This window comes from Enterobacter sp. LM3, assembly GCF_046622475.1.
Classification (GTDB): Bacteria; Pseudomonadota; Gammaproteobacteria; order Enterobacterales; family Enterobacteriaceae; genus Enterobacter; species Enterobacter cloacae_P.
This window is the reverse complement of record NZ_JBJURN010000006.1, coordinates 81,768-137,990: the sequence shown is the minus strand read 5'-3', so window position 1 is coordinate 137,990 and position 56,223 is coordinate 81,768. Positions and strand designations below refer to the sequence as shown.

General features: G+C 52.5%; 58 protein-coding genes and 2 tRNA genes (1 of these 60 cut by a window edge). 36 read left to right on the top strand and 24 right to left on the bottom strand.

The features are described from left to right. The 5 genes in view from rsxC to nth are tightly spaced (at most 10 nt apart) and all read left to right on the top strand, a layout consistent with a single transcriptional unit that may run on beyond the window. Positions 1–359: the 3' end of an electron transport complex subunit RsxC gene (rsxC, locus tag ACJ9N4_RS09560; protein WP_182271233.1), read on the top strand. The gene continues 1,663 nt to the left of window position 1, outside the view; 359 of the gene's 2,022 nt are visible here — the last part of the coding sequence; the start codon falls outside the window, past its left edge; its stop codon occupies positions 357–359. Next, the gene (gene rsxD / locus ACJ9N4_RS09555; protein WP_182271232.1) at positions 360–1,412 is read left to right on the top strand and encodes an electron transport complex subunit RsxD; all 1,053 of its coding nucleotides are present in this window, start codon (positions 360–362) and stop codon (positions 1,410–1,412) included. 10 nt (positions 1,413–1,422) lie between these two features. Beyond that, positions 1,423–2,043, top strand: coding sequence for an electron transport complex subunit RsxG (gene rsxG, locus ACJ9N4_RS09550; protein WP_182271231.1), 621 nt, complete (start codon positions 1,423–1,425; stop codon positions 2,041–2,043). Positions 2,044–2,045: 2 nt separating this feature from the next. Next, positions 2,046–2,732, top strand: a complete 687-nt coding sequence (locus tag ACJ9N4_RS09545) for an electron transport complex subunit E (RefSeq protein ID WP_182271230.1) — start codon at positions 2,046–2,048, stop codon at positions 2,730–2,732. Beyond that, positions 2,729–3,364, top strand: coding sequence for an endonuclease III (gene nth / locus ACJ9N4_RS09540; protein ID WP_182271229.1), 636 nt, complete (start codon positions 2,729–2,731; stop codon positions 3,362–3,364). The genes ACJ9N4_RS09545 and nth overlap by 4 nt, the downstream gene beginning before the upstream one ends. A gap of 74 nt (positions 3,365–3,438) precedes the next feature. On the opposite strand, the gene ACJ9N4_RS09535 is transcribed toward nth, so the two are convergent. Both ACJ9N4_RS09535 and ACJ9N4_RS09530 read right to left on the bottom strand, forming a co-directional pair. Beyond that, the gene (locus ACJ9N4_RS09535; protein ID WP_411500426.1) at positions 3,439–6,534 is read right to left on the bottom strand and encodes a multidrug efflux RND transporter permease subunit; all 3,096 of its coding nucleotides are present in this window, start codon (positions 6,532–6,534) and stop codon (positions 3,439–3,441) included. 296 nt (positions 6,535–6,830) lie between these two features. Further along, positions 6,831–7,217: a transporter gene (locus ACJ9N4_RS09530; protein WP_182918532.1), complete on the bottom strand. Its 387-nt coding sequence runs from the start codon at positions 7,215–7,217 to the stop codon at positions 6,831–6,833. Positions 7,218–7,598: 381 nt separating this feature from the next. Between ACJ9N4_RS09530 and ACJ9N4_RS09525 the strand changes: the two genes are divergently transcribed. Beyond that, on the top strand, positions 7,599–8,303 hold the full coding sequence (locus ACJ9N4_RS09525) for a response regulator (protein WP_182271227.1): 705 nt from the start codon (positions 7,599–7,601) through the stop codon (positions 8,301–8,303). Next, positions 8,300–9,367 carry an ATP-binding protein gene (locus ACJ9N4_RS09520; protein ID WP_196391215.1) on the top strand — a complete coding sequence of 356 codons (1,068 nt, stop codon included), beginning with the start codon at positions 8,300–8,302 and terminating at the stop codon, positions 9,365–9,367. Before ACJ9N4_RS09525 ends, ACJ9N4_RS09520 begins: the two co-directional genes overlap by 4 nt. A 24-nt stretch (positions 9,368–9,391) precedes the next feature. On the opposite strand, the gene ACJ9N4_RS09515 is transcribed toward ACJ9N4_RS09520, so the two are convergent. After that, positions 9,392–10,306, bottom strand: coding sequence for an ATP-grasp fold amidoligase family protein (locus tag ACJ9N4_RS09515; RefSeq protein WP_411500425.1), 915 nt, complete (start codon positions 10,304–10,306; stop codon positions 9,392–9,394). A 422-nt stretch (positions 10,307–10,728) separates the two neighbouring features. On the opposite strand from ACJ9N4_RS09515, the gene ACJ9N4_RS09510 reads away from it, so the two are divergent. The 3 genes from ACJ9N4_RS09510 to gstA all read left to right on the top strand — a co-directional run bounded on the left by ACJ9N4_RS09510 (position 10,729) and on the right by gstA (position 14,153). Continuing rightward, positions 10,729–11,301, top strand: coding sequence for a cytochrome b (locus ACJ9N4_RS09510; protein ID WP_182271224.1), 573 nt, complete (start codon positions 10,729–10,731; stop codon positions 11,299–11,301). 629 nt (positions 11,302–11,930) lie between these two features. After that, positions 11,931–13,439 carry a dipeptide/tripeptide permease DtpA gene (gene dtpA, locus ACJ9N4_RS09505; protein ID WP_182271223.1) on the top strand — a complete coding sequence of 503 codons (1,509 nt, stop codon included), beginning with the start codon at positions 11,931–11,933 and terminating at the stop codon, positions 13,437–13,439. Between the two features lie 108 nt (positions 13,440–13,547). Then, the gene (gstA, locus tag ACJ9N4_RS09500) at positions 13,548–14,153 is read left to right on the top strand and encodes a glutathione transferase GstA (RefSeq protein ID WP_182271222.1); all 606 of its coding nucleotides are present in this window, start codon (positions 13,548–13,550) and stop codon (positions 14,151–14,153) included. 56 nt (positions 14,154–14,209) lie between these two features. Here the strand turns inward: gstA and pdxY are convergent, their stop codons facing one another. The 5 genes from pdxY to anmK all read right to left on the bottom strand — a co-directional run bounded on the left by pdxY (position 14,210) and on the right by anmK (position 18,791). Continuing rightward, a complete protein-coding gene (gene pdxY, locus ACJ9N4_RS09495) occupies positions 14,210–15,070 on the bottom strand; it encodes a pyridoxal kinase PdxY (RefSeq protein ID WP_182271221.1) in 861 nt (286 codons plus the stop codon). Positions 15,071–15,135: 65 nt separating this feature from the next. After that, positions 15,136–16,410: a tyrosine--tRNA ligase gene (tyrS, locus tag ACJ9N4_RS09490; protein WP_182271220.1), complete on the bottom strand. Its 1,275-nt coding sequence runs from the start codon at positions 16,408–16,410 to the stop codon at positions 15,136–15,138. Between the two features lie 125 nt (positions 16,411–16,535). Beyond that, positions 16,536–17,192 (bottom strand): pyridoxamine 5'-phosphate oxidase, encoded by a 657-nt coding sequence (gene pdxH / locus ACJ9N4_RS09485; RefSeq protein ID WP_411500438.1) that lies wholly within the window; start codon positions 17,190–17,192, stop codon positions 16,536–16,538. Between the two features lie 57 nt (positions 17,193–17,249). After that, entirely contained in the window at positions 17,250–17,573 is a 324-nt protein-coding gene (gene mliC, locus ACJ9N4_RS09480) for a C-type lysozyme inhibitor (protein WP_182271219.1), read from the bottom strand. 93 nt (positions 17,574–17,666) lie between these two features. Next, on the bottom strand, positions 17,667–18,791 hold the full coding sequence (anmK, locus tag ACJ9N4_RS09475; protein ID WP_182271218.1) for an anhydro-N-acetylmuramic acid kinase: 1,125 nt from the start codon (positions 18,789–18,791) through the stop codon (positions 17,667–17,669). A 251-nt stretch (positions 18,792–19,042) separates the two neighbouring features. Here anmK and slyB point away from each other — a divergent pair, with 251 nt between their 5' ends. Together slyB and ACJ9N4_RS09465 are read left to right on the top strand one after the other, a co-directional pair. Further along, on the top strand, positions 19,043–19,510 hold the full coding sequence (gene slyB / locus ACJ9N4_RS09470) for an outer membrane lipoprotein SlyB (protein ID WP_182271217.1): 468 nt from the start codon (positions 19,043–19,045) through the stop codon (positions 19,508–19,510). A gap of 204 nt (positions 19,511–19,714) precedes the next feature. Further along, positions 19,715–21,076, top strand: a complete 1,362-nt coding sequence (locus ACJ9N4_RS09465; RefSeq protein ID WP_411500424.1) for an MASE4 domain-containing protein — start codon at positions 19,715–19,717, stop codon at positions 21,074–21,076. 36 nt (positions 21,077–21,112) lie between these two features. Here the strand turns inward: ACJ9N4_RS09465 and slyA are convergent, their stop codons facing one another. Next, complete coding sequence (gene slyA / locus ACJ9N4_RS09460) at positions 21,113–21,553, bottom strand: transcriptional regulator SlyA (protein ID WP_182271215.1); 441 nt, start codon at positions 21,551–21,553, stop codon at positions 21,113–21,115. A gap of 185 nt (positions 21,554–21,738) precedes the next feature. Here slyA and ACJ9N4_RS09455 point away from each other — a divergent pair, with 185 nt between their 5' ends. The 3 genes from ACJ9N4_RS09455 to ACJ9N4_RS09445 are packed head-to-tail and all read left to right on the top strand — an operon-like array spanning position 21,739 to position 24,871. After that, entirely contained in the window at positions 21,739–21,975 is a 237-nt protein-coding gene (locus ACJ9N4_RS09455) for a DUF1656 domain-containing protein (RefSeq protein ID WP_182271214.1), read from the top strand. Between the two features lie 2 nt (positions 21,976–21,977). Next, a complete protein-coding gene (locus ACJ9N4_RS09450) occupies positions 21,978–22,841 on the top strand; it encodes an HlyD family secretion protein (protein ID WP_196391372.1) in 864 nt (287 codons plus the stop codon). Further along, positions 22,838–24,871, top strand: coding sequence for an FUSC family protein (locus ACJ9N4_RS09445; RefSeq protein WP_411500423.1), 2,034 nt, complete (start codon positions 22,838–22,840; stop codon positions 24,869–24,871). Before ACJ9N4_RS09450 ends, ACJ9N4_RS09445 begins: the two co-directional genes overlap by 4 nt. Here ACJ9N4_RS09445 and sodC read toward each other — a convergent pair. From sodC to ACJ9N4_RS09430, 3 genes are all read right to left on the bottom strand, one after another. Then, positions 24,850–25,368 (bottom strand): superoxide dismutase [Cu-Zn] SodC, encoded by a 519-nt coding sequence (gene sodC, locus ACJ9N4_RS09440; RefSeq protein WP_182271211.1) that lies wholly within the window; start codon positions 25,366–25,368, stop codon positions 24,850–24,852. The genes ACJ9N4_RS09445 and sodC overlap by 22 nt on opposite strands. A gap of 78 nt (positions 25,369–25,446) precedes the next feature. Then, the gene (locus ACJ9N4_RS09435; protein WP_196391209.1) at positions 25,447–26,343 is read right to left on the bottom strand and encodes an aldo/keto reductase family oxidoreductase; all 897 of its coding nucleotides are present in this window, start codon (positions 26,341–26,343) and stop codon (positions 25,447–25,449) included. Positions 26,344–26,391: 48 nt separating this feature from the next. Next, positions 26,392–26,631, bottom strand: a complete 240-nt coding sequence (locus ACJ9N4_RS09430) for a DUF1289 domain-containing protein (RefSeq protein WP_182274501.1) — start codon at positions 26,629–26,631, stop codon at positions 26,392–26,394. A 149-nt stretch (positions 26,632–26,780) separates the two neighbouring features. On the opposite strand from ACJ9N4_RS09430, the gene eptA reads away from it, so the two are divergent. The 5 genes from eptA (at position 26,781) to rnt (ending at position 31,584) form a co-directional block, all read left to right on the top strand. Continuing rightward, positions 26,781–28,406: a phosphoethanolamine transferase EptA gene (eptA, locus tag ACJ9N4_RS09425; protein WP_411500422.1), complete on the top strand. Its 1,626-nt coding sequence runs from the start codon at positions 26,781–26,783 to the stop codon at positions 28,404–28,406. 41 nt (positions 28,407–28,447) lie between these two features. Next, complete coding sequence (locus ACJ9N4_RS09420; RefSeq protein WP_182918542.1) at positions 28,448–29,089, top strand: TetR/AcrR family transcriptional regulator; 642 nt, start codon at positions 28,448–28,450, stop codon at positions 29,087–29,089. A 136-nt stretch (positions 29,090–29,225) separates the two neighbouring features. After that, positions 29,226–30,323 carry an alkene reductase gene (locus tag ACJ9N4_RS09415; protein WP_182271207.1) on the top strand — a complete coding sequence of 366 codons (1,098 nt, stop codon included), beginning with the start codon at positions 29,226–29,228 and terminating at the stop codon, positions 30,321–30,323. Positions 30,324–30,423: 100 nt separating this feature from the next. Next, on the top strand, positions 30,424–30,831 hold the full coding sequence (gloA, locus tag ACJ9N4_RS09410) for a lactoylglutathione lyase (RefSeq protein ID WP_182271206.1): 408 nt from the start codon (positions 30,424–30,426) through the stop codon (positions 30,829–30,831). A 96-nt stretch (positions 30,832–30,927) separates the two neighbouring features. Continuing rightward, positions 30,928–31,584, top strand: coding sequence for a ribonuclease T (gene rnt / locus ACJ9N4_RS09405; protein ID WP_182271205.1), 657 nt, complete (start codon positions 30,928–30,930; stop codon positions 31,582–31,584). Between the two features lie 58 nt (positions 31,585–31,642). Here the strand turns inward: rnt and grxD are convergent, their stop codons facing one another. After that, the gene (gene grxD, locus ACJ9N4_RS09400) at positions 31,643–31,990 is read right to left on the bottom strand and encodes a monothiol glutaredoxin 4 (protein ID WP_003832760.1); all 348 of its coding nucleotides are present in this window, start codon (positions 31,988–31,990) and stop codon (positions 31,643–31,645) included. A 338-nt stretch (positions 31,991–32,328) separates the two neighbouring features. Between grxD and ACJ9N4_RS09395 the strand changes: the two genes are divergently transcribed. After that, a complete protein-coding gene (locus tag ACJ9N4_RS09395) occupies positions 32,329–33,105 on the top strand; it encodes a C40 family peptidase (RefSeq protein ID WP_411500421.1) in 777 nt (258 codons plus the stop codon). A gap of 122 nt (positions 33,106–33,227) precedes the next feature. Next, positions 33,228–33,809 carry a superoxide dismutase [Fe] gene (sodB, locus tag ACJ9N4_RS09390; protein ID WP_182918544.1) on the top strand — a complete coding sequence of 194 codons (582 nt, stop codon included), beginning with the start codon at positions 33,228–33,230 and terminating at the stop codon, positions 33,807–33,809. Positions 33,810–33,846: 37 nt separating this feature from the next. Here sodB and ACJ9N4_RS09385 read toward each other — a convergent pair whose 3' ends face one another. Further along, positions 33,847–35,013, bottom strand: coding sequence for an MFS transporter (locus ACJ9N4_RS09385; RefSeq protein ID WP_182271202.1), 1,167 nt, complete (start codon positions 35,011–35,013; stop codon positions 33,847–33,849). A gap of 164 nt (positions 35,014–35,177) precedes the next feature. Beyond that, a complete protein-coding gene (locus ACJ9N4_RS09380; protein ID WP_042319665.1) occupies positions 35,178–35,267 on the bottom strand; it encodes a YnhF family membrane protein in 90 nt (29 codons plus the stop codon). A gap of 298 nt (positions 35,268–35,565) precedes the next feature. On the opposite strand from ACJ9N4_RS09380, the gene purR reads away from it, so the two are divergent. Then, on the top strand, positions 35,566–36,591 hold the full coding sequence (purR, locus tag ACJ9N4_RS09375; protein WP_182271201.1) for an HTH-type transcriptional repressor PurR: 1,026 nt from the start codon (positions 35,566–35,568) through the stop codon (positions 36,589–36,591). Between the two features lie 17 nt (positions 36,592–36,608). Here the strand turns inward: purR and punR are convergent, their stop codons facing one another. After that, a complete protein-coding gene (gene punR / locus ACJ9N4_RS09370) occupies positions 36,609–37,520 on the bottom strand; it encodes a DNA-binding transcriptional activator PunR (protein ID WP_182271200.1) in 912 nt (303 codons plus the stop codon). A gap of 115 nt (positions 37,521–37,635) precedes the next feature. Between punR and punC the strand changes: the two genes are divergently transcribed. Both punC and cfa read left to right on the top strand, forming a co-directional pair. Continuing rightward, positions 37,636–38,835 (top strand): purine nucleoside transporter PunC, encoded by a 1,200-nt coding sequence (gene punC / locus ACJ9N4_RS09365; RefSeq protein WP_182271199.1) that lies wholly within the window; start codon positions 37,636–37,638, stop codon positions 38,833–38,835. A 299-nt stretch (positions 38,836–39,134) separates the two neighbouring features. Beyond that, positions 39,135–40,283: a cyclopropane fatty acyl phospholipid synthase gene (gene cfa, locus ACJ9N4_RS09360; RefSeq protein ID WP_182271198.1), complete on the top strand. Its 1,149-nt coding sequence runs from the start codon at positions 39,135–39,137 to the stop codon at positions 40,281–40,283. 28 nt (positions 40,284–40,311) lie between these two features. On the opposite strand, the gene ACJ9N4_RS09355 is transcribed toward cfa, so the two are convergent. Further along, positions 40,312–40,953 carry a riboflavin synthase subunit alpha gene (locus ACJ9N4_RS09355; RefSeq protein ID WP_182918545.1) on the bottom strand — a complete coding sequence of 214 codons (642 nt, stop codon included), beginning with the start codon at positions 40,951–40,953 and terminating at the stop codon, positions 40,312–40,314. Between the two features lie 225 nt (positions 40,954–41,178). Between ACJ9N4_RS09355 and mdtK the strand changes: the two genes are divergently transcribed. The 3 genes from mdtK to ACJ9N4_RS09340 all read left to right on the top strand — a co-directional run bounded on the left by mdtK (position 41,179) and on the right by ACJ9N4_RS09340 (position 42,863). After that, positions 41,179–42,552, top strand: a complete 1,374-nt coding sequence (gene mdtK / locus ACJ9N4_RS09350; protein WP_182918546.1) for an MdtK family multidrug efflux MATE transporter — start codon at positions 41,179–41,181, stop codon at positions 42,550–42,552. 153 nt (positions 42,553–42,705) lie between these two features. Continuing rightward, a tRNA-Val gene (locus ACJ9N4_RS09345) sits at positions 42,706–42,782 on the top strand. Positions 42,783–42,786: 4 nt separating this feature from the next. After that, a tRNA-Val gene (locus ACJ9N4_RS09340) sits at positions 42,787–42,863 on the top strand. Positions 42,864–43,066: 203 nt separating this feature from the next. Here ACJ9N4_RS09340 and ACJ9N4_RS09335 read toward each other — a convergent pair. Then, a complete protein-coding gene (locus ACJ9N4_RS09335; protein WP_182271195.1) occupies positions 43,067–43,702 on the bottom strand; it encodes a carbonic anhydrase in 636 nt (211 codons plus the stop codon). A gap of 73 nt (positions 43,703–43,775) precedes the next feature. After that, the gene (locus tag ACJ9N4_RS09330) at positions 43,776–44,558 is read right to left on the bottom strand and encodes an MBL fold metallo-hydrolase (protein ID WP_411500420.1); all 783 of its coding nucleotides are present in this window, start codon (positions 44,556–44,558) and stop codon (positions 43,776–43,778) included. A gap of 125 nt (positions 44,559–44,683) precedes the next feature. Between ACJ9N4_RS09330 and ACJ9N4_RS09325 the strand changes: the two genes are divergently transcribed. Further along, the gene (locus ACJ9N4_RS09325) at positions 44,684–44,824 is read left to right on the top strand and encodes a hypothetical protein (protein WP_003857665.1); all 141 of its coding nucleotides are present in this window, start codon (positions 44,684–44,686) and stop codon (positions 44,822–44,824) included. Between the two features lie 158 nt (positions 44,825–44,982). Here ACJ9N4_RS09325 and ACJ9N4_RS09320 read toward each other — a convergent pair whose 3' ends face one another. Next, positions 44,983–45,150: a hypothetical protein gene (locus tag ACJ9N4_RS09320; protein WP_182271193.1), complete on the bottom strand. Its 168-nt coding sequence runs from the start codon at positions 45,148–45,150 to the stop codon at positions 44,983–44,985. Positions 45,151–45,392: 242 nt separating this feature from the next. On the opposite strand from ACJ9N4_RS09320, the gene ACJ9N4_RS09315 reads away from it, so the two are divergent. The 4 genes from ACJ9N4_RS09315 to ACJ9N4_RS09300 are packed head-to-tail and all read left to right on the top strand — an operon-like array spanning position 45,393 to position 48,486. After that, entirely contained in the window at positions 45,393–46,223 is an 831-nt protein-coding gene (locus tag ACJ9N4_RS09315; protein WP_411500419.1) for an ABC transporter substrate-binding protein, read from the top strand. Position 46,224: 1 nt separating this feature from the next. Next, entirely contained in the window at positions 46,225–47,040 is an 816-nt protein-coding gene (locus ACJ9N4_RS09310) for an amino acid ABC transporter ATP-binding protein (RefSeq protein WP_411500418.1), read from the top strand. After that, positions 47,040–47,816, top strand: a complete 777-nt coding sequence (locus tag ACJ9N4_RS09305) for an amino acid ABC transporter permease (RefSeq protein ID WP_395122044.1) — start codon at positions 47,040–47,042, stop codon at positions 47,814–47,816. The genes ACJ9N4_RS09310 and ACJ9N4_RS09305 overlap by 1 nt, the downstream gene beginning before the upstream one ends. After that, a complete protein-coding gene (locus ACJ9N4_RS09300) occupies positions 47,800–48,486 on the top strand; it encodes an amino acid ABC transporter permease (protein WP_182918551.1) in 687 nt (228 codons plus the stop codon). The genes ACJ9N4_RS09305 and ACJ9N4_RS09300 overlap by 17 nt, the downstream gene beginning before the upstream one ends. Here ACJ9N4_RS09300 and fumD read toward each other — a convergent pair. The 4 genes from fumD to ACJ9N4_RS09280 form a co-directional block, all read right to left on the bottom strand. Continuing rightward, entirely contained in the window at positions 48,467–48,676 is a 210-nt protein-coding gene (gene fumD / locus ACJ9N4_RS09295; protein WP_008500615.1) for a fumarate hydratase FumD, read from the bottom strand. The two genes, ACJ9N4_RS09300 and fumD, sit on opposite strands and share 20 nt — an antisense overlap. Positions 48,677–48,784: 108 nt before the next feature. Further along, the gene (locus ACJ9N4_RS09290) at positions 48,785–49,597 is read right to left on the bottom strand and encodes a MetQ/NlpA family ABC transporter substrate-binding protein (protein ID WP_182271188.1); all 813 of its coding nucleotides are present in this window, start codon (positions 49,595–49,597) and stop codon (positions 48,785–48,787) included. A 28-nt stretch (positions 49,598–49,625) separates the two neighbouring features. Continuing rightward, positions 49,626–50,294, bottom strand: a complete 669-nt coding sequence (locus tag ACJ9N4_RS09285) for a methionine ABC transporter permease (protein ID WP_182271187.1) — start codon at positions 50,292–50,294, stop codon at positions 49,626–49,628. Continuing rightward, the gene (locus ACJ9N4_RS09280) at positions 50,287–51,309 is read right to left on the bottom strand and encodes a methionine ABC transporter ATP-binding protein (RefSeq protein ID WP_182918552.1); all 1,023 of its coding nucleotides are present in this window, start codon (positions 51,307–51,309) and stop codon (positions 50,287–50,289) included. Before ACJ9N4_RS09280 ends, ACJ9N4_RS09285 begins: the two co-directional genes overlap by 8 nt. A 400-nt stretch (positions 51,310–51,709) precedes the next feature. On the opposite strand from ACJ9N4_RS09280, the gene ACJ9N4_RS09275 reads away from it, so the two are divergent. From ACJ9N4_RS09275 to pykF, 3 genes are all read left to right on the top strand, one after another. Further along, positions 51,710–53,080, top strand: a complete 1,371-nt coding sequence (locus ACJ9N4_RS09275) for a pyridoxal-phosphate dependent enzyme (protein WP_411500417.1) — start codon at positions 51,710–51,712, stop codon at positions 53,078–53,080. An 11-nt stretch (positions 53,081–53,091) separates the two neighbouring features. Beyond that, complete coding sequence (locus ACJ9N4_RS09270; RefSeq protein WP_182918554.1) at positions 53,092–54,237, top strand: trans-sulfuration enzyme family protein; 1,146 nt, start codon at positions 53,092–53,094, stop codon at positions 54,235–54,237. Positions 54,238–54,614: 377 nt separating this feature from the next. Next, a complete protein-coding gene (pykF, locus tag ACJ9N4_RS09265; RefSeq protein WP_182271183.1) occupies positions 54,615–56,036 on the top strand; it encodes a pyruvate kinase PykF in 1,422 nt (473 codons plus the stop codon). Positions 56,037–56,223: the final 187 nt, after the last annotated feature.

Below are 56,223 nucleotides of genomic sequence, written 5' to 3'. Positions count from 1 at the left end.
GTAAAGCTGCCGTTGAAGCGGCTATTGCTCGCGCCAAAGCGCGTAAAGCCGGACAGCAGGACGTGGTTGTTGAGCCTGAACAGGTTGACCCACGTAAGGCTGCAGTGGAAGCGGCTATCGCCCGCGCCAAAGCGCGTAAAGCCGCGCAGCTGGAGCAAACCACGGAGTCAGACGCGCCGGTTGATCCGCGCAAAGCTGCCGTTGAAGCAGCGATTGCCCGGGCCAAAGCACGCAAAGCGGCACAGCAGGAAGAACAGCCCCTGACCGCAAATGACGATCCACGCAAAGCCGCCGTCGCTGCCGCGATTGCGCGCGTTCAGGCGAAGAAAGCCGCACAGCAAGCAGTTAACGAGGATTAAATGGTTTTCAGAATCGCAAGTTCCCCCTACACCCATAACCAGCGTCAGACGTCCCGGATTATGATGCTGGTCTGTCTGGCCGCACTGCCGGGCATCGCCGTACAGTGCTGGTTTTTCGGCTGGGGAACCCTTTTCCAGTTAGTCCTGGGTTGCGCCAGTGCGTTAACGGCTGAAGCGCTGGTGCTGAAGCTGCGTAAGATGGATGTCTCCCGTATTCTGAGCGACAACTCCGCGCTGTTAACCGGCCTGCTACTGGCTATCAGTATTCCACCGTTTGCTCCGTGGTGGATGGTGGTTCTCGGTACCGTGTTCGCAGTGATCATTGCCAAACAACTCTATGGCGGGCTGGGCCATAACCCGTTTAACCCGGCGATGATCGGTTACGTGGTTCTGCTGATCTCCTTCCCGGTACAGATGACCAGCTGGTTGCCGCCGCACGAAATAGCAGCCACAGTGCCAGGTTTTATGGATGCCCTGCAGATGATCTTTACCAGCCATACGGCATCCGGTGCCGATATGAACACGCTGCGTATGGGTGTGGACGGTATCAGCCAGGCCACCCCACTTGATACCTTTAAAACCTCCCTGCATGCCGGGCACAGCGTTGAGCAGATCATGAAATCGGCGATTTACAGCGGTGTGCTGGCAGGTGCTGGCTGGCAGTGGGTCAACCTGGCGTATCTGCTGGGTGGCGTGTTCCTGCTGCAACAAAAAGCGATTCGCTGGCATATTCCGGTCAGTTTCCTTGTGACGCTGGCAGTCTGTTCCACGCTGGGCTGGGTGTTTTCTCCTGAGTCACTTGCCAGCCCGCAGATGCATCTGCTCTCCGGCGCGACCATGCTGGGTGCGTTCTTTATCCTGACCGACCCGGTCACAGCGTCTACCACCAATCGCGGTCGCCTGATTTTCGGCGCGCTCGCCGGGCTGCTGGTGTGGCTTATTCGTAGCTTTGGCGGCTACCCGGACGGTGTTGCCTTCGCCGTCCTGCTTGCCAACATCACCGTTCCGCTCATTGACTACTACACGCGTCCGCGTGTGTATGGTCATCGTTAAGGGTTTCGCTATGCTGAAAACAATGCAAAAACATGGCGTCACGCTGGCCATTTTCGCCGCCGTCCTGACAGGGCTGACGGCGCTGGTAAACGCACTGACCAAAACGACCATTGATGAACAGGCAGCGAAGCAGCAAAAAGCGTTGTTCGATCAGGTGATCCCGTCTGACGTCTACGATAATGACCTGCAGAAAAGCTGTTTCGTGGTGCAGGCACCGCAGTTAGGCAAAGGCACACATCGCGTCTTTATTGCCCGCAAAGGGGATAAGGCCGTGGGCGCGGTCATGGAAGCGACGGCCCCCGACGGGTATTCCGGTGCCATTCAACTGCTCGTTGGCAGCGATTTTTCCGGTACCGTGCTGGGTACCCGCGTGACGGCACATCATGAAACGCCAGGGCTGGGAGATAAAATCGAACTGCGTCTGAGCGACTGGATTTTGCATTTTGCCGGTAAAGTGATCCACGGTGAGACAGACACGGCTTTCGCCGTGAAGAAAGATGGCGGCGAATTCGACCAGTTCACGGGCGCAACCATTACCCCGCGCGCCGTCGTCAATGCCGTAAAACGAGCCGGGTTGTATGCAGAAACACTGCCCGCGCAAATTAATAATCTTCCGGCCTGTGAGGAGTAGTCATGAGCCAGGTTAAAGAGGTTATCGTCCAGGGGCTGTGGAAAAACAACTCCGCACTGGTGCAATTGCTGGGGATGTGCCCGCTGCTGGCAGTGACATCCACCGCCACCAACGCGCTTGGCCTGGGGCTGGCGACAACGCTGGTGCTGACCCTGACCAACCTGTCCATCTCCGCGCTGCGCCGCTGGACACCGTCGGAAATCCGCATTCCGATTTACGTGATGATCATCGCTTCGGTGGTGAGTATCGTTCAGATGCTGATTAACGCCTATGCTTTTGGTCTGTACCAGTCTCTGGGGATTTTTATTCCGCTTATCGTGACCAACTGTATTGTGGTCGGACGCGCTGAAGCCTTTGCGGTGAAGAACAGCCCGGCAATGTCAGCCCTGGATGGTTTTTCCATCGGCATGGGTGCGACCTGCGCAATGTTTGTTCTGGGATCTCTGCGTGAAATTCTGGGCAACGGAACGCTGTTTGACGGTGCCGATGCGCTGCTGGGCGGCTGGGCAAAAGCGTTGCGTATCGAGGTGTTCCATACGGATACACCATTCCTGCTGGCGATGTTACCGCCGGGCGCTTTTATTGGCCTCGGCATGATGCTGGCGGTAAAATATCTGATTGATGAGAAACGTAAACGCCGTGCTGCCGAGCGCAGCGTACAGGAAGGGATACCCGAGAAGGCCTCATGAATAAAGAAAAACGCATCGCGATCCTGACCCGTCTGCGGGACGAGAACCCACATCCGACGACGGAGCTGAATTTTAACTCGCCGTTTGAGCTATTGATCGCCGTGTTGCTTTCGGCGCAGGCCACTGACGTGAGCGTCAATAAAGCGACTGCCCTGCTCTATCCGGTAGCCAACACGCCAAAGGCGATGCTGGAGCTTGGTGTAGATGGCGTGAAGTCGTATATCAAAACCATCGGCCTGTTTAACAGCAAAGCGGAAAACGTCATCAAGACCTGCCGGATTTTGCTTGAACAGCACGGCGGTGAAGTACCGGAAGATCGTGCTGCGCTGGAGGCGTTACCTGGCGTTGGGCGTAAAACAGCTAACGTGGTGTTGAACACTGCGTTTGGCTGGCCAACTATCGCCGTTGACACCCATATTTTCCGCGTATCCAACCGCACTCGCTTCGCACCGGGTAAGAACGTAGAACAGGTTGAAGAGAAACTGTTAAAAGTGGTTCCCGCCGAATTTAAGGTCGATTGCCATCACTGGTTGATTCTGCATGGCCGTTATACCTGCATTGCGCGCAAGCCTCGCTGCGGCTCCTGTATCATTGAAGATCTCTGCGAATACGATAGCAAAGAATCATTGTAAGGGTTGCAGGCGGCAGTGACGTCAGAATGCCCCGGCAGATGATGCTGTCGGGGCATGACGTTCTGTCTGGCTTCCTACTTTTTCCGCGTGTCAATGAAACGCATAATCACCACATAGAAAACGGGCACAAAGAAAACGGCGAGTAAAGTACCACTTATCATACCGCCGAAAACGCCCGTACCAATTGCGTGCTGCGTACTGTCGCTTGCTCCGCTGGCGAACATCAGTGGCACGACCCCCAGCGTAAAAGCAAGTGACGTCATGAGTATCGGCCTTAAGCGTTGCTTCGACGCAGCTAAAGTTGCCTGTATCAACGTGTGACCCTGAGCCCGTAACTGCCTCGCAAACTCTATAATCAGAATCGCATTTTTGGCAGACAGCCCTATCAGGGTTATCAGCCCCACTTTGAAAAAGACATCGTTCGTCATATTCGCAATGGTCACAGCCAGAACCGCGCCGAGGAGCCCCAGCGGAACAACCAGCATAACCGCAAACGGAATAGACCAGCTTTCATACAGTGCCGCCAAAACCATAAACACCACTAAAATCGACAGGACAATGAGCCCCGGGAGTTGAGATGCAGACTCTTTTTCCTGTAATGAGCTGCCCGCCCATTCTCCTGCAAAGCCTGCGGGTAAACGCCCTGCCAGCGTTTCCATCTCTGCCATCGCAGTACCACTGGATCCCCCCGGAGCCGCGCTGCCGGTGATGCGTATAGCAGGATACCCCTGATAACGATTTAACTGCTGTGGTGCGACGGCCCAGGATTGGGTCACAAATGTCGACAAGGGTACCATTTGCCCCAAGCGGTTTTTTACCGGGATGTTCAGTAACTGCTCAGGCTGCATGCGGTAAGGTGCATCGGCCTGTACAATAACCTGCTGAACCCGGCCATTATTTGTGTAGTCATTGACGTAATTTGAGCCTGTTGTGACGGAAAGCGTTTGATTAATCTCTTCAAACGACACGCTCATGGCTTCCGCCTTTTCCCTGTCCACATTAAGGGCCAGACGGGTTCCCTCCGGAAGCCCATCAATATAAACATCCGTCAATTGTGAACTCTGGTTGGCATGCCGCACGAGCTCATCCGCTGCATTTTTTAATGCCTGATACCCCTTCCCCCCTCTGTCCTGCAGGTAATAGGTAAATCCGGATGAGGTCCCCATATCGGAAATTGCCGGTGGAAGCAGGCTCATTGTGACCGCATCAGGAACAGCTTCCATTCTGGACTGGATATGGTCGGCTTCATCCTGCGCGGTGGCTCCCTTACGGTATTTCCAGTCTTTCAGCGTGGTGAAGGACATTGCCGAATTCGGCCCTGAACCTGAAAACCCAAATCCGAGGATCATGATGTTGCTTTCAATTGCCTGCCGTGACGCAATTTCATCTTCAAATGTTTTCACCACCTTCAGGGTACGCTGCATCGTGGCGTCTGCAGGCAGCTGGATAGAAGACATAAAGTAGCCTTGATCTTCGTCTGGCAGAAACGAAGAAGGTAACGAGGATAACCCGACAAACAAGGCACTACATAATGCAGCATACAGCAGCATCATGCGCCCGGTCCGCTTCAGAACACCGCCCAGACCGGACTCATAAAAGGACGTGAGCGTGTGGAAACGTGCGTTAAACCACAACGAAAACGCATTGCCTCTGTTCTTCTGGCCAGGCGGATGGGGCTTAAGCAACGTGGCACACAGCGCAGGTGTAAGCGTTAGCGCCAGAAATGCCGATAACAAAATAGACACGGCCATAGAAATACAAAATTGCCGGTAAATGATGCCGACGGAACCGGTCGCAAAACCCATTGGAATAAATACGGCGGTGAGTACGAGCGTAATGCCTATGATTGCTGGCGTGATCTCATGCATAGCTTCCCGCGTTGCATCCCGGGGAGACAACCCTTTTTCTTCCATCAGACGTTCGACGTTCTCTACGACAACAATGGCGTCATCAACGATGATGCCAATCGCCAGCACCATACCAAACATCGTCAGAATGTTGATGGAATAACCACTTAATAGCATCACGGTAAAGGTCCCCAGAAGTGCCACCGGTGCCACAATAGCCGGGATCAGCGTGCAACGTATCTTGTGCAGAAAAAGCAGCATCACAAGGAAGACCAGCACCATCGCTTCAGCAAAAGTCTGCATGACTTTCAGAATTGAAAGCTTCACAAAGGGAGCGGTATCAAAGGGAACCGTAAACGCCATCCCTTCAGGAAGGACACCTGAAAGCTCGCTAATCCGTTCGCGAATTCCCGATGCCGTGCTTATCGCATTTGCGCCAGGCGAAAGCTGGATAGCGGCTGCCGTGGCAGGTACCCCCTTCTCGCGGATGCCGAAAGCATAACTTTGCAGCCCGGACTCAACGCGAGCGATATCGGACAACTTCAGACGTGCGCCTGTCGTCTCTGACTTAATGGTGATATTGCGAAAAGCATCCACAGAGGAGAGCTGCCCCATCACCGTAATCGGATACATCACCCCCTGCCCGGGTACTGCAGGCTCATCGCCCGTTCTGCCAGGTGAAACGATCATGTTTTGCTGGGCAACGGCAGTCAGTACGTCGGTGACAGAAAGGCCAAAACTGTGCAGTTTCATTGGATCCAGCCATATCCGCAGGGCTTTTTCACCGCCAAACAACTGAACTTTTCCCACGCCTGGCACCCGCCGAAGCTCATCGCTCACGTTTCTGGCAAAATAGTCGCTCAAATCTGCTTCCTGGTACTCTCCTGTGCTGGAGGTTAACCCCACCATCATCAGAAACCCGGAATTTGCCGCCTCAACGTTAATACCGTTTTGACGAACTGCCTGAGGTAGACGGGGCTCCACAATTTTTATCTGGTTTTGCAGATCCATCTGAGCAAGTTTAATGTCTGTGCCAGGCCTGAACGTGACCGTAATAGAAGCTGTACCGCTGGTATCGCTGGAGGATTCAAAATAAAGCAAATTATCCACGCCAGAAATTTCACGTTCGATGAGTGAAACGACGGATGTGTTCATGACGTCAGGACTGACGCCAGGGTAACTGACCGAAATAATGATACCAGGCGGCGCGACTGCCGGATACTGAGCGACGGGTAAACGCGGTATAGACAATATTCCAGTCAGAACGATGAACAGCGCCACTACCCAGGCGAAAACAGGACGTTCAATAAAAAATTGTGGCATTAAATATACTTCCAGTCAGCTAACATAACGTTCAGGTAAGTCAGAATGCTCCACCCGATAAACGTCTATCGTCGTCGGTTGTTACCCGTTTACCGGGATCCCGGAGTGGCAAAATTTTTGTAAGCAGCTGCGGAATGTCATCCAGATAAAGCGACATTCAGCATGTGTTGAGTCTACGGTGTACATGTTTAGAGTGTATGGGGGGTTTATGGAGGAAATGTTGAGCCAGGCTCAGAGATCTTGCGCCCCCCTATTTAGATAAATATGTAATATCTGAATTTGTGTTACACATGCATTCAAATCATTCTCATGATCAGATATAAAGGTGAGCCAATAAAAAAGATCAACAAAAAACATTCATAGTAAAAGACCAGATCGTCTATATCTGGCGGAACATTCAGCAGCGTGGTGAAGATAAGGATAAGGTAAGCAAAAATCACCACCAAACCAAAAGTCAAAATACATAACTCCTTAAGCGCCCCTGATTTTTTTTGCGAAATGAGTAACAGAACTGACATTGATATGCAGCCATAAATCAACGGTGACGAGAGGATGGTCGACGCCACTTGCTCTTCTTCATTGTGCATCAGAACCAGCCAAAGATAGAGCAACCCCCAGGACATTAACAGGAATACAAATGAGATGCTGATTTTTCTGGATACTGCATATTTTTTAATGTTCATACTCATTAGCGTCGAAATTTAATTAATGTGGCAAGTCATGGACAGGTTCTTTTTCCAGAAGTTCATTTGTTCACAGAATATATCCTTTCCATCTATACCTGAATGCACGCCCTGCACACTATTACACTACTGTGTTGAGTATTTATTTCCGTAATGTGGAGCCAATGTGGAGATACCATTCTAAATGACCTTTATCACTTACCTGATACAACAATGGAAATTTTCACTATAACTGCAACTTTTACATAAAAGGAGGGTCTGAATGCTTCATACAGACCTGACAGGTCAAACAATGGGCGTTAATTTGCTTTTGGTATCAAATTTTTCAGCCATATACTCAGATAAGACATAGCATATATTATCCGTACAACAGGAGATAAAATGAACAAAAACAACCTAATCCTGGTTGCCGAAGATGATGATGAAATAGCCGATATCCTGATGAGCTATTTACAACGTGCGGGAATGAAGACGCTCAGGGCGGCGGATGGCGAGCTGGCAATAAGCCTTAGTCGCCTTAATAAACCCGATCTTATCTTGCTGGACATCCACCTGCCCGTGTTTGATGGCTGGAGTGTCCTGACAACGTTGCGTAAAGAAAGTAATGTTCCCGTCATTATGGTCACCGCGCTTGATCAGGATGTGGATAAACTCATGGGCTTACGGCTTGGTGCTGATGATTATGTTATCAAACCCTTTAATCCTTCCGAGGTGGTTGCGAGGGTTGAAGCGGTGCTGCGCCGAACAAAACCCAACGCACAGCAGGCTGGTGCCAGACCACTCAGAACGCCATTTATTACCATCTACCCTGATGATTTCTATATTGAGATCACCGTCGGGAGTGACGTTGTTACCCCGGTACTGACAACAACCGAATTTAAGCTCCTGACTTATCTGGCCAGAAACCCGAGAAAAGTGTGTTCCCGTGAAGAATTACTTAACGCCTGCCTGCCTGAAGGCGACACGCTTGACCGAACGGTAGACAGCCACATGAGTAAACTGCGTAAAAAACTTGAACACGCAGGCCTTAAAGGGGTTCCAGAAAGTATAAGGGGGATGGGTTACCGGTTGGGTGAGAATAAATGAGAAAAGAGCCTATTCTGAGCCGTCAAATATTGACGTACATGCTATCGCTAACGTTCATCATCATTATTATCTCCATCGTGGGAACCTATTTATTTTATACCTTTTTAATAGATTACATTCCGGGAGGTCTGGCATCCGGAGAAGAAGACAAGATGACCTTGCTGGACTGGTCATGGATAATCATCGCGACAACAACCAGTCTGATGATTTCCCTCTTTTTCACATTGAAATTGTCAGCAAGAATACTGACTCCGCTAAACGCTGTAGCCTATAGCCTGAAACGCATTTCACAAGGGGATCTTGATGCCAGGGCGTATTGTGCTACGTCGCAGTTGGGGGAGATAAATAACCTTGTTAATGATTTCAACGAAATGGCCGAAAAGTTGCAAACGCTGGAGGCCCAGAGACAGTCGTGGAATGCGGCTATTGCCCATGAACTCAGAACACCCGTGACGATTCTGCGGGGACGGCTTCAGGGGCTGGTAGACGGTGTTTTTGAACCGGACGCGGCTTTGTTCAAAAATCTGCTCAAGCAAACCGAAGGGTTAACCCATCTGATTGAAGATCTCAGGGTTGTTAGCTCTTCCGGAGGAGCAGGTTATACATTATCACCCTGTGAAGTTGATCTTCAGGAAACGATAACAAGTGCGCTTGATGCCTTCGCGATGGAATTTAAAAGCAATCATTTCAATATTATAACTGAACTCAGACACCAGCACTGCGTCTGCGATCCCTTGCGCATTATTCAGTGCCTGACCGTACTCTTTGATAATGCCTTACACTATTCAACATCGAAGACACTCGTCGTGAGAAATGGCGTTACTGATAAAGAAAACTACATTCTGATTGAGGATAAGGGCCCCGGCATTCCCCAACCATTTCAGAAATTTTTGTTCCAGCCCTTTCAGCGTGGAGAAGGCGCACGAGAAGCCAATCCCGAAGGGTGCGGGCTTGGGTTATCGGTGGTCAGAGCTATCATGTTAGCCCACAGTGGTGATGCAAGTTACAGGCTAACGCAGCAGAATCACTCAGTATTCAGGCTGTCATGGCCAGTGACTAAGTAACGTCAGCGACATCATGAAACAGGCTCATGCGAGCCTGTTTTCTACTGGCGTTAAGTGCCACATCTCCCCGAGTCTGGCATCCCACTCTGACGGTGTTATTTTAAGCTTCCCGCGTTTTGGGCTTAATGTAATTTCACTGAAGTAGATTTCATCTTTGTTTAGCATAAGATCAACACGACAATAGTCTATTCCCTTTGCTAACTCCTGTGATGCAGCAATGGCATGACGAAATGATTCAGACTCCTGAATCATATGTGGTGTATTCGGGTATTCCATCTGGAATGGTTGCAATCGCCAGGACCTATCATAAACATTGATAAAACCTTTCCCACTATCATCGGTGAAATCTGCCTCAACGAAGCAGGCAACACCGTGAAAACAATGCACCCGCAGCATTTCAGGAGTATTGTTCCTGTCCTGACCCGAAAACAAATCTATGTACTCTTCGCAGAGAATGACTGGCTTGATATTCTTATATTGCCACTCCCTCGTGGTGTAATACATATTTCGTTTTAACGCAAATTTAAGCCTGTTCGCCGCTTTTGTGGTGTTAAATCCGTCCCGACTTGTGCAAATGACGGTGCTCCCGCAGTCATGATTACACTTCAGAACAAACTTCTCAGGTAACACGCTAAAATCGATATCTTCTGCTTTATTATAGATACCAATCAGAGGTACCGTTTTAATTTTTTGCGTTCTGGCGTGAACATACTCCCGAACCGCAAGCTTATCAGCAAGAAACGTATATAACGTGTTATGGTCAAATATCAGTCTGTGACATAGCTTTTCGTTCAGCGTTACAGGCTGCCTTAAGTTTGAAAGTTTACCTGATGATTTATAAAGTCTGGTTGTATGGAAGTGCAAGTCTGTTGTGAAAAAAGACCGCCATTTCCTGAGCAAATATTCAGCATATTTTAAATGACCGTTAAGTTTGTTCATTGTTCCTCCTGGGCACAATGAATATTTTGCTAGCGGATGATTGATTTATATTGTGCAAATTATGGAGAGGATATGGAGCAGGCCCTGCCATGGATATATTTTTTGCCGTTATTGACATAAGAGGCATACGTCAATTAGCATCCGATAAGGACGTTGCATAAAAATGAAGGCCGTAACATCGCTGTAATCGGTCTGAAGTAAGATATGCGCTGTCGCTATTTCGATAATAAAATAAGCAACCGTTCCATTCCAGGATAATTCGGCACTCTGTATGATATCCGGTATTGTCACAGAAGCGTCATTTTGGGTTGCTAAATAATAACTACGTCTGTACCAGACGATCAGATATAGCGCATCTGCTGAAGAGGATCGCTCCTCTTTCTGGACTGCATGGCCTTCAACACTTTTCAGGATAATTACAAATGCAATGGCGCAACACCGCAACCCACTTTGGCGTGCTCGCTAAATTCTTCCACTGGACCACTGCTGCCGCGTTTATCGCCGCTTACATCGTCGTCTATTATGTCATCTGGTTCATGGACGACACTTCGCAGGGATCCTGGCCAGTACTCAATATTCATTGGGTACTGGGTTTACTGGTGGGCTTCCTGGTGCTTCCGCGCTTGCTGTGGCGGTTGCTGAACGTACAGCCTGAAGAAGTGCCCGGCTCCAGCCTTGAACACACGCTTGCGAGCGTCGCGCATTGGGGTCTGTACGGACTGCTGGTTATGATGCCGCTGACCGGATACCTCGGTACCGGGGCCCCCACGAATTTCGGGCTATTCAGCGTAACCGGCTTCAACGAAACCCGGCTGTTCGGGTGGATAAGCAGCACCTGGGGTTTGAGCTTTGAAGCATTTGAGGTGCCCATTGATGCAGTGCATCACTTTTTAGGTAAATGGGTGGCGTGGGTCGTGGTGGGTCTGCATATAGCCGCTGCACTTTTCCATCACTGGGTGCGTCGTGACGACGTGCTGACACGTATGTTGCCTTAGTCGATGGGCTGAAAATATTCGATGGCGTACTGAGCTATCACTGCTGGCATTCAGACAGGAATGCTGATTGCCAGCCAAAAAATCTCTACCGCTTAATATTCGTTTTCGTAACCCCTCTTCCTGTCAATTACCCGGTCATTTAGCACTCAAACAGGTTAATTGTTTTTTCATCACCCAAAATTTCTATACATCTGTGATCGAGATCACTCTGATAACGTCATGTTGGATTTTTGTTGTTAAAACCGCCGCAACCCCTTAGCCAGACAAGATTTAACCGCCCATCAGCAACATATAAGACCAGTCATTTTTCAGATTATAGGCTATATCACTGCCGTAAAGGTCAAATAGCAGAACATATTGCCGAAAGGGGGCCTTCAGGGGTTTTTGGCAGTGAAAAAAACCACCAATGCTCAACCATCAAAATTTAACGCTGAATAACATTTGTATGACCCGATGATTATACCGCCCCAGTTATATGTAACAGAGTATTACAAACGTATTGCCAGACGGGTCAGGATAGTGAACATTACCCGCCGTTTCCCCTCCCAATATAACTATAAGGCGGATGGACTACGGCCATCACGCTATGAACACCCCCGTTAATATGGGATGTAAAAAAAGAGGTATATGTGTCTACTGCAAACAATAAACCAACAGATGAAAGCGTGAGTCTTAACGCTTTTAAACAACCAAAAGCGTTCTATCTCATCTTCTCTATCGAGTTATGGGAGCGTTTTGGTTATTACGGCCTGCAAGGGATCATGGCGGTTTACCTGGTCAAACAACTGGGTATGTCCGAAGCGGATTCCATCACGCTGTTCTCTTCTTTCAGTGCCCTCGTGTACGGTCTGGTCGCAATTGGCGGCTGGCTGGGTGATAAAGTCCTCGGTACCAAACGTGTGATTATGCTGGGCGCTATCGTTCTGGCCATTGGTTACGCGCTGGTTGCATGGTCTGGCCACGATGCCGCTGTCGTCTATATGGGTATGGCGACCATCGCAGTAGGTAACGGTCTGTTCAAAGCGAACCCGTCTTCCCTGCTCTCTACCTGCTACAGCAAAGATGACCCACGTCTGGACGGTGCATTCACGATGTACTACATGTCCGTGAACATCGGTTCCTTCTTCTCTATGCTGGCAACACCGTGGCTGGCAGCAAAATTCGGCTGGAGCGTTGCGTTCTCTCTGTCCGTTGTCGGTATGCTGATCACCGTAGTGAACTTTGCCTTCTGCAAACGCTGGGTTAAAAACTACGGTTCAAAACCAGACTTCGAGCCAGTGCATATGGGCAAACTGCTGGCAACCATCGTTGGCGTGGTGATCCTCGCAACGATCGCAACCTGGCTGCTGCATAACCAGGGCGTTGCGCGTGCCGTTCTGGGTCTGGTTGCTCTGGGTATTGTGTGCATCTTCGCGAAAGAAGCCTTCGCCATGCAGGGTGCTGCACGTCGTAAGATGATTGTGGCGTTCATCCTGATGCTGGAAGCGGTTATCTTCTTCGTACTGTACAGCCAGATGCCAACGTCTCTGAACTTCTTCGCCATCCGTAACGTAGAGCACTCCATCCTGGGTATCGCGTTCGAGCCGGAGCAGTATCAGGCGCTGAACCCGTTCTGGATCATGATTGGTAGCCCAATTCTGGCTGCTATCTACAACAAGATGGGCGACCGTCTGCCAATGCCACACAAGTTTGCTATCGGCATGGTACTGTGCTCTGGTGCATTCCTGGTGCTGCCACTGGGCGCGAAATTTGCGACCGACGCAGGTATCGTCTCCGTGAACTGGCTGATCCTGAGCTACGCGCTGCAGTCTATCGGTGAGCTGATGATCTCTGGTCTGGGTCTGGCAATGGTTGCACAGCTGGTTCCACAGCGTCTGATGGGCTTCATCATGGGTAGCTGGTTCCTGACCACTGCAGGTGCAGCCATCATCGCGGGTAAAATCGCGAACCTGATGGCGGTGCCTGATAACGTGACCGACCCACTGGTTTCCCTGAATGTCTACGGTAGCGTATTCATGCAGATTGGCATTGCAACAGCGGTTATCGCCGTTCTGATGCTGCTGACAGCGCCTAAACTGAATCGTATGACCCTGGACGACGACAAAATCGCAAAAGCGACCAAAACCGCTACCGCGTAATGTCATCGGGAAACGACTGAACAGAAGCCGCTAACTTTGCGTTAGCGGCTTTTTTTTTATCCGTTCGCGCACTAACATAGCTGGAACCTCAGCAAAAAGGAGTTACCGATGAAACTGTTCTACAAACCGGGCGCGTGCTCTCTTGCTTCTCATATTACCCTGCGCGAGAGCGGCAAAGATTTCACGCTGGATGGCGTTGACCTGATGAAAAAACGCCTGGAAAACGGCGATGACTTCTTTGCTATCAACCCGAAGGGACAAGTTCCGGCCCTGCTGTTAGATGACGGTACGCTCTTGACTGAAGGCGTGGCGATCATGCAATTCCTGGCCGATAGCGTGCCTGACCGTCAACTGCTGGCACCTGTAAGCAGCATTTCCCGCTACAAGACGCTGGAGTGGCTGAACTACATTGCAACCGAGCTGCACAAAGGCTTCACGCCACTGTTCCGCCCGGATACACCAGAAGAGTTCAAGCCGACGGTGCGTGCCCAACTGGAGAAAAAGCTGCATTACATTAACGACTCGCTGAAAGACGATCAGTGGATTTGTGGTACGCGGTTCACCATTGCCGATGCCTATCTGTTTACCGTTCTGCGCTGGGCGCGGGCGGTTAAACTGAACATGGAAGGGTTAGACCATATTGCATCTTATATGGAACGTGTGGCAGCGCGCCCTGCGGTGGCTGCGGCGCTGAAAGCGGAAGGATTGAACTAAGCTGTTTGTCTTGCCGGGTGGCGCTAACGCTTACCCGGCATACAAAATGCAAACCGTTATAATTGTGTCGCGCTGAAATACTGCTCCGGCTTCGCGATACGATCCTGCGCCGCAACGACCTGTAACTCATATTCCTGTCTGCTTTTCGTCGCAACCATGATTTCGTAAACCGCCGCAGTAACATGCTCCAGCGCATCACGCAGCGTCGCTCCCTGAAGCAACTTCACCAACAGCAGGCCGCTGGTCACATCACCAACGCCAACCGGCTGACGTGCGCCAAAATCCACCAGCGGACGGCTGATATGCCAGGCTTCGTCTTTGGTCACCAGCAGCATCTCAAAACGATCCTGGCTCACTCCTGCACGCGCAAGATGTTTCACCAGCACAATCTCTGGCCCCAGGGCAATCAGCTCACGGGAAGCGCTAACCGCCTCTTCTACGCTGTTGACCGGATGCTCGCAAAGGATCTCCAGCTCGATCAGGTTTGGCGCAATAATATCGCTGGCAGGCAGCGCGTGACGAACATGGAATTCAGCCACACCGGGGGCCACAATGCAGCCTTTCTCCGGATGCCCCATCACAGGGTCGCAGAAGTATTTTGCCGCCGGGTTCGCCGCTTTCACCTGACGCACGATGCCGAGAATATGTTCTCCCTGCTCTGCCGAACCGAGGTAACCGCTCAGGACGGCGTCACAGCGTTTAAGCTGATCGATATCGGCAAGGCCTTGTACAATCTCCGTCAGATGCGAAGGCGGCATCACACAGCCGGCCCATTTACCGTATTGCGTGTGGTTTGAGAACTGTACGGTATTGAGGGGCCAGACGTTGGCCCCGAGGCGACGCATCGGGAATTCCGCAGCGCTGTTGCCAGCATGTCCAAAAACGACGTGAGACTGAATGGCGAGGATGTTCTTCATTTTTTGCTTACCAAACCCTTACAAACAAAAAGGGCGTGGTTTCCCACGCCCCTGCATACAGTTAATTACTTCCAGCAGACCAGACAGTAATTTTTCTTACCGCGACGCAGCAACGTGTAACGTCCGTACAGACGATCGCTGTCAACGAAGGTGTATTCCGGGTCAGCCTGTTTTTCACCGTTGATGGTGATCGCGTTAGAAGCGATGGTTTTGCGAGCCTGACCGCGGGACGGCTGCAGCTCAGAGTCCACCAGCGCCTGCATCAGGTCTGCACCTTTTTCCATTTCAACCATCGGCACACCATCCTGCGCCAGCTGTTCGAAGTCCGCTTCGCTCAAATCGCTCAGCGTGCCGTTGAACAGGCTTGCAGTAATGCGTTTTGCCGCCGCCAGACCTTCTTCACCGTGAACCAGTTTGGTCACTTCATCGGCCAGAACGTACTGAGCGCGTGGTGCTTTACCGCTGTTTTTGTCTTCTTCTTCCAGGGCATTAATTGCGTCAATGTCCATAAAGGTGAAGAACTTCAGGAAGCGGTACACATCAGCATCAGCCGTGTTGATCCAGAACTGGTAGAATTTGTACGGGCTGGTTTTCTTCGGATCGAGCCATACCGCACCGCCTTCGGTTTTACCGAATTTAGTCCCGTCTGCTTTGGTGATCAGCGGAACAGTCAGGCCAAAGACCTGGTTCTGGTGCAGACGACGCGTCAGATCGATACCGGAGGTGATGTTACCCCACTGGTCTGAACCCCCAATTTGCAGGGAAACACCGTGCAACTTGTTCAGGCAGGCAAAGTCATAACCCTGCAACAGGTTGTAGGAGAACTCGGTAAAGGAAATCCCCTGGTCGTCACGATTCAGACGCTGCTTCACCGCTTCTTTGTTGATCATCTGGTTAACAGAGAAGTGTTTACCGATATCACGCAGGAAGGTCAGCACGTTCATGCCACCAAACCAGTCGTAGTTGTTCGCGGCAATGGCAGAGTTTTCACCACAGTTGAAGTCGAGGAACGGTGCAACCTGTTTGCGGATTTTGTCCACCCACTCCTGCACGGTGTCTTCGGTGTTCAGTTTACGCTCAGCGGCTTTAAAGCTTGGGTCGCCAATCAGACCGGTCGCGCCGCCAACCAGGGCAACAGGTTTATGGCCTGCCATCTGGAAGCGTTTCAGGCATAACAATGGAACAAGATGCCCCAAATGCAAGCTGTCAGCGGTGGGATCGAAGCCGCAATAGAGCGCGATCGGGCCTTGCGCCAGTCGCTCTGCTAACGCTTCCTCGTCCGTCACCTGGGCCACGAGGCCCCGCTCTTGCAATTGTTTAATCAAGTTACTGCTTGCCATCAAATTCTCCATGTATAAACGACTGCACCTTTGCCGGTACACGACTTTTCGCCTGATGCGAAAGGTACATAGAATAAAGCGCTGACGCACGTAGCGCTAGCGCTTAAAACAACAAATTTCGGGGATTATGGAGCCAGTCTGTCGATTTTCCAGCCACCGTTGTCACGCTGGTATAAAAAGCGGTCGTGCAGGCGATGTTCGCCCCCCTGCCAGAACTCCATCTGTTCGACTGGAATGCGGAAACCGCCCCAGAAGCTGGGGAGAGGAACTTCCCCCCTCTGGAACTTCTGTTTCAGCTCAAGGAATTTACTTTCCAGCACACCGCGGGCAGAGATACGGCTGGACTGTTTTGATACCCAGGCTCCGATCTGGCTGTCGCGCGGACGGCTATGGAAATACTTCACCACTTCCAGCGTGGAGAGGCGTTCCGCTTTACCGGTCACCATGACCTGGCGTTCCAGCATGTGCCACGGAAACAGCAGGCTAATGCGAGGGTTGTTTTCCAGATGGTGAGCTTTGCGGCTGCCCAGGTTGGTATAAAACACCAGCCCTTTTTCGTCATAGTGCTTAAGCAGAACGATGCGCTGATAAGGCTGACCATTCTCGTCAACCGTCGCGACAACCATCGCGGTTGGATCGGCAAGTTTCGCTTCACAGGCCTGCTTCAGCCAGCGTTCAAAAAGCACCAGAGGTTCGGCGGGAAGATCCTGGCGGCGCAGGCCGCCTTTGGTGTATTCACGGCGCAGATGCGCAATTTGCTGCAGTTCGTCGTTATCTGACATGGCGTTAGCTGAAATAGACATTGGGTGGCGCTATTGTGCGCCGCCCCTGTAAAAATCTCAACGCTTCGGATTTTGCAGCTGGCAATTGTTCAGCACGATGCGGTCGCGTTTGTAAACCGTTGCACTGTCACCTTTTGACCAGAATACGTAGATACCGTCCGTATACCGTGCGCCAGAGGCCGACATCCCCTGCTTCAGATTAAGCAATTTGTTGTCGTAGACAAAGCTGGCTTCCTGACGCGGGTTATTCAGCTTCACGGTCAGCGGTTTTTCATCACAGCGATACTCCAGCGTATCTGTCTGCATGCGCTCAACGAGCTGGTTATAGACGCTGCACCCTGTCAGTAGAAAAGGGAGAGCAACAAGAAGAAGTTTTTTCATGGGCGTATTCCAAGACTATCCTGGTCCTGGAGGACATTGCTGCCCTCCTGTTTTTATTCCATTTTAGTGGTTACGCACCGCGCTGAATTTAAGTTAACTCTGATTATGACGCGGATTTGCCGGGAAAATAGCCCCAAGCACGCTCGCTTCCCGTGCACCGGTTACCGAAGGCAAATTTCCCGGTAATCCGGCAACCGTACGCCAGGCAAGCCAGGCGAAAGCCAGCGCTTCCATATCATCACCGCTGATACCCGCTTCGTCCGTGGTCGTGACTTCAGTACCCGGCAGTAATCCGGCAAGACGCGCCATCACCAGCGGGTTGCGGCTTCCACCACCGCAGACCAACAGACGCTCACACCCACCGCTGAGAAGGACCTGTTCAGAGATCGAGATGGCCGTTAACTCAGCAAGCGTCGCCTGGACATCCTGCGGTGCAAGTGCCGGGAACTGCGCCAGCTGACGTTCAAGCCAGCCATAGTTGAAATATTCACGTCCCGTGCTTTTTGGTGCGGGGGCGGCAAAATAGGGGTCGCTCAGCATGGACTGCAACAGCGGAATAATCACTTTGCCTTCACAGGCCCACTGCGCATCTTTATCGTACGGTTTACCGCGTTGACGCCAGATCCAGGCATCCATAAGCATGTTGCCGGGGCCGGTATCGTAACCACGCACAGGCTGCTCAGGGATTAACATCGACAGGTTGGCAATACCACCAATATTGAGCACCATACGGCGTTCTACCGGGTGTGCCAGCAACGCCTGATGGAATGCCGGCACCAGAGGCGCACCTTGCCCGCCAAGTGCAATATCACGACGGCGAAAATCCCCCACTACTGTGACACCCGTTTTCGCCACAATCTGGTTGTTATCGCCAATTTGCAGGGTGTTTGGCGCATCACCGGTTGGCTCATGCCAGACCGTCTGGCCGTGGCAGCCAATGGCAACCACATCCTGCGGCTGAAGATTTTCTTTGTGCATCAGTGCCAGTACCGCCTCCGCAAATAGTGCACCCAGCCGCACATCAAGCTGTCCGAGCTGTGAAAGCGTCAATGGCTGTCCCTGGCAGATGCTCAGAATGTCCTCTTTCAGCGAAACAGGGATAGGCCAGCTCAGGCTTGCCTGCTGCGCCACCATGTTTTCATCTATTGCGGCCAGAACGACATCCACCCCATCAAGACTGGTGCCTGACATCACACCAATGTAGCGACCCGATTTCATGCGCTTTCCTTAGGTTGTGTGGTCTTAAGGTAAACACTGAATCATAAACGGCGCTGCTTTGCTATGCAGCGATAGCATTTTTTAACAATCTCAGACACGTAGCACGCAGGGAGTTGTTTATGTCTTGTTAAGCTAAATACAAGTACAATTTTCCCATTGTTAATGCAAAGATATGAACTATGGCTCCTTATGCCATATAATTTAGCCATAACGGAGCCCAACCGGGCACTTTTGGTGAACAGGAGATTCAAATGATTTTACGTGTACTGGGCGTTTCGCTGATCGGATTGACGCTGGCTGGCTGTGTGAATAACGATTCTCTTTCTGGCGACGTTTATAGCGCATCTGAAGCTAAACAAGTTCAGAACGTGACTTACGGTACCATTGTTAACGCACGCCCTGTTCAAATTCAGGGTGGCGATGAAAACAACGTCATGGGCGCGATCGGCGGTGCGGTGCTGGGTGGTTTCCTGGGTAACACCGTCGGCGGCGGTACCGGTCGTTCCCTGGCAACCGCAGCAGGTGCTGTTGCCGGTGGTGTAGCAGGCCAGGGCGTTCAGGGTGCAATGAACAAAACCCAGGGCGTAGAGCTGGAAATTCGTAAAGATGACGGCAATACCATCATGGTTGTGCAGAAACAAGGCAGCACCCACTTCTCTGCGGGTCAGCGCGTTGTTATCGCCAGCAATGGCCAACAGGTGACGGTGTCCCCGCGTTAATATCATACCGGATGTGGCCGCCAGGCCACATCCGCTTACATTACCTGTCATTTCAAAATATTGTTTTACAAAATTTCCTTCCTCGCTAATTATTAAACCCTGCTTACATTGTTCCTGCGCAAAGTATTCTTTTTTTAATTCCGTTAAACTATTTATATTCACACTGTCTATTAATTTAGTATTATTATATTGTTAAAAATGGGTATGATTTCGATTAATCGCTATGTAAAGAACCGTTATATCTCTTTCTGCCTGGGTTGCATTATTGTGGTCGGGGTATTGCAGGGGCTATTTTTAAAGCTTGCCGAAGCAGTGCCGTCATTTTCACCGCTCTTATTTCCGACACTGACCATTTTTTTACTCGTCTTCCATCTGTTCATTGCCTGTTTTATGGCGATGAAATACTGGTGTGACCGAAAGCGGTTGTATCTGGTCGCGATTGCGTTCGCCTTCACAGGATCGGCGCTGTTGATGGCAGGCACGCTTTCCTGCTTCCCGGCATGGCTTGACCTCTATCAGTTCAGCATTATTAACTATAACGATGCGATGATCTTCTTCATGTTCCGCCATCTCTTAATGGCTGTTCTGATTTTCACGTCGGCCTTACTGTATGCCATGCGCGATCGCCCGTTCTCCCGGATGACCCACGTTGCTATTGTTGTCGGTATGTTCCTGTTCACCGCAGGCATGGTTACGCTTGCCTGGTTTTATTCCAGCCACTCTGCGCTGTTTACGTTAGATCTTGTCGATAATGAAACGCGGCAATTTATGGTGCTCTGGAGTCAGGTCATCAATATTAGTTTAATCATCTTATGGATTGTTGTATTAACAACGCTGATGATTATTACGCGAGTGCGCAATCTTTTCTGGATTAGCGGTAATTTCTTATGCATTTGTTATATTACGACACTCATCATGCTTTTACTGGGTGGACACGCTGAAGATATCGACTGGTACCGGTCCCGTTTATTTGAGACAGTGGCAACGCTGCTCATTATTTTCGTGCTCCTTTACGATGTATTTAATCTGTATCGTGACTCGCATTTAAAGTATCAGCAATCTTATCAAAATTCGATTCGCGATCCGCTTACGCGTCTCTATAACCGCAGTTATTTTTATGATGCATTAAATCAGGCGATCGATAATGCTAACGCATCCCGTCCGGTTTCGGTCATTGTCAGTGATTTGGATCGTTTTAAGCGCATTAACGATTGCTACGGGCATCTGCAGGGGGACAAGGTGTTGCAGTTTGTCGCCCATCTGCTGATGGATTCCGTGCGCCCACAAGACATCGCGGCGCGAATCGGAGGGGAAGAGTTTGTGTTGATGCTGGCAAATACGCCGTCAGACGCCGCACGTCAGGTTGCAGAGAGAATACGGCTGAATCTCAGTAGTTTCGATAAAGCCAGCAGCGAGGGGCAACTGCCGGAGCCCATTACCATCAGTATGGGTGTCTTTACGACAACGTCACCGAATATCACCGCCGAAGAGTGCGTGGAAAGCGCCGATAAAGCAATGTACGAGGCAAAAGAGACAGGTCGCAACCGCGTCGTCGTCTTCCAGTAAAAAAAGGCCTTGCATCAGCAAGGCCTTTTTATGTTATCAGTCGCGTGACTGCAGCTCATGGATGTTTTGCTCAAGCCGTCCAATGAGACTGATGAGCATTTCGAGCTCCGCCGGTGAAACCCCTGACAGGATTTCCCCTCGCGTTTTGCTGATCACGGCTTCCATCTCAGTAATGATTGGAGCCGCTTTCTCCGTCAGTTTAATCCGCTTAGCGCGACGATCGCTGGCGCAGGTTTGCCGGGAGATCAGCCCCTTCTCTTCCAGCTGATCGAGTGTGCGTACCAGTGACGGCTGTTCAATACCGATCGCTTTTGCCAGTTGAATTTGTGACTGTTCGGGCGGAAGCTGATGAATATTATGCAGCGTGACCCAATGCGTCTGTGTCAATTCCAGAGGTTTCAGGCGATGGTCAATCAGAGCACGCCAGACGCGTACTAACCTTGCCAGATCAGAACCTAATGGCGATTCCAATTTCATCTCCTTATAATTAGCTTGCTAAGTTATTATACTGATTTTAGAATAGTGTGCAGCATTTATATTGCCAAAACAAATGCAATACGACATTCATCAACACCAAAAGTATGATTTACACTGAATACCGATGTTCCATTTTATAAAACAGGCCGTCGTGACCATTTATCCACTGCAAAGGAACTCTGCTCGTGAAGTTCTTTCATAGCGCCACAGGGTTACCCCTTCAGGACTTGATCTTCGGTGCATCAGTCTACTTTCCTCCCCTGTTTAAAGCCGTCCTGGTGGGCTTTATGATCTGGCTGGTCGCACACCGACTGCTTCGCGACTGGATGTATTCCGGTGAGATCTGGCACCCCATGCTCATGGATCTCTCTTTGTTTGCCTTGTCCGTATGCCTGGGCCTTGCTGTGTTGATTGTGTGGTGAATATATCCATGAAAACGCTGAAGTATTTTTCTACTCTTTTTGTTCTTGCGCTGGCTCTGGTTGCCGGTTGGTGGCTCTGGAATTTTTATATGCAGTCCCCCTGGACGCGCGACGGTAAAATCCGCGCTGAGCAGGTCAGTATCACCCCACAGGTTTCAGGAAGTATCACGGCGCTTCTTGTTAAGGATAACCAGTTCGTTAAAAAGGGTGACGTTTTATTCCGCATCGATGAAACTCCCTTTCATATCGCTGTACTCAATGCCGAAGCTCAACTGGCGAAAGCCCAGTCTGATTTAGCAAAAGCAAACAACGAAGCAAACCGCCGTCGCCATTTGTCGCAAAACTATATTTCCGCCGAAGATTTAGATACGGCCAACATCAACGTGAAAGCCATGCAGGCAAACCTCAACGTGGCTGAAGCCACGCTAAAACAGGCGCAATGGCAGTTGACTCAAACCGTGGTACAGGCTCCGGTCGATGGATGGGTGACCAACCTCTCGACCCGTGAGGGGAACTATGCCACCACCGGACAACCCGTCTTTGCCCTGGTTGACAGCCACTCCTTTTATATCGTGGGTTATTTTGAGGAGACCAAGCTTCGTCACATTCGGGAAGGCGCTCCTGCCACAATCACGCTTTACAGCGGATCGCAAACGTTACAGGGTCACGTTTCCAGTATTGGTCGTGCCATTTACGATCAAAGTGTCGAAACGGATTCAGGCCTGGTGCCAGACATCAAGCCTAACGTACCGTGGGTGCGTCTGGCACAGCGCGTTCCGGTTCGCGTGGAATTTGACCGCTTACCACAGGATCTCACGCTGGTATCCGGCACAACCTGCACGGTCTCTATCGGGACTCGTCAATGAATCTGTCGGCGTTATCCTGGCGACACACGCCCTGGGCTAAAGCGACAGCCTCTCAGTGGCGCTACGCGCTGCGTAACGTCATTGCAATGTGCCTGGCGCTAACAATCGCCTATTATCTGAATCTTGATGAACCTTACTGGGCGATGACCTCTGCCGCGGTGGTGAGCTTCCCTACCGTCGGCGGTGTGATCAGTAAAAGTCTTGGCCGCGTTGCCGGAAGCCTGCTGGGAGCCACCGCGGCGTTAATTATTGCGGGCCATACGCTGAACGACCCGTGGCTCTTTTTGCTAAGCATGGCGGCGTGGCTGGGGTTTTGCACCTGGGCCTGCGCCCATTTTACCAATAACGTCGCCTACGCGTTCCAGCTGGCGGGTTATACCGCCGCGATTATTGCCTTTCCGGTAGTCAACGTTCTGGACACCACCGAGCTTTGGGATATCGCCCAGGCACGTGTATGTGAAGTCATTGTGGGTATTCTGTGCGGCGGGGTCATGATGATGATCCTGCCCAGCACCTCCGACGGTACAGCGCTTATCTCCGCCCTGAAGACCATGCATGCCCGTTTACTGGAGCACGCAAGTCTGCTCTGGCAACCTGATACCAACGATGAAATCCGTCTTGCGCATGAAAAGGTCATCGGCCAGATCCTGACCATGAACCTGTTACGTATTCAGGCCTTCTGGAGCCACTACCGTTTTCGCCGCCAGAATACGCTGCTTAACTATTTGCTCCACCAGCAGCTGCGGATGACCAGCGCCATCTCCAGCCTGCGCAGAATGTTGCTTAACTGGCCGACTCCGCCAGAAAACACCCGCGCCGTAATCGAAACGCTGCTTGCCGCCCTCGCGCGGCCAGATACCGACATCTACACCGTGGCACGTATTATCGCGCCGCTCGTGCCAACGGATGAGTATGATTATCGCCACCGCGCCTTCTGGCAGCGCCTGAACTACTTTTGCCGGTTGTATCTGCGCAGCAGTCGCTGGATCACTGCCGTAGAAAATGCCACCCCGATAACCGAATTCACCGTACCGGGCAGCCCGGCTCTGGCACGCCACACCGACAACATAGAAGCGTTGTGGAGTGGGTTTCGCACCTTCTGCGCGCTTACGCTGGTTGGTGCCTGGAGTATCACCACGCAATGGGGATCCGGAAGCGCGGCCCTCACGCTTGCCGCCATTAGCTGCGTACTCTATTCCATTGCTGCATCACCGTTTAACTCCCTCACGCTGTTGATGCGCACGCTGGTATTGCTGTCGCTGTTCAGTTTTATGGTGAAATTTGGGTTGATGGTGCAGATAAGCGACTTATGGCAGTTTCTGCTGTTTCTGTTTCCGCTCTTAACCACCATGCAGTTGCTGAAGCTGCAAATGCCAAAACTGGCCGGTCTCTGGGGGCAGTTGATTGTTTTTATGGGTTCGTTTATCTCCGTGACCAACCCGCCGGTTTATAACTACGCTGATTTTCTCAATGACAATCTGGCGAAGATCCTCGGCGTGGGTCTGGCGTGGCTGGCGTTTGCCGTGTTACGGCCCGGTTCAGATGCCCGTAAGAGCCGCAGACATATCCGCGAGCTGCGCCGGGGGTTTGTTGACCAGCTCAGCCGTAAACCGCATCTGCGTGAGAGTGAGTATGAATCGCTGGTCTACCACCATGTAAGCCAGCTCAATAACAGCCAGGACTCCCTGGCCCGCCGCTGGTTGCTGCGCTGGGGCGTAGTGCTGTTGAACTGCTCGCATGTGGTCTGGCAGCTTCGCGCATGGGAAACACGTTCCGATCCGCTGTCGCAGGTGCGTGATGTCTGTATTTCCCTGCTTCGCGATGTGATGAGTGAACGCGGGGTTCAGCAACGTCCGCTGGAAGCCACGCTTGCCGAGCTTCAGCGGATTTGCGGTACCCTTTCGCACCACCATTCACCCGCAGCGCGTGATTTAGCCTCAATAATCTGGCGGCTACACTGTTCGCTGTCGCAGCTGGAACAGGCTCCCCCGCCAGGCACGATTGGCGATCAGATCACCCCGCAGGCATAGCGTACCCCGCCACCGCCGAGCGGTTTAGGTTGATCGGACATATTGTCGCCGCCGACGTGGATCATCAGCGCTTTGCCTTTGATCTCATCCAGCTTTTTCAGCCGCGGTGCAACAACCGGCTCCGTGGCTTTACCGTCGTTATTCACCACCAGTACGGGTAAATCGCCAAGATGCCCCATACCGTTCGGGCCTTCATGTTTGCCGGAATGCAGCGGGTCAAAGTGGCCTCCTGCCGCTTCCGCCGCCGAGGCTTTACCCTCTTTCAGCGCAGGCTGGCAGCTACCTTTGGCATGAACATGAAAACCATGTTCGCCAGGAGGAAGGGTGTTGAGATTGGGGGTAAACTCCAGCCCTTTATCGGTTTCCGTGATTTTCACTGTTCCGACAGACTGGCCGACGCCCTGAGGCGTGACAAGATTCATTTCGACGTTCTCGCTGGCTGCCTGCGCTCCTGCGCAAACAACCAGCGTGATGAGTGCCAGAGCAAAACGCGTCATATGACCTCCCGGGTTATTTTTGCCCCTTAAGTTTATACCAGGGGCGGTAATCTCACCGGAAAGTCACGGTATTCCAGATTAAGGCACGTCGTACCCCAGAGCGGCTTTGCGAATACGGAACCACTGTTGACGGGTCATCTGCAGTTCTTCTGCTGCCAGCGCAGAGCGGACGCGTTCAATTTTACCAGAGCCAATAATAGGCAGCGGTTTTGACGGCAGACGAAGGATCCACGCGTAAACCACCTGTTCAATGCTCTGGGCATTCAACTCGCGGGCAATGGTTTCCAGCTCATCGCGCAGCGGCTGGAACTCATCATCATTAAACAGACGCCCCCCACCCAGGCACGACCACGCCATAGGGCGGATACGGAGCTGTTGCAGCTGATCGAGTGTGCCATCCAGCAGCAACGGCTGATGAACCGGGGAAATTTCTACCTGGTTGGTCGCCAGCGTAAACGGCAGGCGCGACTGCAGCAGCGCAAACTGCGCAGGCGTGAAGTTCGATACGCCAAAATGACGCACTTTTCCACTTTGATGCAGGTTCAGAAACGCTTCTGCCACTTCATCGGCATCCATTAACGGGTCTGGACGGTGGATCAGCAGCAGGTCGATATGATCCGTCGCCAGATTGACCAGCGACTGCTCGGCACTCTTGATGATGTGCGCGCTGTCAGTGATGTAATGCCCCAGTACGTTTTCCGGTTTTGCCGTGGTGGCAATACCGCATTTGGTGACGATTTCCATACGCTCGCGCAGCGCCGGAACCTGCTTAAGCGCCTCACCGAACGCAGCTTCACATTGGTAGCCGCCATAAATATCAGCATGATCGACCGTAGTGATCCCTAAATCGAGATGCTCCTCAATGAAGCCTGCCAGCTGAAGGGGGGACATATTCCAGTCCATCAGACGCCAGTAGCCCATCACAAAACGGGAGAACTCCGGCCCCTGGGGAGAAAGGGTAATACGCTGAACCATAACATTTTCCTCAAGGAAGTAATGTCACGAGTATACGCAATTACCGTGTTAAAACAGTGAAGGTTGCTGGGGTTCTTCAGTTTCCCCCGCTTTGTTTGCGCGAATTTTGCGCAGAAGACGTTGTCGACAGAGACGAATAATGTCCTGTTTTTGCGTATCGCTAAAATTTTGCCAGTTAAAACGCTCATCGCGGGTACGCATGCACCCACGGCAGTACCCGCGTTCATCCGCCTGACAAATTCCCCGGCACGGGCTCTGGATGGGGAAAAACTCCAGTTGCTCTGCCACACTCACCTCCAGAAACCGATTCTCACCTACAGTGAAGACGTTAAACGCCGCGCGTGCAAGGGCTTTACCACAGATTTGTGGCATTAAGGTTTCACTAATCTTCCCTCTCTATACTCGCTCAATCATTAAAATTACAGGTTTCTTTATCGATGTGGTTAATCAAAAAGTTACAATGTAACGACATTAAATTTACTCTGGGTTGTGCGTTTTTCTTTACTCTGCTGAATGCTCTCTTCATACAGCGCAGCTGGGCTATTATTGCGCCTGCGCAATTACACGACATTCTCTTTGCGGCTTCCGTCCCTCTGGTCCTTTTTTGCGGCTGGGTGATTGTTTTCAGTTTCCTCAATATTCCCTTTATCCGTAAACCGCTGCTGATCGTATTAACAATGGGATGCGCCGCAGCGACTTACTTCATGTATACCTACGGTGCAGTTATCGATCAGAACATGATTGTTAACGTGTTCGAGACGAACTCTCAGGAAGCCACCGCGCTGGTTACGCCACAAATGCTCCTGTGGATTGTCGTCGCCGGTGTTATTCCTTCCGTGGTGCTGGCCCTGACGCGCATCCGTGCCGGAAAATGGTGGTATGCCCTGCTGATGCGTTTTGCCGCGATGCTCGGTGCTCTGCTGATTATCATTCTGGTCGCTGCCGTATTCTATAAAGATTACGCATCGCTGTTCCGTAATAACAAAAGCATCGTCAAAATGGTCACCCCGGCGAACTACGTCAGCGGCATCATCAAATACAGCAAGACACGCTGGTTCGCAGGCGATCAAACGCTGGTACGCATTGGTGAAGATGCCCACAAAGGCCCGCTGATTTCTGGTCAACAAAAGAAAACCGTCCTGGTTCTGCTGGTCGGTGAAGCTTCACGTGCAGCAAACTACTCGCTGAATGGTTATACGCGTGAAACCAACCCGCAGTTGAAAAAACAAAATATCATTAACTTCCCGCAGGCTTCCTCATGCGGGACGGAAACGGCGGTCTCTGTCCCCTGCATGTTCTCCGGCATGACGCGCCAGAAATACGATGCAGACCTGGCCCGCCACCAGGAAGGTCTGCTCGACGTGCTCGGTCACGCGGGTATCAACCTGCTCTGGCGTGATAATGACGGCGGCTGTAAAGGTGCCTGCGACCGCATACCCCATACGGACATGACCCAGTGGAAACTGGATCAGTTCTGCAAAGACAAATCCTGTATTGACGATGTGAACTTCTATCGTCTGGACAACGTGCTGGACGGACTGAAGCAGGATACCGTGCTGGTTATTCACCTGATGGGCAGCCACGGCCCGGCATACTACCGCCGTTACCCGGATAACTTCCGCCAGTTCACGCCAACCTGTGACACCAACGAGATTCAGGATTGCGATCACCAGGCGCTGATCAACACCTACGACAACACCATCCTGTATACCGACAGCATGGTAAGCAAAACAATCGATATGCTGAAGGCACGTCAGGACAGCATGAATACCGCGCTGATTTATCTCTCCGATCACGGTGAGTCGCTGGGTGAAAGCGGTATTTATCTGCACGGAACACCGTACATGCTGGCTCCTGAGCAGCAAACGCACATTCCATTTATGTTCTGGCTGTCCCCGGACTATACGAAGAACTTTGGCATTAACGAGCAATGTTTACGTGACCGTGCAGCAAAAGATGCGGTTTCACAGGACAATTTGTTCTCCACTGTTCTGGGTATGATGGATGTGAAATCAAAGGTTTATCAACAAAACCTGGATATTCTGAACGCGTGTCGTCAGTAAAATCACTTGTAATAGACCGAACGGTCTATTACAGTGCGGCCATGAGCAGAAATACTGAGCACGATACACGAGAACACCTACTGGCGACCGGCGAGCGTCTTTGTATGCATCGCGGGTTCACCGGTATGGGGCTGAGCGAGTTATTAAAAACCGCTGAGGTACCGAAGGGATCGTTTTATCACTACTTCCGATCCAAAGAAGCCTTCGGTGTGGCGATGCTGGAGCGGCACTATGCCTGCTACCATCAGCGCCTTGCCGCCCACTTCGCCAGCGGCGAAGGTAACTATCGGGATCGTGTTCTGAATTACTATCAGGAAACGCTGACGCAGTTCTGTCAGCAGGGCATCATCAGCGGTTGCCTGACGGTAAAACTCTCTGCTGAAGTGTGCGATCTTTCTGAAGATATGCGCACGGCGATGGATAAAGGTGCCAGTGGGGTGATCGCCCTGCTTGCGCAGGCGCTGGAGAAAGGTCGCAACGAAAAGACGTTGTCCTTCCCTGGTGAACCTTTAACTCAGGCACAGGTGTTATACGCTCTCTGGTTAGGCGCTAACCTGCAGGCCAAGATTTCTCGCAGTGCGGTGCCGCTCGAAAGCGCACTGGCACATGTGAAAAGCAGTATTACAACGCCTGGCGTAAATACCCTAAATAATTCGAGTTGCAGGAAGGCGGCAAGGGAGTGAATCCCCGGGAGCTTACACCAGTAAGTGACTGGGGTGAGCGAGTGCAGCCAACGCACATGCAACTTGAAGTATGACGGGTATAGCAGGTGTTTTTATTTACCTAATTACTAGTCGACTGGTCTACTCAGGAGTCTTTATGTCCGCTGAAAAATTATTTACCCCACTGAAAGTGGGTGCTGTTACCGCGCCAAACCGTGTGTTCATGGCTCCACTTACCCGCCTGCGCAGCATTGAGCCGGGTGACATCCCAACGCCTCTGATGGGTGAGTATTACCGTCAACGTGCCAGCTCTGGTCTGATCATCTCCGAAGCCACGCAGATTTCTGCCCAGGCAAAAGGCTACGCGGGCGCACCGGGTCTGCACAGCCCTGAACAGATCGCCGCCTGGAAGAAAATCACGGCCGGTGTTCACGCTGACGAAGGTCGCATTGCGGTTCAACTGTGGCACACCGGTCGTATCTCTCACAACAGCATCCAGCCTGGCGGCCAGGCACCGGTTTCCGCCTCTGCCCTGAGCGCAAACACCCGTACTTCCCTGCGTGATGAAAACGGTCATGCGATCCGCGTCGACACTTCCATGCCGCGTGCGCTTGAGCTGGAAGAGATCCCGGGTATCGTGAATGATTTCCGCCAGGCCGTTGCGAATGCACGTGAAGCCGGTTTCGACCTGGTTGAACTGCACTCTGCCCACGGCTATCTGCTGCACCAGTTCCTGTCACCGTCTTCTAACCATCGTACCGACCAGTATGGCGGCAGCGTCGAAAACCGCGCCCGTCTGGTGCTGGAAGTGGTTGATGCGGTATGTAAAGAGTGGAGCGCAGACCGTATCGGCATCCGCGTCTCCCCAATTGGTTCTTTCCAGAACGTTGATAACGGTGCAAACGAAGAAGCGGATGCTCTGTACCTGATTGAGGAGCTGGCTAAACGTGGTATTGCTTATCTGCACATGTCTGAGCCTGACTGGGCTGGCGGCCAGCCTTACACCGAAGCCTTCCGTCAGAAAGTCCGCGAGCGTTTTAACGGTGTGATCATCGGTGCAGGTGCATACACGCCTGAGAAAGCAGAAGATCTGATCAACAAAGGTCTGATCGATGCGGTGGCGTTTGGTCGTGACTATATTGCCAATCCGGATCTGGTTGCACGTCTGCAACATAAAGCAGAACTGAATCCACAGCGCCCGGAAAGCTACTACGGTGGCGGCGCGGAAGGCTACACCGACTACCCTTCTCTGTAATCCCTCCCTTGTGCATTGATAGCGGCGATACTTCGCCGCTATACTAAAACATCGTTTCTGTTCAAAAAGATCATCCATTCCATTGGTTAATGAGGAAATTATGCGCCTACTTCACACCATGCTGCGCGTTGGCGACCTGCAACGTTCTATCAATTTCTACACTAACGTACTGGGTATGAAACTGCTGCGTACCAGTGAAAACCCGGAATACAAATACTCACTGGCGTTTGTGGGTTACGGCCTGGAAACGGATGAAGCGGTTATTGAGCTGACCTACAACTGGGGCGTAGATGCATACGAGCTGGGCACGGCATACGGTCATATCGCGCTGGAAGTGGATAACGCGGCTGAAGCCTGCGAACGCATCCGCAGCAACGGCGGCAACGTCACGCGGGAAGCCGGCCCGGTAAAAGGTGGAACGACCGTGATTGCATTTGTTGAAGATCCAGACGGTTACAAAATCGAACTGATTGAAGCCAAAGACGCTGGTCGCGGTCTGGGCAACTGATCCCGCAGGGCGCAATATGCGCCCGTAGTTTTACTGCATCCCCGCCCAAAATTTGCCATAATGCGCTCTGCTTTTTTCCCCTTGTAAGAGACCCTGATGTCCGATAACGCTCAATTTACCGGTCTGTGCGACCGTTTTCGTGGTTTTTATCCCGTTGTCATTGATGTAGAAACAGCCGGATTTAACGCTAAAACCGATGCGCTGCTTGAAATTGCCGCCATCACGCTGAAGATGGATGAACAGGGCTGGCTTACTCCGGACACCACGCTGCATTTCCACGTTGAACCGTTTGAGGGGGCAAACCTCCAGCCAGAAGCGCTGGCCTTTAACGGTATCGACCCGAAAAACCCACTGCGCGGCGCGGTGAGTGAATACGAAGCCCTTCACGCCATTTTTAAAATGGTGCGTAAAGGCATGAAAGATAATGACTGTAGCCGTGCCATTATGGTGGCCCATAACGCCACGTTCGATCACAGCTTTACGATGGCCGCTGCCGAACGCGCGTCACTTAAGCGCAACCCCTTCCACCCGTTTGTGACGTTTGATACTGCGGCACTGAGTGGTCTGGCGCTGGGGCAAACGGTTTTATCCAAAGCCTGCATCACGGCGGGTATTGATTTTGACGGTACGCAGGCGCATTCCGCGCTATATGACACGGAACGTACGGCTGAACTGTTCTGCGAAATTGTGAACCGCTGGAAACGTCTGGGCGGCTGGCCGCTGCCGATGGGTGAAGACGCAGGCCAGGAATAACGGGCCCAGCGTAAAAAAAGCGACCTTAAAAGGTCGCTTTTTTGTCTGCACAGAAAACTTATTCTGCGTCCGGCTCTTCCGTTTTGTACTTCGCCGCCGTCTCTTTGATCAGCTGCTGCAGTTCGCCACGCTGATACATTTCAATCAGGATGTCGCAACCGCCCACCAGCTCACCGTCTACCCACAACTGTGGGAAGGTCGGCCAGTTTGCGTATTTAGGCAGCTCGGCGCGAATATCCGGGTTCTGCAGGATATCAACGTAAGCAAAACGTTCACCACAGGCAGACAGCGCCTGAACCGCTTGCGCGGAGAAACCGCAGCTTGGCAGCTTCGGAGAACCTTTCATGTACAGGAGAATCGGGTTTTCAGCGATCTGGCGCTGGATTTTTTCAATAGTGGTGCTCATGTCTTGCTTCCTTTAACTTCTGTTACGGCATTCGTCTGACATTGTAGCGGTTCAGACAGACATCGGAAAATAACATTTTTGTCACGTCTTATTATTTTAACGATTGTCGCTAAAAGTTGCATTCTAAATGGTGCTTATCCCTGTTCCCCGCAGGGTTTTGCTTAGGGAGTGAACAATAGTGCGGCAAATCGATGAATTTTTTTGCACTTGCTAACGAAACATAATTTTAGATTGAAAAATGCTATTAACTTCTCGGGTTTTTATAGATTAGAATCGTCGGGCTTTGTAAATCACACGCAGGTATTATAGATGGCCTGCCTTTACCAGGGGACTGCCCAGTGGCGCGGATAAATAAAATCTCGATCACGCTCTGTGCTTTACTGTTTACAACACTCACTTTCACGCCAGTGGCGAACGCCTCTCAGCAGGCGCGGCATTCTGCTGTGCAAAAAACGCATCTGGCGAAGAGCACAGAACGTAATAAAAAAACCACCAGTAAGAACGAAAAGAAGAAAACCACCACTCAGACCAAACAAACCGCCTCCAGCAAGACAAAAACAAAACCTTCCCGCACCGCCCACACCACAAAGAGTAAAGCCTCGCAAACTGCCGCTAACCTCATGACTGAAAAGTGTACCGTGCGTAAAGGTCATAAAACGAAATGCACGAAAGTCCCTAAAAAATTAGCGGAAGTGCATAAGGTTCGCGTGCAGAAAGCACAAAAAACGGCGATGAATAAACTGATGGGGCAAATCGGCAAACCGTACCGCTGGGGGGGAACCTCACCACGTACCGGTTTTGACTGTAGCGGCCTGGTCTATTACGCCTATAAAGATCTGGTGAAGTTCCGCATTCCACGTACCGCCAATGAAATGTACCACCTGCGCGATGCCTCTCCGGTTGACCGTGGTGAACTGGAAAGCGGCGATCTGGTCTTCTTCCGCACCCAGGGTCGCGGAATGGCCGATCACGTCGGCGTCTACGTTGGCAACGGGAAATTCATCCAGTCACCGCGCAGCGGCCAGGATATTCAAATCACCTCTCTGAGCGAAGACTACTGGGTGCGCCACTATGTGGGTGCGCGCCGCGTCATGACACCGAATACTATCCGCTGATCCCTGCCCTGCCGCTACCGTGGCAGGGTAAGTTCCTCTTTTGAATGCCCTTTCAATTTGCTACTCTATCCTCGTTGTGCGTATGGCTATACGCAACATAAAAAACAATAAGGAGAGAAGCAATGTCGTTCGAATTACCTGCACTACCGTATGCAAAAGACGCCCTGGCCCCACACATTTCTGTGGAGACCCTGGAATACCATTACGGCAAACATCATCAGACGTATGTCACCAATCTGAACAATCTGATCAAAGGCACCGATTTCGAAGGCAAAACGCTGGAAGAGATCGTACGCAGTTCAGAAGGTGGCGTATTCAACAACGCGGCTCAGGTGTGGAACCACACCTTCTACTGGCACTGCCTGGCTCCGAACGCCGGTGGAGAACCTGTTGGTGAACTGGCTGCCGCCATTAACGCCGCATTCGGCAGCTTCGCGGATTTCAAAGCGAAGTTTACTGATGCAGCAATCAAAAACTTCGGTTCTGGCTGGACCTGGCTGGTAAAAGAAGCTGATGGCAAACTGGCTATCGTTTCTACCTCTAACGCAGGCACGCCACTGACCACCAGCGCAACGCCGCTGATGACCGTGGATGTGTGGGAACACGCTTACTACATCGACTACCGCAACGCGCGTCCTAACTATCTGGAGCACTTCTGGGCACTGGCTAACTGGGACTTTGTGGCGAAGAACTTCGCTGCATAAGAGATACGCAGAAGGGTTCGCCCTTCTGCGTTTTTGTTTATTCTGCGACGCAGGCCGTTTCAGGTTGTTTACGACCTGACATCATCACTAACAGCAGGCCCAGTGCGGCAATGATTGCCCCCATCACCGGCACAAAGCTGTAACCCAGCCCACCTGAAATCACGGCCCCACCGGCCGCCGCTCCCAGCGCATTACCCAGGTTGAATGCCCCGATATTGACGGAAGACGAAAGACCCGGTGCTTCATGGGCGACACGCATCACGCGCATCTGCAGCGGAGGAACCACGGCAAACGTTGCCGCACCCCATACCACCATCGCAATAGCTGCCCCCAGCTCGTTACGCGCCAACCACGGGATCGCCACCATGATGACTATCAGCAGAGTTAAAAAGCCTTTCAGCGTTCCATTCACCGAACGATCGGCCAGTTTCCCGCCGAGATAGTTGCCGATGGAAAAGCCCACGCCGATCAACACCAGCATCGCGGTAATAAAGACCGGCGCTGCGTGGGTGATATCATGTAGCACCGGGGAAATATAGGTGTAGAGGGTGAACATCGCCCCGGCCCCCAGCACAGTGGTCAGCAGCGCGGAAAGTACCTGAGGGCGCATCAGCACCGCCAGCTCTTTGCGTACTTCAGGGCGTTCACCGACACTGCCTTTTGGCAGGGAGAAGAACAGCGCCACCATCGCGACCACCCCCAACGCAGCGGTGGCGAGGAAAGACATACGCCAGCCAATCACTTCTCCCAGCCAGGTGGCAGCAGGCACGCCACCAATATTGGCGATCGTCAGCCCCATAAACATGGTTGCCACCGCGCTGGCTTGCTTGTGTTTTGGTACCACACTTGCCGCCACAACAGACCCCAGCCCAAAGAATGCGCCGTGGTTAAGACTGGTCAGGATCCGTGACAGCATCAGCGTGGTGTAATCCGGTGAAATGGCGGAGAGCACATTGCCCAGCGTAAAGATAGCCATCAGGAAAATCAGCGCATTGCGCCGGGCGCGATGCGAAAGCAGCAGCGTCATCAGCGGAGCCCCCACCATCACACCAATGGCATAAGCACTGATTAACATACCGGCCGCAGGGATAGAGACGTCCACGCCCCGGGCGATAACAGGCAGTAACCCCATTGGGGAGAATTCAGTGGTGCCAATCCCGAAAGCGCCAATCGCCAGGGCCAGCAGAGGAAAATTGATTTTCATGAGTCAACTCCGGATGCCGTGTCATCACGCGACACAGAACAAAGAAGTCAAAAGCATGACATCAATCACAAAAAATGAGAAGTTAACAAATTGGCAAAAGATTTTTGCCAGAGGAGTAACAATCGGGAGATCCGGAGGGCGAGTACACTCTCCCTCCGCGTAAATCAGTGCAATGCAGCAGTCAGACCGCCAGCCACAATCAAAGCCAGCACAATAACGGTGGTCACCAGTGAAAACTTCAGATCGGAACTCATCAATTTTTCTCCTTTTAATCCCCACACGGAAAGTGAGCTTGCTCATTTTTACACAGTTTACATCAAAAATCTTCCTGGATTTAAACTGATAACCACTTTTGCTCTTCCCCTTTTCATCAAGATAGGACAAAATTCCACGCTAAATTTATTAGCGTACCGGCCATTGACCCCCTCCTGACGTCCCGTGTCGTTTTCCTGGCGTGCCGCAATTCAAAAGTTGCGAGATAAGGGTGAGAGAAGGCAAACGTTTACCTTCCAGTTTTTCAGGAGCTTAGGATATGGTCTGGAGTGACATTTAATGGCAACAATTAAAGACGTAGCAAAACGCGCAAACGTTTCCACTACAACCGTATCACATGTAATTAACAAAACCCGCTTTGTTGCGGAAGAGACGCGTAATGCCGTTTGGGCAGCCATCAAAGAACTGCACTACTCACCAAGTGCGGTGGCTCGCAGCCTCAAGGTTAATCACACCAAATCCATTGGTTTGCTGGCCACCAGCAGTGAAGCGGCCTATTTTGCCGAGATCATTGAAGCGGTAGAGAAAAACTGTTTCCAGAAAGGCTACACCCTGATTCTGGGCAACGCATGGAACAGCATTGAAAAACAGCGTGCCTACCTGTCGATGATGGCACAAAAGCGCGTGGATGGCCTTCTGGTGATGTGTTCCGAATACCCGGAGTCTGTTCTTTCCATGCTGGAAGAGTACCGCCATATTCCGATGGTGGTCATGGACTGGGGTGAAGCGCGCGCCGATTTCACCGATTCCGTCATCGATAACGCCTTTGAAGGTGGTTATATGGCAGGTCGTTATCTGGTCGAGCGCGGCCACCGCGAGATTGGCGTGATCCCGGGTCCGCTTGAGCGCAATACCGGTGCCGGTCGTCTGGCGGGCTTTATGAAAGCGATGGAAGAAGCGCTGATCACCGTACCGGAAAACTGGATTGTGCAGGGCGACTTTGAGCCGGAATCCGGTTATCGCGCCATGCAGCAGATTGTCTCCCAACAGCACCGCCCCACCGCCGTCTTCTGTGGCGGGGACATCATGGCGATGGGCGCACTCTGTGCGGCGGATGAGCTGGGTCTGCGCGTGCCGCAGGATATTTCTGTGATCGGGTATGACAACGTGCGTAACTCGCGCTTCTTCACCCCGGCGCTGACCACCATTCACCAGCCGAAAGACTCACTGGGTGAAACGGCCTTCAATATGCTGATGGACAGGATCGTCAGCAAGCGCGAAGAGTCACAGTCCATTGAAGTTCACCCGCGTCTCATCGAACGTCGTTCCGTTGCGGATGGTCCATTCCGCGACTACCGTCGTTAATCGCCATACGGAGCCAGCTAAGCTGGCTCCCGTAGCCACTCCCGGTTCAGCGTTTCACTGTCTCCCAGATAATCCAGTAGCCAGGCCATCGCGGGCGATACATCGTTTTGTTGCCAGGTCAGACAGCAGGCCGCATCCGGGAACGGATTCTCCAGCGTCAGCGCAACCCATTCGCCGGTGTCGATCCTCGGACGGGCAAAATGGACAGGCACCATCCCCACGCACAGCCCGGCGCTGAGACAGGTCGCAGAAGATGCCCAGTCCGGCGCAACCACCCGTCGCTGGTTATCCAGCAGCCAGGTAATACGCTTGGGTAGCGAACGCGAGGTATCTTCCAGCACCAGCGACGGCCAGTTGCGTAGTGTATCGTCACTCAGCGGCCCCTCCATTGCTGCCAGCGGGTGATCGCTGGCCACCACACATTTCCAGCTCAGCATCCCCATATCGCGAAACGCATAGCGCCCCCCAACGGGGATTGCCTGGGTCGCGCCAATCGCCATCTCTACCCTGCCGTCCGCCAGCGCATCCCAGACACCGTTGAACACCTCCTGCGACACGCGCAGCTCGACATCCGAGAAATGGCGATAAAAATCAACAACCATCTGCCGGGTACGTTCGGGTTTGACGATGTTATCCACGGCAATGGAAAGATGCCCTCGCCAGCCGTTGGCTATCTGCTGACACTGTTCACGGGTGATCTGCATTTTTTTGATAACAGAACGCCCTTCTTTCAAAAACCACGCTCCTGCGGGCGTTAATTCCACATCGCGATGACGCCGCTCAAACAGCGGTACTGCCAGCCACTCCTCCAGCTGACGCACCGTATAGCTGATCGCCGACGGGACACGGTGCAGCTCCTGCGCTGCACCACTAAAGCTGCCGTTGCGTGCGACAGCATCCACGACTTCAAGAGAATAATCTGACCACATTTTCTGCCTGCAAAAAATTTGAATGCACCCGCCAAATATTAGCGTTTCACAAGCCGGTTTGCACTCCCTACACTCTGCGCCAACATACCCCTGCCTCCTTAAAGAGAATAAAACCATGCAACCCAGGAAAGGATTTTTAGTCTGGCTCGGCGGCTTAAGCGTGCTGGGCTTTTTAGCCACCGATATGTACCTGCCCGCTTTCGCCGCGATGCAGGAAGATTTACAAACGCCAGCTGCAGCCATCAGCGCCAGCCTGAGTCTGTTCCTCGCCGGTTTTGCCTTCGCACAGCTGCTCTGGGGGCCGCTCTCCGACCGCTTCGGCCGTAAACCTGTGTTGTTACTGGGTCTGGCTATTTTTGCCGTGGGCTGTCTGGGCATGTTATGGGTACGCGATGCGGCCTGGCTGCTGGTGTTGCGCTTTGTTCAGGCTGTCGGCGTCTGCGCCGCTGCCGTGACCTGGCAGGCGCTGGTGACTGACTATTACCCGGCGTCACGCACCAACCGCATTTTCGCCACCATTATGCCGCTGGTGGGCCTCTCACCGGCACTCGCCCCGCTGCTGGGCAGCTGGATCCTGGCGCATTTCGACTGGCAGGCGATCTTCGCCACGCTGTTTGCCATTACTCTGGTGTTGATGCTGCCGGCATTCGCCCTCAAACCTGCACATAAAAAAGAGACGCATACCGGGGCAAAACCCATTACGTTTATTTCGTTACTGCGCACCAAAGCCTACCGTGGAAACGTACTGATTTACGCCGCCTGTTCCGCGAGCTTCTTCGCCTGGCTGACCGGTTCACCGTTTATTCTGCACGATATGGGGTATAGCCCGGCCGCCATCGGTCTGAGCTATGTTCCGCAAACTATCGCCTTCCTGGTCGGTGGCTACGGTTGTCGCGCCGCGCTGCAAAAATGGGAGGGTCAGCAAATGCTGCCCTGGTTACTGGGTCTGTATGCATTAAGCGTGATAGGTACCTGGTCTGTTGGCTTTATCCCACACGTTGGTCTGGCCGAAATTTTGATTCCATTCTGTGTAATGGCGGTCGCTAACGGTGCTATTTACCCTATCGTCGTGGCGCAGGCGTTACGTCCGTTCCCACAGGCGACAGGGCGTGCAGCTGCGCTGCAAAACACCCTGCAACTGGGTTTGTGCTTCCTGGCAAGCCTGGTGGTTTCTGCACTGATTGCCACGCCGCTGTTGACCACCACCAGCGTGATGCTGGTTACCGTTGCGCTGGCCGCCATTGGCTATCGTATGCAGTCATCAGCACAACGTGAGCAGAATGACAGCACTCAGGCGGAAACCACACATGCATAATCGCACCCGAAATTATGTTGCATTTCAGTGATTAGGTTGCTAAGAATTTTTTATTGAATCACCAAATTTTGAGGCCTATACTAAATTTGGTTCGATTAAATACGATAAATATTAAGTGTTAACGGGAGCCGGAGTGCTCCCGTTTTACCAGGGAAGGCATTTCGGCAAGGGTTATCTCCCTTCCTCTGTTCTACGTCGGATACTAGCCTCGCGGTTAATTACCGTGAGATTTCTCACAAACCATAAAAAGCGTCTACGCTGTTTGAAGGTTCTGATCACAGCAAGGTGATGGAGAAGCTATGAGTTCATCGTGTATAGAAGAAGTCAACATTCCGGACGATAACTGGTCCCGGATCGTCAGTGAGCTGTTAGGCCGTGCAGGCATCACGATTAACGGATCGTCCCCTTCCGATCCGCAGGTTAAGCATCCCGATTTTTTTAAACGCGTATTGCAGGAGGGATCGTTAGGCCTGGGTGAAAGCTATATGGACGGCTGGTGGGAATGTGAACGGCTGGATATCTTTTTCTCCAGCGTGTTACGCGCGGGTCTGGAAAACCAACTCCCTCGCAACCTGAAAGACACGCTGCGTGTCGCCTCTACCCGTTTGTTCAATCTGCAAAATAAAAAACGGGCGTGGATCGTCGGCAAAGAGCATTACGATCTGGGTAACGACCTGTTCAGCCGTATGCTCGACCCTTTCATGCAATACTCCTGCGCCTACTGGAAAGAGGCGTCCACCCTTGAAGAGGCACAGCAGGATAAGTTGCGTTTGATTTGCGAAAAACTGCAGTTACAGCCCGGTATGCGGGTGCTGGATATTGGCTGTGGCTGGGGTGGGCTGGCGTATTTTATGGCGAAACACTACGGCGTCAGCGTAGTGGGTGTCACTATTTCCGCTGAACAGCAAAAAATGGCGCAGGAACGCTGTCAGACGCTGGATGTTGATATCCGGCTTCAGGATTACCGTGATCTGAACGAACAGTTCGACCGTATTGTGTCCGTTGGCATGTTCGAGCATGTGGGCCCTAAAAATTACGCGACTTACTTCGCGGTGGCGGATCGTAATTTGAAACCTGACGGTATCTTCTTATTGCATACCATCGGTTCTAAGCGCACTGACAATAACGTTGACCCGTGGATCAACAAATACATCTTCCCGAACGGGTGTTTACCCTCCGTACGCCAGATAGCGAACGCCAGTGAGCCTCATTTCGTTGTCGAAGACTGGCATAACTTCGGCGCGGATTACGACACCACGTTGATGGCATGGCACACACGTTTTCAGGAGTCCTGGCCAGAGATTGCGGACAACTATTCCGAGCGATTTAAACGGATGTTTAGCTATTACCTGAATGCCTGCGCAGGCGCGTTCCGGGCGCGAGATATTCAGCTCTGGCAGGTGGTCTTTAGCCGTGGGATTGAACATGGGCTCCGTGTCGCCCGATAAAAATAACCCCGGATATCCGGGGTTATTTTTATTCTTCGTCTGCTGCTTTTATTACTGCGGCCTCTTTTGCCGCCAGCACACGCTCAACGGTATCCACTACCGCCTGGGTTTGCGGATCAATTTCGATATTCACACGATGACCCAGTTTTTTCGCCCCCAGCGTGGTGCGCTGGAGAGTTTCAGGAATTAAATGCACGCAAAAACGCGTTGGCGTCACTTCCCCTACCGTCAGGCTAATACCATCAATACCAATAAATCCTTTATACAGGACGTATTTCATTAATGTCGGGTCCTGCATTTTAAACCAGATTTGACGGTTATTTTCCGACGTCACGATTTTCGCCACTTCTGCGGTTGTCATGATATGGCCCGACATCAGATGACCGCCAATCTCATCGCTGAACTTCGCCGCCCGCTCGACGTTTACGGTATCCCCCACCGCCAGCTCACCCAGATTGGTAATGCGCAGTGTTTCTTTCATTAAATCAAAGCTAATCTGGTTACCGTTTATTTCGGTCACCGTCAGGCAACAGCCGTTATGTGCAATCGAGGCTCCGGTTTCAATGCCCTCGAGCATATATTCCGGCAACTCCACCACGTGAGTGCGGAAATTGGGTTTTTCATCAATAGACACCACTTTGGCGGTGCCCTGCACAATACCAGTAAACATGCTTACAACTCCTGTTTTTTCCGGACGGTGGTGACACCGTTTAATCCCACCACAATAACAGTTGGAAAAACAGGTTGCCAGCAGAGCGCATTTTCTGGCGATTTTTTCACTAGATAATTAGTTAAACCCAGCTACAATAGCGGGTACTCCCCTGCATTTTCTTCTTGCTGCCAGTTACGGCGGCTTTTTTAGTCTCTCAAATAACAACAATATAAAGGTGTTCACGTGCAGAAGTACACGAACGAAGCGCGCCAGTTATTGGCACTGGCTATACCAGTGATCATCGCGCAAGTGGCCCAGACCGCAATGGGATTTGTGGATACGGTGATGGCGGGTGGCTACAGTGCCACCGACATGGCTGCCGTTGCGATAGGTACCTCCATCTGGCTCCCGGCTATTCTATTCGGCCACGGCCTGCTGCTGGCGCTCACGCCAGTCATCGCTCAGCTAAATGGCTCCGGACGACGCGATCGCGTTGCCCATCAGGTTCACCAGGGATTCTGGCTGGCCGGGTGTGTCTCGGTACTCATCATGGTGGTGCTCTGGAACGCCGGCCATATCATCCGCGCCATGCATAATATTGACCCGGCTCTCGCCGATAAAGCCGTCGGCTATCTGCGTGCCCTGCTCTGGGGCGCACCGGGCTACCTGTTCTTCCAGGTGGCACGTAACCAGTGTGAAGGTCTGGCTAAAACCAAACCGGGTATGGTGATGGGCTTTATCGGCCTGCTGGTGAACATTCCGGTGAACTATGTCTTTATTTACGGTCACTTCGGTATGCCGGAACTTGGCGGCGTAGGCTGTGGCGTGGCGACAGCGGCAGTGTATTGGGTGATGTTCTTCAGCATGCTCACCTTCATTAAACATGCCCGTTCCATGCGTGATATTCGTAATGAACACCGATTCAGCACACCGGACTGGAGCATCCTGACGCGTCTGGTACAGTTGGGGCTTCCTATTGCGCTGGCGCTGTTTTTTGAGGTGACACTGTTCGCCGTTGTTGCTCTGCTGGTCTCCCCGCTGGGCATTGTGAACGTTGCAGGACACCAGATTGCGCTGAACTTCAGCTCCCTGATGTTCGTCCTGCCGATGTCACTGGCAGCTGCCGTGACCATCCGCGTGGGCTTCCGTCTGGGACAGGGTTCAACTCTTGATGCACAAACCGCCGCACGTACCGGGCTGGCCGTGGGGGTCTGTATGGCAGCCTGTACGGCACTCTTTACCATCACGCTGCGTGAGCAAATTGCCCTGCTCTACAATGACAACCCGGAGGTTGTGGCGCTCGCATCACACCTGATGCTGCTGGCTGCCGTGTATCAGCTTTCCGATTCTATTCAGGTGATCGGCAGCGGCGTGCTGCGCGGGTATAAAGATACGCGTTCCATTTTCTTTATCACCTTCATTGCTTACTGGGTGCTGGGCCTGCCGTGTGGTTACATCCTGGCGCTCACCGACCTGGTGGTTGATCGCATGGGGCCAGCCGGTTTCTGGATGGGCTTTATCATCGGTCTGACCTCCGCCGCCATCATGATGATGATGCGTATGCGCTTCCTGCAACGCCAGCCATCGACGGTGATTTTGCAACGCGCCGCGCGTTAAATGGGCAGTAGCCGCCTGCTGGCGGCTACTTTCTCTTCACTTTGCGCGGTAATGAAGCAATCACGTGAAATCAGAGAGAAAAATGCATTTTCCCTCTTGCCTCATTGAGGCTGTGCCGCTAATATTCGTCCCCGTTGTCACCGACAACACGTTGCGTTCATAGCTCAGTTGGTTAGAGCACCACCTTGACATGGTGGGGGTCGTTGGTTCGAGTCCAATTGAACGCACCATTCTGCGTCCGTAGCTCAGTTGGTTAGAGCACCACCTTGACATGGTGGGGGTCGGTGGTTCGAGTCCACTCGGACGCACCATTTCAGTTTTCCTGATTTGGTGCATTCTCCCTTAAAAAATCCCGCATATTACGCCTTGTTTCATCCCACTCTGTAATAGCTCTCTGCAGACTCAAAACGTTTTACACCGCATGCATACCCGTCGTATAAAAACAGCCCAAAGCACCCTTATCCGCTGGGATACGATTTTCAGGTGCTTTCGGAATACAAAAAAGCGTCAGTCGTTACTCGAAGAAGACGTCCGGGTTTTCAGACAGCGAGATGAACGTTTTCGTCTCTTTATCCAGCGCACGAATGTCGCCGCTTTCAATGTCATATACCCAGCCGTGCAGGCGGATAGCATTGTTGCGTAGCCCCACCGCAACCGATGGGTGCGTTTTAATGTTGCTCAACTGCGCAAACACGTTTTCCTGCACCATCGCGTTCACTTTATCGGTAGGGTTATCCCAGGTTTTATTCTCAATAACCGCTTTTGCCGCATCAGCGTAGCGCAGCCAGTGGGAAACCGCAGGCATCGGCTCCAGGTTCGCGTTGTCGGCAATCGCCTTCATCGCACCACAGTTAGAGTGGCCGCAGATCACGATATCCGTTACGCCTAACGCCACCACGGCATATTCGATGGTGGCAGAGACACCGCCTGGCTCAGGCCCGAAAGGTGGCACAATGTTGCCAGCATTACGAATGACAAAGAGCTGTCCCGGCTCTTGCTGGGTGACCAGTTCCGGAACCAGGCGACTGTCGGAGCAGGAGATGAACAGCGCTTTGGGATTCTGGCTGGACGCTAAACTGCGGAAGAGCTCTTTACGTTGCGGAAAAACCTCTTTTTGAAAGTTGAGGAAACCTTCAATGATATGTTGCATAGCAATATCTCTTTTATCTGTTTTGAGTTTAGGCACGATCTGGATCACACTCTGAAAGTTTACCCACCGCGCTTTACTTCAGACAAGCAATATATTTCTGGCCCGACCGCTGCACAATCTCACTGGCCTTCGCCAGGATGTTCTGACCTTCGAATGCGCCATAGAGCCGTTCAAACATCTTGCCCTGCAAATGGTGCATCACCCGTTCGACCGTGCCCGCCGACAGCGGGAGCATATTAGGGTAGCTCCACATAAACGAGACAGCATTTTTCCCCGGCGTCACCTGCAAAATATCACCTGCCAGTAAAACCCCCTCTCCGTCATGCCAGTGCAGCACCGTGCCGCCCGCAAAGTGACCGCCAGTCCGCAGCAGCGTCACCGACGGCATGATGTCCAGCGCGTCTCCCTCCCAGAAGTGGATCGCGGTGCTGCTACGCATCACCCATTCTCTGTCGCTGGCATGTAAATAGACAGGAGCATCGAAGGCCGCGGACCAGTCCTGCATCGTGGTGTAATAATGGGGGTGCGAAATCGCGATCGCGCTGATACCGCCCAGCGCCGAGATCAACGTTTTGGTTGCCGGGTCGAGGTTCGCGATGCAATCCCACAGAATATTGCCTTGCGGAGTGAGTAACAGAATTGCGCGCTGGTTAATGGCAAAGGACGGTACCGTTCTGATGCTGAACAGCCGTGGTTCGAGCTGCTGCCATGTGTTGGTATGGGTGGCTGTCAACGCAGCCACATCAATCCATTCCTGGCCAGTCACCGGAACATACTGGCGTTCATCCTCGCAAATCGGGCATCTGTCTGGCGTTGTCCCATAAGAAGTACCGCAGGCTTTACAGAGTGTAATCATGCGCTTTCCTCAGCAATTAAGCTCTGAGTATGGCAGGGATTATCCTTATGTGCTGCGCGCTACATTGCCGGCGTTTTTTGCCCTATACTGTGCCAGTATCAAAAACCGAACAAAGCAGGTGCAACATGGAAATTGATCTCGATAACTTAGTCTTTAATGGACTGGATGAAGCAGAAGAGCGCAACGCGGAACGTCTGGACGACGCAGACAAAAAAGCCCAGGCGATTGTTGCTGACGATGACTGCGGCGATGCCTGCAAAATCTGATCGCGAAGCACCGGACACCCCGGTGCTTTTTTATTGGTGTGACTTTTTCAGCCCATCCCTTTGCGCGTGATGTCTCCTTCCCGGCAGTAAACCGACGCTCGCTTTCCCCAGTGGTTTCGCACAGCTCATTCCAGTACATTTCGCGCGTGCGGCGCAGTTCAGCGTGGCGTTTTATCATGGAACCACTCCGGGTCGATGTTGGCAACGTCCACGCCATACAGGCTGGCGACAGGCAGTATTGACTCAAGAACACGTTGCGCGCTGTTCTCCGCATTCGCAGGTCGGGTCGCCAAAAACCGCCGTAACGTGCTTATCCACTTTTTCATCGTCTTTACCCCTTTCGCTCAACATGCCCTCAGTTAAGCACCCAAATTCTGTGCAGGGGAAATACCAATATCCACTGTTGATGTGCAGGATCCGCAAATAGCCCCATTGCTTCACCTGTCAGTAACACCTTGTTCACTAATGCTTTTTCACTCATAGCAAAGAACAATTTCTTATTTGGCGAGAACGTTCGCTTATGGGAGCGTAACCGGACAAAACAACAATGAGGGGCAGACGTATTACTATGGCAGAAAATAAAAAAGGATATCAAAAACAGGTCATTGCGCTGGGTTTACTGGTGGCGGGCGGCATGCTTTCTCTGCAGGCACAGGCAGATCAACTGGCGGATATCAAGGCCGCAGGGGTGGTAAAAGTCGCCACGTTTGACGCCAACCCACCGTTTGGTGCAATCGATGCCCAAACCCATAACATCGTAGGTTATGACGTCGATTTTGCCCACGCACTGGCAAAAGCGCTGGGCGTGAAGCTTGAGCTGGTTGCCACCAACCCGGCCAACCGTATTCCTCTGCTGCAGTCCGGCAAAGCGGATTTGATTGTGGCAGATATCACCATCACCCCGGAACGTGCGCAGGTCGTTGATTTCTCAACCCCCTATTTCGTCACCGGACAACAGTTCCTGGTTCCGGCCAAATCGGCCAATAAGCTGGACGACTATAGCCGGGCGCGTATTGGCGCGGTAAAAGGAACAACGGGTGAACAGGCTCTGCATCAGCGCTTCCCGCAGTCCCGCGTGCTCTCTTATGACGATATTCCGCTGGCGCTGACGGCGTTGCGTAACGGTAATGTGCAGGCGATCACTCAGGACAGTACCATCCTGGCAGGTCTGCTGGCGCAGGCTCCGGATAAAGCCAACTTCAAAATTCTGCCCGACCTGCTCAGCAAAGAAGAGATTGGCGTCGGCGTGAAAAAAGGCGAAACGGCACTGCTGAAGGTCGTCAATGATGAACTGGTGAATCTGGAGAAAAGTGGCCAGGCCGCCAGAATTTATGATGCCTGGTTTGGCCCACAAACCCAATCCCCACAGCCTCGCGCCTTTAAAATAGAAGCCCAGTAATATGCTCTCAGGTTTATTTTCACGCTCCGCGGCTCGTGCCGCGGATTTTTCACATCTGGAACATGCCAGCGTCGAGTTTCGTGACGTCGTCAAACGCTACGGGGACCATCACGTTTTAAAAGGCATTAACCTCAGCATTATGCCTGGCGAAGTGGTTGCTATCCTCGGCCCTTCGGGTTCCGGTAAATCGACCCTAATCCGGCTTATCAACCAGCTTGAAACCCTGAACGGCGGCGAAATCCTGATCGACAACACCCCTACCGGGCAGCTGTCCGGTGCGGCACTGCGCCAGCTACGCAGCCGCGTTGGGTTTGTGTTCCAGCAATTTAATCTCTACGCCCATCTCACCGCCAGCCAGAATATCACCCTGGCTCTGGAACATGTTCACGGCTGGAAGCCGCAGCCCGCACAGGAACGGGCGCAGGCATTGCTGGAAAACGTGGGGATGCTGGAAAAAGCCCACCATTTTCCCGCCGAGCTTTCTGGCGGCCAGCAACAGCGCGTGGCAATTGCCCGCGCCCTGGCCTCTTCCCCGCAAATCATCCTGTTCGATGAACCTACCTCCGCGCTCGATCCGGAAATGATCGGCGAAGTCTTGTTCGTGATGAAAGCCCTTGCCCACAGCGGGATCACCATGATTGTGGTGACACATGAGATGCAATTTGCCCGGGAAATTGCCGACCGGATTGTCTTTATCGACGGCGGACAGATTCTGGAAACCGCACCGCCGGAGCAATTTTTCAGTCAGCCGTCGCATCCGCGTGCGCAGCGTTTCCTGCAAAAAGTGCTGAACCCGCTGCATCAGGAGCATCTGTAATGCCCGCGCTCGACTGGCAGGGCGTGCTGACCGGACAGCCCCTGCAATGGATTTTATCCGGTTTTTTGACCACGCTGTGGGTCACGCTCGCCGGGGCGATTCTGGCAAGCCTTCTCGCCCTGCTTTTTCTGCTCCTGCGCCTCTCCGGTGGCCGGTTTGGCAATGGGGTCGTCAGTTGCTGGGTCTCACTGTTTCGCAATACCCCCTTACTGGTGCAACTGCTGTTCTGGTATTTCGCGGCCTGGAACGGGCTTCCCCTCGCATTTCGCGATCTGGTGAACGCAGATCACAGCTGGTCGATCCTGCCGGGTGGTGTCTGGTGGTTCACACCCGAGTTTTTATGTTCCGCCTGGGGATTGGGGGTGTTCACCTCCGCCTTTTTAATTGAAGAGGTGGAGTCCGGGCTACGTTCCGTCCCGGCCGGGCAACGGGAGGCGGCGCTGGCACAGGGGTTCTCTGCGTGGCGGCTGTTTCGCTATATCCTTCTGCCGCAAGGCCTGGCTAATGCCTGGCAGCCTGTCGTCGGGCAATATCTCAACCTGATGAAACTCTCCTCACTCGCCAGCGGAATTGGCTTTGCAGAGCTGACCTACCAGGTGCGGCAGATTGAAAGCTACAACGCTCATGCGCTGGAGGCGTTTACCGTGGGAACCGTACTGTACTTGCTCACTGGCGTGGCGATGGGCATGGCGCTGGTGCGCATTGGCCCCTCTGTGAAACGGAAACACCACGCGACGGTCGCAACAGGAAGTGAAAAACATGATTGCCGGACTTAATGTTATTACGGATAACCTGGATTATCTGCTGTGGGGACGTGCGGCAGCCGGTGAGCCTGGCGGGGTATTGCTCTCGTTACTGATGGCCGCTGGCGCGGCGGGACTGGCACTGCCCGGCGGTATTGCCCTCGCCTGCCTGGCCTGGCGCTGTCCGGGTCTCGTACGCAAAGCGCTCTTCCTGTGGGCGGAACTGATTCGCGGTATCCCGTTGATCTTCGTGATTTTCTGGATGTGGTATCTTCTGCCGCTCATCACGGGCGGCGATCTGCCGGGTGCCCTCACCGTAACGCTGGCGCTGGCCTGGTTTACAGCGGCAACGGTAATGCACTCGGTATTGGCCGGGCTGAGTGCATTACCCGGCGGACAGTATGAAGCCGCGTTGACTCAGGGATTTAGCACTCAGCAAACCCTGTGGCGTGTACTACTGCCGCAGGTAATACGCAATATTCTGCCGTCTCTGGTGGGGATTTTTATCAGCCTGCTGAAGGATACATCGCTGGCGTTTATTGTGAACGTCCCGGAACTGACCACGGTGGCGGGACAGGTGAACAACCGGGTGCAAATCTACCCGGCAGCTATTTTTATCTTTACAGGGGTGGTCTACTACCTGCTCTGCTGTTCCCTCGAACAGCTTGCAAAACGCTGGCGCATTAACCGGCCAGCGCTTTAACCACCGTTTCCATCGCTTCCGTTGTCAATTCGCTGCGTTTGACGCGCTGGTTCGCCAGCGCGGTACGCAGCACACCGGCAATCACAATATGCTTCGGCTCCTGCCCTAAATCACGCATTTCGAGAACGACCTTACCTACCACCCGGCACATTTCCTGGTACAGCGCTTCGTCTTTGGTCACATTGCCCATTGGCTTCACTCCATTGCTTCAAAAACTCAGCTTAATTGATTCATCGCCCGGATACAAAAAAGAAGCCCGATGAATAAATCACCGGGCTTCATTCACAAAATCAAACAATTAGTTATTTACAGGGATCACCGCGCCTTTGTATTTGGTGCGGATCCAGTCCTGAATCTCTTTAGAGTGCAGCACATTCACCAGCGCAACGATATCTTTCTTCTTCTCATCGCCACGGTGTACGGTAATGATGTTGGCATACGGGTTGTTTTCACCGCTCTCAACTGCAATCGGGTCGTGAACCGGATCCAGACCGGCATCAATCGCGTAGTTGGCGTTGATCACTACCGCAGCACCTTCGTCGTTGTTGTACATCTGCGGCAGCAGAGACGCTTCTACGTTAGGCGTGAACTGCAGCTTCTTCGGGTTCTCGACGATATCGCTGATGCGTGCGGTCACTTTGTCGATGCCCGGCTTCAGCTTGATCACGCCCGCTTTCTCAAAGATGGAGAGAATTCGCCCCTCTTCAGAAACGGCATCGCGCATGATGATTTTGCCGCCTGCCGGCAAATCTTTCAGCGATTTGTATTTTTTGGAGTAGATACCGATTGGCTCAATGTGGATCGCCCCCGCGCTGACAAAATCGTAATCCTTATCGCCAGCGTGATCTTTCAGCACGCTGTTCAGATAAGGGATGTGCTGGAAGTAGTTGGCGTCAATGTCATGCCCCGCCAGCGCCGTGTTTGGCAGAATGTAGTCCTGGAAGGGTTTGATCTCCAGATCGATACCCTGCTTCGCCAGAATCGGCTTCGCCTGCTCCAGAATTTCGGCATGCGGCGTGTTGGACGCCCCCACCGTCAGGGTGTCCGCCCAGGAGGCAAAGCTCAGGGCACTCAGGGTTGCGGCGGCGATCAGTGTCAGTGTTTTTTTCATGATGATGGTTCCTGTGTGTTATTAGAAATTATCTTTTGTCTAACAGTGAAGTAATGACATCGCCGCAGAACTGGATAATGAAAACGATGATCAAAATAGTCACCGTTGCCACCAGCGTGACGTCACCGTGGTTGCGCTGGAATCCTTCCAGATAAGCCAGATTTCCCAAGCCGCCAGCGCCAATCACCCCCGCCATTGCGCTGTAGCTCACCAGCGCAATCAGCGTCACCGTAATACCTGAAACCAGTGCAGGTGATGACTCCGGCAGTAAAACCCGAAACACTAAGGTGCTCAGTCGTGCGCCCATCGAGCGCGTTGCTTCTATTACCCCTTTGTCCACCTCACGCAGAGCAATCTCGACCAGACGCGCGTAGAACGGCGCAGCCCCCACAATCAGGGCAGGCAGTGCGGCGTTTGCCCCGAGGATGGTACCGACGACGGTCTTGGTGAACGGGATCAGCAGTACGATCAGAATGATGAACGGGACCGAACGGAACACGTTCACCACAATCGACATCACGCTATACACCGCACGGTTGTGGAACAAACCACCGCGCGCAGTCAAAAACAGCGCCAGGCCAAGCACAATCCCCAGTACAAAGGTTGCCACGCCGGAGAGTGCGGTCATGTACAGCGTCTCCTGCGTGGCTGCCCACAGTTGATCCCACTTCAGATGCGGAAAAAGATCCTCAGCCATGCTTAATTACCTCGCCTTCAATATCACTGTGCTGCAGATCGGCGAGGATATTGTTCAGTTGCTCATCAGATGCCACCACGTGCACCCAGAGTTGCCCAAAAACACCGTGGGCTGTTTGCGTCATTTTCCCGTGCAGGATGTTAAACGGCAGGCCGTAGCGCAGCGTTAACTCACCCACGATCGGCTTATGCGTGCTGTGTCCGGTGAAGGTCAGCCGGATGACCGAGCCTTCCAGCTCATTCGCCAGCGCCGAATTAAATGTCTCTTCCTCAGCGTACTGGCTGACCTGACGCACGAACTGCCGGGTAATTGGCTGTTGCGGATGGGTAAAGACGTTCAGCACATCCCCCTCTTCCACAACTTTGCCATTTTCCATCACCGCCACGCGGTCACAGATTTTGCGCACCACGTGCATCTCGTGGGTGATCAGCACAATGGTCAGTTTGAAACGACGGTTAATGTCCAGCAGCAGATCGAGGATCTGATCGGTGGTTTGTGGGTCAAGGGCGGATGTTGCCTCGTCACAAAGCAACACGTCCGGGTTATTCGCCAGCGCGCGGGCAATACCGACGCGCTGCTTTTGCCCGCCGCTCAGCTGGGACGGATACGCATTCTCGCGACCTTTCAGGCCGACCAGCGCCACCAGCTCGGCCACGCGAGCCTTGATGTTGGCTTTAGGCACCCCGGCAATTTGCATCGAAAAAGCGATGTTCTCGTTTACCGTGCGCGACCACAGCAGGTTGAAGTGCTGGAACACCATACTGATTTTCAGCCGCGCCTGGCGCAGCGCTTCACCCTTTGCGGCAGAGATGTCTTGTCCATTGATGGTGACGCTGCCGGTGCTGGGTTTTTCCAGACCATTCAGCAGACGGATCAGGGTACTTTTCCCTGCGCCGCTGTAACCAATAATGCCGTAAATTTGTCCCTGTTCTACCGTCAGATTGACGTTATCAACGGCAGTGAGTGCCACCTTTCCGTTATCAAAAACCTTCGAAATATTCCTGAGTACGATCATTCTTATTCGCAATCCGTTCCGCATATAGCGGTTTAGCAGTATGGATGTCCAAATGAGTGTAAACAGGCGATATCAGGTTTTAAATGACCAAAAAGGAATTTGTTATAACCTCAGGAAATAAGAAGCGGCATCACCGGGTTGAAAGCCAATAGACCAATTTCAGCAATGATTATCTGCGGATTGCATATCTCACGGGGCATCTCCGGTGAAAATGGTTATTTTTTCCGCATTTCATGCCGATATAGCCATCCTCACATCCAGAGCACTTTACGTCTCACCATCCTGACATCCGAAATCAGCATGAATATGCTTTTCTGTTCTAAATGACAGTGAATCGTTCTTTATCGGGAATTTTTCATCGCCCTATCATCCCGTCATGACCTCCTGAAAGGAAAACACCATGACGATTTACCATTCCGTCACCGAGCTGATTGGCCAGACGCCGCTTATCCAGTTGCATAAACTCGATACCGGCCCGTGCTCGCTATTTTTGAAGCTGGAAAACCAAAACCCCGGCGGCTCGATTAAAGATCGCGTTGCGCTGTCGATGATTAATGAAGCGGAGCGCAACGGTTTGCTGCTGCCGGGCGGTACCATTATTGAGGCCACGGCGGGAAATACCGGCCTCGGTCTGGCCCTGATTGCCGCCCAGAAAGGATATTCGCTGATCCTGGTGGTGCCGGACAAAATGAGCCGCGAGAAGATTTTCCACCTGCGGGCGCTGGGTGCTCAGGTGGTGCTGACACGTTCCGACGTCAACAAGGGGCATCCGGCCTATTATCAGGATTACGCCCAGCGCCTGGCGGACGAGCTTCCCGGCGCGTTTTACATTGACCAGTTCAATAACGAAGCCAATCCGCTGGCGCACCGCACCACCACGGCACCGGAACTGTATGAACAACTTGGCGGCAACATTGACGCCATTGTGGTCGGCGTGGGTTCCGGCGGAACGCTGGGCGGTCTGCAGGCATGGTTTGCCGAACACTCCCCGCACACGGAATTCGTGCTGGCCGACCCTGCAGGGTCCGTTCTCGCCGACCAGGTGGAAACCGGACGCTACCACGATGCTGGCTCCTGGCTGGTTGAAGGGATCGGCGAAGACTTTATTCCGCCGCTGGCGCATATCGAAGGGGTGAACCGCGCCTGGCGCATCACCGATCGCGAAGCGTTCACCACCGCACGCGAACTGCTGAAAACGGAAGGTATTCTGGCAGGCTCCTCCAGCGGCACGTTGCTGGCAGCGGCGCTGAAATATTGTCAGGCCCAGACCACGCCAAAACGTGTCGTCACCTTCGCCTGCGACAGCGGGAACAAGTATCTGTCGAAAATGTTCAACGATGACTGGATGCGCCAGCAGGGGCTGATTTCTCGCCCGCAGGCAGGCGATCTCTCTGACTACATTGCCCTGCGCCACGATGAAGGCGCGACCGTCGCCGCCGCCCCGGATGACACGCTTTCCACCGTGCTGGCACGGATGCGTCTGTACGACATCTCTCAGTTACCGGTGCTGGATAACGGCAAGGTCGTGGGCATTATCGATGAATGGGATCTGCTGCGGCACATCGGCGGCGACGGCGATCGTTTCACCCTTCCCGTGACAGCAGCAATGACGCGCCAGGTGGAGTTTCTCGATAAACATGCGCCGGAAAGCGCCCTGACGACCCTTTTCGACCGGGGTCTGGTGGCCGTGATCACCGACCATGACCGTTTTCTGGGTCTGATTACGCGCAGCGATGTCCTTACCGCCTGGCGCAACCGTCTACCACAATAAAGGAATAAACGATGAAAAACCTGGCAACCCTGAGTGTACACAGCGGTGAATTTAACGATCGTCACGGCGCAGTTATGCCACCAATTTACGCCACCTCGACGTTTGCGCAACCGTCACCGGGAGAACATACCGGCTACGAATATTCCCGCAGCGGCAACCCAACCCGCCATGCGCTGGAAACCGCGATAGCCACGCTGGAAGGTGGCACGCGCGGCTATGCCTTTGCTTCTGGTCTCGCAGCCATTTCTACTGTGCTGGAGCTGCTGGATAAAGACAGTCATATCGTCGCAATTGATGATGTCTATGGCGGAACCTATCGGTTGATTGAAAACGTGCGCAAGCACAGCACTGGCCTGCGGGTCAGTTGGGTTAAACCGGACGATGTCGCGGGACTCGAGGCTGCCATTCGCCCGGATACGCGAATGGTCTGGGTAGAAACACCAACCAACCCGCTGCTTAAGCTGGCGGATCTTGCTGCCATCGCAGAAATCGCCCGTCGCCATAATATTATCAGCGTGGCGGATAACACCTTTGCCTCACCGGTCATTCACCGACCGCTGGAGTTCGGCTTTGATATTGTGGTGCACTCTGCCACCAAATATCTTAACGGCCATTCAGACGTGGTGGCCGGGCTGGCGGTGGTGGGTGATAACAAAGTGCTGGCAGACAAACTGGGCTACCTGCAAAACGCGGTCGGCGGTGTACTGGATCCGTTCAGCAGTTTCCTGACGCTTCGCGGCATCCGTACCCTCGCGCTGCGAGTGGAAAAGCACAGCACCAACGCTCTGGCCATTGCGCAATGGCTGGAACAGCACCCTCAGGTCGCAAAAGTATTTTATCCGGGACTGGAATCGCACCCGCAGTATTCCCTCGCCCGCACGCAGATGGCATTGCCGGGCGGGATGATCTCGGTAGTGGTGAAAGGTGATGCGCAACGCGCAGCAGAGATTATCCGCAAACTGAAACTGTTTACCCTCGCCGAAAGCCTGGGGGGTGTGGAAAGTCTGGTGAGCCAGCCTTACAGCATGACCCATGCTTCTATTCCGCTGGAACAACGTCTGGCCAACGGTATTGTGCCGCAGTTGATCCGCCTGTCAGTCGGGATTGAAGATGCAAAAGATCTGATTGCCGACCTCAACCAGTCACTGAAAAATTAAACAAAATGCGGCAGGCAATCGGTCTGCCGCTATAAGATGTCATGATACCTTAACGCCTTGATAACAATCTTGTGTGGATCTTCACAGAATGTTTTTGAAACGCTGTTTTCATTTTCCTTTTGTCTGAAAACCAGCGTATAATGCGCGCCTAATCCCTGGTGAATGGTTTCAGCGCTTGGAATACAAAAAACAACGTACAACTTCTCCTCTCTCTCGTTGGGCTGAAACTCAGGCACACTTTCTTCTGCACGCTCATTTGATGTCACCTATCCTTAGTGCGTGCCATAGCCAATTTCGCAACACAGGTTTGACTCCGCGGCGGTGCGCCCCCGGAGCGAGATTCCCATATCCTTCCCAACTTAAAGACTAAGACTGTCATGAAAAAGACGAAAATTGTTTGCACCATCGGCCCAAAAACCGAATCTGAAGAGATGCTGAGCAAAATGCTGGACGCCGGCATGAACGTTATGCGTCTGAACTTCTCCCACGGCGATTACGCAGAACACGGTCAGCGTATCCAGAACTTGCGCAACGTGATGAGCAAGACCGGTAAAAAAGCCGCGATCCTGCTGGACACCAAAGGCCCGGAAATCCGCACCATTAAACTGGAAGGCGGTAACGACGTTTCTCTGAAAGCAGGCCAGACCTTCACCTTCACCACTGACAAGTCTGTTATCGGCAACAGCGAAATCGTTGCTGTGACCTATGAAGGCTTCACCAGCGATCTGTCCGTCGGTAACACCGTTCTGGTGGACGATGGTCTGATCGGCATGGAAGTGACCGCTATCGAAGGTAAAAACGTTGTTTGTAAAGTACTGAACAACGGCGACCTGGGCGAAAACAAAGGCGTTAACCTGCCAGGCGTTTCCATCGCGCTGCCAGCACTGGCTGAAAAAGACAAACAAGATCTGATTTTCGGTTGCGAACAAGGCGTTGACTTCGTTGCAGCATCCTTCATCCGTAAACGTTCCGACGTGGTTGAAATCCGTGAGCATCTGAAAGCCCACGGCGGCGAGAAGATCCAGATCATCTCCAAAATCGAAAACCAGGAAGGCCTGAACAACTTCGACGAAATCCTCGAAGCGTCTGACGGCATCATGGTTGCACGTGGTGACCTGGGTGTTGAGATCCCGGTTGAAGAAGTGATCTTCGCGCAGAAGATGATGATCGAGAAATGTGTTCGCGCACGTAAAGTGGTTATCACTGCAACGCAGATGCTGGACTCGATGATCAAAAACCCACGTCCAACCCGCGCAGAAGCAGGCGACGTGGCTAACGCCATCCTCGACGGTACTGATGCCGTTATGCTGTCCGGCGAATCCGCGAAGGGTAAATACCCACTGGAAGCGGTGACCATCATGGCGACCATCTGCGAACGTACCGATCGCGTGATGAAAAGCCGTCTGGACTATAACAACGACAGCCGCAAACTGCGCATCACTGAAGCTGTGTGCCGTGGTGCAGTAGAAACCGCTGAGAAGCTGGAAGCGCCACTGATCGTGGTTGCAACCCAGGGTGGTAAATCTGCCCGCGCAGTACGTAAATACTTCCCTGACGCGACCATCCTGGCGCTGACCACCAACGAAACCACTGCTCGTCAGCTGGTACTGAGCAAAGGCGTGGTTCCACACCTGGTGAAAGAGATCGCTTCTACTGATGATTTCTACCGTCTGGGTAAAGAAGTGGCTCTGCAGCTCGTTGAACGCGGCCTGGCACAGAAAGGCGACGTTGTTGTGATGGTTTCGGGTGCCCTGGTTCCATCAGGTACGACCAATACAGCATCTGTTCACGTACTGTAATAATTCCCGAACGAATTATTTTTTGATAAGAAGCGTCCTTCGGGACGCTTTTTTTATTCCTGTCATTAGCCAAATCTATTCAAAAAGCAAATCGGGTTTCTCTATTTAATTGCGAATTATCTAAGATGAATCCGATGAAAAATGCCTTTTTTAACATAGCTTTTTACGCAAAATGGTCTGATTCGAT

Coding starts and splice junctions, on each gene's coding strand:
- rsxD (WP_182271232.1), top strand. CDS start 360: ATGGTTTTCAGAATCGCAAGTTCCCCCTACACCCATAACCAGCGTCAG.
- rsxG (WP_182271231.1), top strand. CDS start 1,423: ATGCTGAAAACAATGCAAAAACATGGCGTCACGCTGGCCATTTTCGCC.
- ACJ9N4_RS09545 (WP_182271230.1), top strand. CDS start 2,046: ATGAGCCAGGTTAAAGAGGTTATCGTCCAGGGGCTGTGGAAAAACAAC.
- nth (WP_182271229.1), top strand. CDS start 2,729: ATGAATAAAGAAAAACGCATCGCGATCCTGACCCGTCTGCGGGACGAG.
- ACJ9N4_RS09535 (WP_411500426.1), bottom strand. CDS start 6,534: ATGCCACAATTTTTTATTGAACGTCCTGTTTTCGCCTGGGTAGTGGCG.
- ACJ9N4_RS09530 (WP_182918532.1), bottom strand. CDS start 7,217: ATGAACATTAAAAAATATGCAGTATCCAGAAAAATCAGCATCTCATTT.
- ACJ9N4_RS09525 (WP_182271227.1), top strand. CDS start 7,599: ATGAACAAAAACAACCTAATCCTGGTTGCCGAAGATGATGATGAAATA.
- ACJ9N4_RS09520 (WP_196391215.1), top strand. CDS start 8,300: ATGAGAAAAGAGCCTATTCTGAGCCGTCAAATATTGACGTACATGCTA.
- ACJ9N4_RS09515 (WP_411500425.1), bottom strand. CDS start 10,306: ATGAACAAACTTAACGGTCATTTAAAATATGCTGAATATTTGCTCAGG.
- ACJ9N4_RS09510 (WP_182271224.1), top strand. CDS start 10,729: ATGCAATGGCGCAACACCGCAACCCACTTTGGCGTGCTCGCTAAATTC.
- gstA (WP_182271222.1), top strand. CDS start 13,548: ATGAAACTGTTCTACAAACCGGGCGCGTGCTCTCTTGCTTCTCATATT.
- pdxY (WP_182271221.1), bottom strand. CDS start 15,070: ATGAAGAACATCCTCGCCATTCAGTCTCACGTCGTTTTTGGACATGCT.
- tyrS (WP_182271220.1), bottom strand. CDS start 16,410: ATGGCAAGCAGTAACTTGATTAAACAATTGCAAGAGCGGGGCCTCGTG.
- pdxH (WP_411500438.1), bottom strand. CDS start 17,192: ATGTCAGATAACGACGAACTGCAGCAAATTGCGCATCTGCGCCGTGAA.
- mliC (WP_182271219.1), bottom strand. CDS start 17,573: ATGAAAAAACTTCTTCTTGTTGCTCTCCCTTTTCTACTGACAGGGTGC.
- anmK (WP_182271218.1), bottom strand. CDS start 18,791: ATGAAATCGGGTCGCTACATTGGTGTGATGTCAGGCACCAGTCTTGAT.
- slyB (WP_182271217.1), top strand. CDS start 19,043: ATGATTTTACGTGTACTGGGCGTTTCGCTGATCGGATTGACGCTGGCT.
- ACJ9N4_RS09465 (WP_411500424.1), top strand. CDS start 19,715: ATGATTTCGATTAATCGCTATGTAAAGAACCGTTATATCTCTTTCTGC.
- slyA (WP_182271215.1), bottom strand. CDS start 21,553: ATGAAATTGGAATCGCCATTAGGTTCTGATCTGGCAAGGTTAGTACGC.
- ACJ9N4_RS09445 (WP_411500423.1), top strand. CDS start 22,838: ATGAATCTGTCGGCGTTATCCTGGCGACACACGCCCTGGGCTAAAGCG.
- sodC (WP_182271211.1), bottom strand. CDS start 25,368: ATGACGCGTTTTGCTCTGGCACTCATCACGCTGGTTGTTTGCGCAGGA.
- ACJ9N4_RS09435 (WP_196391209.1), bottom strand. CDS start 26,343: ATGGTTCAGCGTATTACCCTTTCTCCCCAGGGGCCGGAGTTCTCCCGT.
- eptA (WP_411500422.1), top strand. CDS start 26,781: ATGTGGTTAATCAAAAAGTTACAATGTAACGACATTAAATTTACTCTG.
- ACJ9N4_RS09420 (WP_182918542.1), top strand. CDS start 28,448: ATGAGCAGAAATACTGAGCACGATACACGAGAACACCTACTGGCGACC.
- ACJ9N4_RS09415 (WP_182271207.1), top strand. CDS start 29,226: ATGTCCGCTGAAAAATTATTTACCCCACTGAAAGTGGGTGCTGTTACC.
- gloA (WP_182271206.1), top strand. CDS start 30,424: ATGCGCCTACTTCACACCATGCTGCGCGTTGGCGACCTGCAACGTTCT.
- rnt (WP_182271205.1), top strand. CDS start 30,928: ATGTCCGATAACGCTCAATTTACCGGTCTGTGCGACCGTTTTCGTGGT.
- grxD (WP_003832760.1), bottom strand. CDS start 31,990: ATGAGCACCACTATTGAAAAAATCCAGCGCCAGATCGCTGAAAACCCG.
- sodB (WP_182918544.1), top strand. CDS start 33,228: ATGTCGTTCGAATTACCTGCACTACCGTATGCAAAAGACGCCCTGGCC.
- ACJ9N4_RS09385 (WP_182271202.1), bottom strand. CDS start 35,013: ATGAAAATCAATTTTCCTCTGCTGGCCCTGGCGATTGGCGCTTTCGGG.
- ACJ9N4_RS09380 (WP_042319665.1), bottom strand. CDS start 35,267: ATGAGTTCCGATCTGAAGTTTTCACTGGTGACCACCGTTATTGTGCTG.
- purR (WP_182271201.1), top strand. CDS start 35,566: ATGGCAACAATTAAAGACGTAGCAAAACGCGCAAACGTTTCCACTACA.
- punR (WP_182271200.1), bottom strand. CDS start 37,520: ATGTGGTCAGATTATTCTCTTGAAGTCGTGGATGCTGTCGCACGCAAC.
- punC (WP_182271199.1), top strand. CDS start 37,636: ATGCAACCCAGGAAAGGATTTTTAGTCTGGCTCGGCGGCTTAAGCGTG.
- cfa (WP_182271198.1), top strand. CDS start 39,135: ATGAGTTCATCGTGTATAGAAGAAGTCAACATTCCGGACGATAACTGG.
- ACJ9N4_RS09355 (WP_182918545.1), bottom strand. CDS start 40,953: ATGTTTACTGGTATTGTGCAGGGCACCGCCAAAGTGGTGTCTATTGAT.
- ACJ9N4_RS09335 (WP_182271195.1), bottom strand. CDS start 43,702: ATGCAACATATCATTGAAGGTTTCCTCAACTTTCAAAAAGAGGTTTTT.
- ACJ9N4_RS09330 (WP_411500420.1), bottom strand. CDS start 44,558: ATGATTACACTCTGTAAAGCCTGCGGTACTTCTTATGGGACAACGCCA.
- ACJ9N4_RS09325 (WP_003857665.1), top strand. CDS start 44,684: ATGGAAATTGATCTCGATAACTTAGTCTTTAATGGACTGGATGAAGCA.
- ACJ9N4_RS09320 (WP_182271193.1), bottom strand. CDS start 45,150: ATGAAAAAGTGGATAAGCACGTTACGGCGGTTTTTGGCGACCCGACCT.
- ACJ9N4_RS09315 (WP_411500419.1), top strand. CDS start 45,393: ATGGCAGAAAATAAAAAAGGATATCAAAAACAGGTCATTGCGCTGGGT.
- ACJ9N4_RS09310 (WP_411500418.1), top strand. CDS start 46,225: ATGCTCTCAGGTTTATTTTCACGCTCCGCGGCTCGTGCCGCGGATTTT.
- ACJ9N4_RS09305 (WP_395122044.1), top strand. CDS start 47,040: ATGCCCGCGCTCGACTGGCAGGGCGTGCTGACCGGACAGCCCCTGCAA.
- ACJ9N4_RS09300 (WP_182918551.1), top strand. CDS start 47,800: ATGATTGCCGGACTTAATGTTATTACGGATAACCTGGATTATCTGCTG.
- fumD (WP_008500615.1), bottom strand. CDS start 48,676: ATGGGCAATGTGACCAAAGACGAAGCGCTGTACCAGGAAATGTGCCGG.
- ACJ9N4_RS09290 (WP_182271188.1), bottom strand. CDS start 49,597: ATGAAAAAAACACTGACACTGATCGCCGCCGCAACCCTGAGTGCCCTG.
- ACJ9N4_RS09285 (WP_182271187.1), bottom strand. CDS start 50,294: ATGGCTGAGGATCTTTTTCCGCATCTGAAGTGGGATCAACTGTGGGCA.
- ACJ9N4_RS09280 (WP_182918552.1), bottom strand. CDS start 51,309: ATGATCGTACTCAGGAATATTTCGAAGGTTTTTGATAACGGAAAGGTG.
- ACJ9N4_RS09275 (WP_411500417.1), top strand. CDS start 51,710: ATGACGATTTACCATTCCGTCACCGAGCTGATTGGCCAGACGCCGCTT.
- ACJ9N4_RS09270 (WP_182918554.1), top strand. CDS start 53,092: ATGAAAAACCTGGCAACCCTGAGTGTACACAGCGGTGAATTTAACGAT.
- pykF (WP_182271183.1), top strand. CDS start 54,615: ATGAAAAAGACGAAAATTGTTTGCACCATCGGCCCAAAAACCGAATCT.